The sequence below is a fragment of the Micromonospora sp. CA-263727 genome, from assembly GCF_050942455.1.
Taxonomy (GTDB): domain Bacteria; phylum Actinomycetota; class Actinomycetes; order Mycobacteriales; family Micromonosporaceae; genus Micromonospora.
Map to the genome: position 1 here is coordinate 1,889,766 of NZ_CP192031.1, position 56,780 is coordinate 1,946,545.

Here is a 56,780-nt window from a genome sequence, read left to right on the forward strand (position 1 = left end):
CCCGCAGGTGCACCGGCGGCGCACCATGACCCGGCGCACGCTGGTCGTCCTGGACGAGATCCACCACGCCGGCGACTCCCGTACCTGGGGCGACGGGGTGAAGGCGGCCTTCGAGCCCGCGGTACGCCGGCTGATGCTGACCGGCACCCCGTTCCGCTCCGACGACAACCCCATCCCGTTCGTCAGCTACGAACGGGGCGGGGACGGCCTGCTGCGCTCCCGGGCCGACTCGGCGTACGGGTACGCCGACGCGCTGCGCGACGGTGTGGTGCGGCCGGTGCTCTTCCTGGCGTACTCGGGGGAGACGCGGTGGCGCACCAACGCCGGGGAGGAGCTGGCGGCCCGGCTGGGTGAGCCGATGACGCAGGATCTCGTCGCCCAGGCCTGGCGTACCGCCCTGGACCCGGCCGGCGACTGGATGCCGCAGGTGTTGCGGGCCGCCGACGCCCGGCTGACCGTGCTGCGGGAGGCGGGCATGCCCGACGCGGGGGGCCTGGTCATCGCCACCGACCAGCAGACGGCCCGCTCGTACGCCAAGCTCATCGAGCAGGTGACCGGGGAGAAGGCCGCCGTGGTGCTCTCCGACGACGTGGGCGCGTCGGCCCGGATCGCGACGTTCGCGGCGTCCGAGCAACGATGGCTGGTCGCGGTGCGGATGGTGTCCGAGGGTGTCGACATCCCCCGGCTGGCCGTCGGCGTCTACGCGACCAGCGCCAGCACGCCGCTGTACTTCGCGCAGGCGATCGGCCGGTTCGTCCGGGCCCGCCGGCCGGGGGAGACCGCGTCGGTCTTCCTGCCCAGCGTGCCGCATCTGCTCGGGCTGGCCAGCGAGATGGAGACCGAGCGGGACCACGTGCTCGGCAAGCCGAAGGACCGGGAGGGCTTCGACGACGACCTGTTGGAGCGCGCCCAACGCGACGACCAGGCCAGCGGCGAGTTGGAGAAGCGCTTCGCCGCGCTCTCCGCCACCGCCGAGCTGGACCAGGTGATCTTCGACGGCGCCTCCTTCGGTACGGCGGCCCAGGCTGGCACGCCCGAGGAGGAGGAGTACCTCGGCCTGCCCGGGCTGCTCACCTCCGAGCAGGTGGCGGCGTTGCTGTCGAAGCGGCAGGCCGAGCAGTTGGCCGCGCGGCGACGCCGAGCCGGCGAGCGGTCGGACGAGGCGGCGGCCCCGGCCGCCGCACCGGCCCCGATGAGCGCCGCCCAGCGTCGGGTGGCCCTGCGTCGCCAACTGAACGCCCTGGTGGCCGCTCAGCATCACCGCACCGGCCAACCCCACGGCAAGATCCACGCCGAGCTGCGCCGCCTCTGCGGCGGCCCCCCCAGCGCCCAGGCCACCATCGAACAGCTGGAAGAACGCATAGCCACCGTCCAGACCCTCTGACAGCTCACCCCCACCGGTGGGGGTGAAAAGGCGGCCGGAGACATCTCACGATGTCTCCGGCCAGCTATGTCGGGTTGTGGATCTCAGTTCGCCATCAGGTCGGCACCGCGCCAGCTGAACTCGGGGTCCGTCGCGTATCGCACGGTGATCTTCACGAGATCCTCGGCGTACTTGTTGGCGTGGTGCCCACAGAACACCAGCTCACTGCCACCCGAGAGGGTGATCCGGAGCTTGCCGGCGGCATTGCAGCGGTCGCACCGTTCATCGGCGGCCGGGGGGCTCACCGTCTCGGGCGGCGGCGTGAGGGTCGGGGTCATCGCCTTCCTCCTCTGGTCGTCACCGATGAACACTCTCTTCGGTCTTGGTCACCTATCGTGCAACACCCTTGTCGGGCCTCGCCTTCCCTGTGTGCCCGCGGGGGACCGAGGTCACACATGGCACGGACAGTGTGCCGTGCACCCAGGGTGCCACGTCAACGATCACATTCGTGCAACCACCTGATCACCATCCGGCGTTGCACGCCAGGTGGTCAAAACGACACGATCGGTTGACGGAAGCTGATCAGTCGAGATAATCGCGGAGCACCTGGGAACGCGACGGATGCCGCAGCTTGGACATCGTCTTGGACTCGATCTGCCGGATGCGCTCACGGGTCACGCCGTAGACCTGACCGATCTCGTCCAGGGTGCGCGGCTGGCCGTCGGTCAGGCCGAACCGCAGGCGTACCACGCCCGCCTCACGCTCGGAGAGCGTCTGGAGCACCTGCTGGAGCTGATCCTGGAGCAGCGAGAAGGAGACCGCGTCGACCGCGACCACGGCCTCCGAGTCCTCGATGAAGTCGCCGAGTTGGCTGTCACCCTCGTCACCGATGGTCTGGTCGAGCGAGATGGGCTCCCGGGCGTACTGCTGGATCTCCAGCACCTTCTCCGGTGTGATGTCCATCTCCTTGGCCAGCTCTTCCGGGGTGGGCTCGCGGCCCAGGTCCTGGAGCAGCTCGCGCTGTATCCGGCCCAGCTTGTTGATCACCTCGACCATGTGGACGGGGATGCGGATGGTGCGGGCTTGGTCGGCCATGGCGCGGGTGATGGCTTGGCGGATCCACCAGGTGGCGTAGGTGGAGAATTTGTAGCCCTTGGTGTAGTCGAATTTTTCGACGGCGCGGATGAGGCCGAGGTTGCCTTCCTGGATGAGGTCGAGGAAGGCCATGCCGCGGCCGGTGTACCGCTTGGCGAGCGAGACGACCAGCCGGAGGTTGGCCTCCAGCAGGTGGTTCTTGGCGCGCTCACCGTCCCGGGAGATCCAGAGCAGGTCGCGCTGCATGTCGCGGACGAGCTTCTCCTCGCCCTCGTCGGCCGCGCGCAGCCGCTCGGCGGCGTAGAGCCCGGCCTCGATCCGCTTGGCGAGCTCCACCTCCTGCTCGGCGTTGAGCAGCGGCACCTTGCCGATCTGCTTGAGGTAGGCGCGAACCGAGTCCGCCGAGGCGGTCAGCTCGGCGTCCCGGCGGGCCTGCTTGAGCGCCTCGGACTCCTCGTCGTCCCACTCGAAGTCGTTGTCGGTGGCGGAGTTCGCCGCGTCGGTCGCGGCGGCCCGGGCCAGCTCGACCGGCTCCTCGACCACCACGTCCTCGATCTCGGCGGCGAGTTCCTCGGGATCGACCTCGCCCTCCGCGGCCTCGCCGTTGGCGGCCTTGGCGGGCTTGCCCGCGCTGGTCGCGGCGGCCACCGTCGCCTTGGTGGCCCGGGTGGACTTCTTGGCCGGCGCGGCAGCCTTGGCGGCCACCTCGGCGGTGGTGCCGGCGGCCTTGCGCGAGGTCGCCTTCCGCGGCGCCGGCGCCGGCGCCTCGTCGGCCGCGGGCGCCTGCTTCGGGGCGGGCGCCGCCGCCTTCTTGGTGGTCTTGGCGGTGGTGGCTCGGGACGCCGGGGTCGCGGAGCGGGCGGCGGCGACCCGGCGGCGGGTGCTGGCCGAGCCGTCGACCACCACGGTCACCCCGGCCTCGGAGAGCGCCCGCAGGATCTTCTTGGCCTGGGCCGGAGTCACCTCGGCGGACTCGACGGTGCGCGCGAGCTGGGCCGACGTCAGCTGGCCGCCGGCGCTCTGCGCGTGGGCGATCAGGGTGTCGGTGAGCGAGCGAACGTCGGCGCCGGTCTGGCGGGGTTCTGTCACGAATGACCTTCCGGAGGCGAAGAGCGAGCACGGCCGGATCGTCCGGCACAGCGTGGGGCACCATGCCGGGCGATGTGGTTGAGGGACCCCCGTGTCCCGGGCCGGCCGGTCGTCGGGCGGTCCGTGGCGCGTGGGCAGGGGTGAATTGTAACGCCGTCGGCGGCGATCATCCTGCGCCGCACGGCTGACCGGCGATCAGGACCGCCGATTCGGTGCGCTTGTGGACTTTGTAAGGATGATACCCGCGCGGGACCGCGAAACCCGCCCGTGCGGGAAGGGGACGGACGATGGACTCGGCGCCGGCACCGCGGGAACTGCTGGAAATCGCGATCGACGTGGCGCGGGACGCGGCCGCCACCGCGTACCGGATGCGGGCCGAGGGAGTCTCGGTGGCCGCGACCAAGAGCACGGTGACCGACGTGGTGACCGCGGCGGACCGGGCGGTCGAGCGCCAGATCACCGACGCGCTGCGCCGGCTGCGGCCGGCCGACGCCGTGCTCGGCGAGGAGTACGGCGCGGCGGAACTCGGCACGGAAGCCCCGGCGCGGGTGCGCTGGATCGTCGACCCGATCGACGGCACGGTGAACTACCTGTACGGGCTGCCGCATTGTGGCGTGTCGATCGCCGCGGAGGTGGACGGCGAGGTGGTGGCGGGTGTGGTCCGCAACATCCAGACCGGCGAGGAGTGGACCGCGAGCGTCGGCGAGGGCGCCTGGCGCGACGGGCGGCGGCTGCGCTGCTCGACCGAGACGGACCTCGGCCAGGCGCTGGTGGTCACCGGATTCGGCTACGACCCGGCCCGCCGCGCGCACCAGGCCCGGGTGGTGGCCGAGTTGATCACACAGGTACGGGACATCCGCCGGCTCGGTGCGGCCGCCATCGACCTCTGCCTGGTCGCCGAGGGGCGGGCCGACGCCTACTACGAGAAGGGGCTGGCGGCCTGGGACCAGGCCGCCGGTGCGCTGGTGGCCACCGAGGCCGGCCTGCTGATCGGCGGGCTCGAAGGGCTGACGCCCGGACCGGACATGGTCATCGCCGCGCCGCCGGCGCTCTTCGGACCCCTGCACGACCGTCTGGCCGCGCTGGACGCCTCCGGCGGCCCCTGAGCCGGCCGGGTGATCGCGGCTCCGGCCGGTCGTCGGCCCAGATCGACCCGTCCGGTCAACTCGGCAACCGGCCGGACGGGCGATCCGATCGAGGTCGGCCAGCCGGTCCCGCCCGGTGGCCGGCAGTTTCTCAGTCGTCGGCCGCGATCGGGCAGGAACCCGGCGGGGCGACCGGCGCACCGAGGTCACCGAGGGACTGGTTGACCTCGGTGGTGGTGGCCAACTGCTGGAAGCTGTTGCCGAGCGTCACCTTGACGACGTCGGTGGTGATCTTCGGGTCGTACTCGTGGTCGGCGGCGTTCAGGAAGTACGCCCGCAGCAGGTGCGCCGCGCCCACGCCCTTCGGGCCGTAGCGCAGCACCGCCACGTCGTCGATCTGCTTCTTCGCGGTGCTTTCCTTCTCCACCTGGAAGTTGCGGTTGCGGAAGTCGTCGCCGACGCTGGCCGCCAACCCGGGGCGGTCGGTGCCGTTGAGCACCTCGATCTTGACTTCCTTGGCTTCGCGCAGGGTGACGTCGGCGCGCGGCCAGTCATCGGGGCAACCCTCGCCCGGACCGGCGTTACTCTGGGTGTCCCGCACCATGGCGACGATCACGAAGACCAGGGCGACCACGGCCAGCATGCCAACGACAACGAGTGCTCGCACTCGCGCAAAGCTCATCTGGGCGCTCCCGGGCAGTGGTGGGTGGCGGCGGCCGCCGACGGCCGGGCCGTCCCGCCGGCCGTCGGGTACGCCGCTGAGGTTAACGGTTGTCCGACCGTCGCGTGGAAACAGTCCGACATGCCGGCGCGGCATCCGAGAACCGGGTAGTACTACCCCTATCTTCGTGTCGCCTGAGTCACATTGGGAACAACTTCCCGTGCAGGGGCGTACATCTCAGCCACGAGGGCGGTATACATGCCTCGCCCAAAGGGGGGGTAGGGTTCCGCGCTCGCCGGGAGAGTTTCCTCCGGCGGTCTGGCCCGAGCGGTCGGGTCAGGTGGCCGACACTAGCGGTGGCCGGCCAGCGGAACCGAAACAGCGTCGTCCGGCGTTACAACCGGAAGCGACAACATCGAAATGGGAGAGTGAAACCGATGGCCACCGACTACGACGCCCCGCGCCGCGACGAGGTCGACCTCGGCGAGGACAGCCTGGAAGAGCTCAAGGCCCGGCGTGTCGACTCGCAGTCGGGCGCCGTGGACGTCGACGAGGCAGAAGTGGCTGAGAGCTTCGAGCTGCCCGGCGCCGACCTGGCCGACGAGGAGCTCACGGTCAAGGTGCTGCCGATGCAGCAGGACGAGTTCCGCTGCGCCCGCTGCTTCCTGGTGCACCATCGCAGCCAGTTGGCGGTCGAGCGGAACGGCGAGCTGATCTGCCGCGAGTGCGTCTGAACGACGAGAGGACGACGCGACCACAGCGGCGGCTCCCCAGCGGGGCCGCCGCTGTCCGGCTCGGCGAGCGCCGCGCGCGGCGACCTGGTTGACTCGTGAGGCATGGCGGCCGCGCCGGCGGCCGTCGAGCCGGAAGGTCAGGTCATGAGTGAGCGGCAGCGAGCGAATCATCGGTGCGGTGCGCTGGTGCCTCGTGACGGCACGGAGCGAAGCGGAGTGCCGGCATGAGCGAGCCAGGTGAGCGTGCGGACGAGCTGGACGCGACGATCGTGGCGCTGACCGCCGACGACATCGAGCCGGCGAAACGGCGTCAGCTGCTCGGTCGGCTGGTCGCCCAGGCCCGGGCCCGGGGGATCGGCGACCTGTTCAAACCGAGGGCGGCGCTGCGCTGGATGGTCGACACGGTCGCCGAGATCGCGCCCCACGTGCCGGTCCGTGACCTGGCCACGCTGCGCCGGCACTTTCCCGGCCTGGACGGCGAGGAGTTGGCCGACCGGCTGGTGCGCAACGCCTCGCGGGCGACCGCGGGAATCGGCGCGGCCGGGGGCGGCGCCTCCGCGGTGCAGTGGACGGTCGCGCCGAGCCTGCTCTCCGCGCCCGTCCTGCTCGCCGCCGAGACGGTCTCCGTGGTGGCGATCGAGCTGAAGCTGACCGGTGAACTGCACGAGGTGTACGGCGTACCGCTGCCGGCCGGCGGCACCCAGCGGACGGTGGCCTTGGTGCATGCCTGGGCCAACCAGCGCGGGATCAACCCGATGATGCCCGGCGTGGGGGTCGGCGCTGTGCTCGGCACGGCCGCCCGCCACGAGCTGCGGGACACCCTGCTCCGGCGCTTCGGCCGTAACCTGACCACGCTGGGGCCGTTCCTCACCGGCGCCGCGGTGGCGAGCTACCTGAACCGGCGGGCCACCCGCACGTTGGCCGACCAGCTCCGCACCGACCTGTGCCGGCAGCGGCGCGGCCTGCCCGGTGCCCCGCCGGCCCGGCCCGGCCCGTTCCCCGCGCTGCCCGGTGACCCACCGGCCCGGCCCGTCCCGCCACCCGCGCTGCCCGGCCCGCCGCCCGGCGCGTCCTGACGATCCCGGTCCGGGCGTGCCGGATCAGCGGGCCGCGTCGCGGGCGTCGAGAATGGCCTCGGCCAGCTTGACCGGGCGCCGGGAGCTGACCACCCAGAACGGGGTGGGGTCGGCCGGGTCGTCGAGGACGACCTGGACCGCGCCGGAGATCCACGGGCGCTGGACGACGAACGCCAGCGGATCGGCGCCGACGCCGAGCACCTCACGTCGCCCGTCGGCATCCAGCGGGATGACGTCGGCGACGAACCGCACCGGCAGCCGGGCGTCGTCCACCCGCAGCTCGCCACCGGTCACCGCGACCCGGATCCGGCTCAGCCAGGCCATCGAGGCGACCGCGGCCGGCAGTAGCACCGCGAACGGCAGCCAGGCCCGTACGCCGACCCCGCCCATCCACACCTCGACGGCGAGCAGGGCGGCGGCGGCCAGTCCCGCCGGCCACAGCCACCAGGGCAGCCGGAGCCGTTCGGCGTACGCCGGGGTCGCCGTGGTGGACGAGGGTGCCGGTGACTGGCTCACTCGTAGCAGGGTACGGCGCGGGGCCGCCCGGGTACCGGGCAGGATGGCAGGGTCACCCCAGCGGAACGGACGAAAGAGGGAAACCGTGACCGACCTGGTGCCCGTGCCGGTCCGGCAGCTCGACCCCGAGCTGCCGCTGCCGGCGTACGCCCATCCCGGTGACGCCGGTGCCGACCTGATGGCGGCCACCGACGTCGAGTTGCCGCCCGGCGGTCGGGCGCTGGTGCCGACCGGCGTGGCGATCGCGTTGCCCGAGGGGTACGTGGGTCTGGTCCACCCCCGATCGGGGCTCGCGGCCAGACTCGGCGTGACGGTGCTCAACGCGCCCGGTACGGTCGACGCCGGCTACCGGGGTGAGATCCTGGTCAACCTGATCAACCATGATCGAACCGCGCCGGTGAAGATCTCTCGGGGCGACCGGATCGCGCAACTCGTCGTGCAGCGGGTGGAACGAGCGGCCTTCCAGCCGGTGGCCGAGCTGCCGGCCTCCGGACGCGGGACCGGTGGGCACGGCTCCACCGGCGGGCACGCCGGGCTGGTACCGCCGCCGGCGACGGACGGCGCGGACGGAAGAGGTGGCACGGTGAGTGTGAACAGCGGAGGGTGGACCCAGTGATCTTCTCCCGAAAGCGGGCCGCGGGTCGGCACGCCCGTGACGAGCGGGCCGCCGACGTGCCCGAGGGCGCCGAGACGCCCCCGGCGGAGCCGGCGCGCGGGCCGTACGACGTCACCGAGGCGCCGGACGGGGTGCAGCGGCTCGACCTGGGCAGCCTACAGATCCCGGCGGTGCCCGACGTCGAGGTGCGGGTGCAGGCCGACCAGCAGGGTGTGATCCAGCAGGTCGTGCTGGTGCACGGGCAGAGCGCCCTGCAACTCGGCGTCTTCGCCGCCCCGCGCTCCGAGGGCATCTGGGACGAGGTGCGCGAGGAGATCCGCCAGTCGCTGTTCAAGGATGGCGCCGCCGCGCAGGAGGTGGCCGGCGAGTACGGCGCCGAGCTGCACGCCCGGGTGCGTACCGACGATGGCCTGACCGACCTGCGGTTCGTCGGTGTCGACGGGCCGCGGTGGATGGTCCGCGCGGTGTACCAGGGCGAGGCGGCCACCAACCCGGCCGCCGCCGGCCCGCTGGCCCAGTGCCTGGACGGGCTGGTCGTCGACCGGGGCGGGGAGGCCAAGCCGGTGCGTGAGCCCTTGCCGCTGCGCCTGCCCCGCGAGGCGGGGGAGGCCGGCCAGGTCGAGGCCGCGCCGACGCCCGGTGCCCGCTGAGCAACCCTCGCCGCAGCTCCGGAACGGCCCCGATCGGCGTACGCTGGCGGGCGCCGTTCCGGCGTTGCCGGAGCGGCTTCGGGTGCTGGTCCCAGCCGGTCGGTGTGGAGAGGGTGACGCGGAGGTCATGACGGCCGACGAGAGCCGGGGTTCGCTGCGGCGGATGCTGCACCGGCTCACCGCGAGCGAGGCCGAGATCGAGGCGCAGCAGCTGCAACAGGAGAGCGCCCGGTGCGGTGCGGTGCCGGTGCTGGAGTGCGCCCGGGGGCAGGTGGCCTCGGTCAGCGGGCGGCTGCGTACCGTCGTCTACACGCCGCGGACCAACCTCCCGGCCCTGGAGGCGGAGCTCTACGACGGCAGCGATGTCGTGACGCTGGTCTGGCTCGGGCGTCGGCACATCACCGGCATCGAGCCGGGGCGGCACCTGAGCGCCAGGGGGCGGGTCGCGGTCCGGGACGACCGCAAGGTGATCTACAACCCGTACTACGAGCTGGAGCCGTCGAAGTGAGCCTGCGGAGGCGGCGGATGACAGACTGTCGGGAAACCCGCGCGGGTTCCCGACAGTCGCTGAGAGGCGGGCGATGACCACAGGACAGCACCCGGCAACCCAGCCGGAGACCGGGCCGGAGGAGGAGCCGCTGCCCAGCCTCGCCGAGCAGATGGCCGACCAGCTCGGCGGCTGGCGGGGGCTGGTCGAGTCCAGCATCCCGGTGGTGGTCTTCGTGGTCGCCAACATCCTCGGCGAGTTGCGTCCCGCGGTGATCGCGTCGGTGGCCGTGGCGCTGCTCATCGGTGGGCTGCGGCTGGCCCAGCGCCGGCCGGTGCGGCACGCGGTCAACGGGCTCTTCGGCATCGCCATCGGCGCCGCCATCGCCTGGCGCACCGGCGCCGCCCGCGACTTCTACCTCCCCGGGATCCTCTACGGCATCGGCTACGGGCTGGCGCTGCTGGTCTCGGCGATGATCCGGCAGCCGCTGGTCGGCTGGATCTGGTCGGTGCTGGCGGCGAAGGGCAGCTCGGAGTGGCGGGACGACCCGAAGTTGGTGCGTACCTTCACCCGGTTGACCGTGCTGTGGGGAGTGGTCTGGCTGGCCAAGGTCGGCGCGCAGGGAGCGATCTACCTGGCGGCCCGGCGCTTCGACCAGCTCGGCAACGCGGCCGCCGCCGCCGACATGGAGACCGCGCTCGGTGTCGCCCGGCTGGCGCTGGGCTATCCGCCGTACGTGGTGCTGCTGCTGATCACGGTCTGGACGGTACGCCGGGTCACCCGGCAACCGGAGCCGCTGCCCGGCAGCTGAGGCTCACCGCGCCTCGCGGTTGCGCTCGACGCTGGCCGGGCCGAGCACCACCTCCCGTACGGCGTCCTCCACCTCGACCGTGCAGACGAAGATCAGCTCGTCGCCGGCCTCGATCGGGTCGTCCCGGCTGGGCACCAGCACCCGCTTGCCACGCAGGATCGCCACCAGCGCGGCGTCCCGGGGCAGCGGCACCGCGTGCAGCGGCTGCCCGACGTACGGCGCGGTCGGCGGCAACGTGATCTCGACCAGGTTGGCCTCGCCCTGCCGGAAGGTCATCAGGCGGACCAGGTCGCCGACCGTGACGGCCTCCTCGACCAGCGCGGCCATCACCCGTGGCGTGCTGACCGCCACGTCCACGCCCCACAGCTCGGTGAAGAGCCACTCGTTCTCGGCCCGGTTGATCCGGGCGACCACCCGGGGCACCGCGAACTCGGTCTTGGCCAGCAGCGAGACCACGAGGTTGACCTTGTCGTCGCCGGTGGCCGCGACCACCACGTCGCAGCCGGCGAGGTCGGCCTCCTCCAGGCTGGTCAGCTCGCACGCGTCGGCCAGCAACCATTCCGCCTCCGGTACCCGCTCGGGCCGTAGCTTCCGCGGCTGCCGTTCGATCAGCAACACCTGGTGGCCGTTCTCGATCAGCTCCTGGGCGATCGAGCGGCCCACGTTGCCCGCGCCGGCGATGGCGACCCGCATGATCACTGCCCTCCGTCCGGCGCCGCCGCCAGCCCGGTGACCGTGGCCACCATGTCGTCGGTGACCAGCATGAAAACCTGGTCGCCCTCCTGTACCACGCTGGAGGCGGTGGTCAGCGTGCCGATCCCGAAGCGGATCAGGTACGCCACCCGGGCCCCGGTCCCCTCCTCCAGGGCCTGCACCGGGCGGCCGATCCAGTCCCTGTGCACCGGCACCTCGATGATCGAGACGGTGCTCGTCTGGTCGCGGAAGATCTCCACGTTGCCTTCCGGCAGCAGGTGCCGCAGCATCCGGTCGGCGGTCCATCGGACGGTGGCCACGGTGGGGATGCCCAGCCGCTCGAAGACCTGCGCCCGGCGCTGGTCGTAGATGCGGGCCGCCACCCGGGGCACGCCGAACGTCTCGCGGGCCAGCCGGGCCGAGATGATGTTGGAGTTGTCGCCGCTGGAGACGGCGGCGAAGGCGTCCGCCCGCTCGATGCCGGCCTGGCGGAGCACGTCGCCGTCGAAACCGGCCCCGGTGACCATGACGCCGGTGAAATCGGGCCCCAGCCGGCGGAAGGCGTCCGCGTCGTGGTCGATGACCGCCACCGAGTGCCCTCGGGACTCCAGGCTGTGGGCCAGCGTCGAGCCGACCCGGCCGCATCCCATGATCACGACATGCACGCTGCCTCCCACGGTGCGTACCGCTGCGCATCGTCGCCTGCGAGCCTGCCACGCCGCGGCTCCGAGCGCGGACCGACGCTACTCCGGCGGCCCGGCCGGCCATGCACCGACCCGCGGCCGGCCACCCCCGGCGCGGTCGCTGGCGGTGGTCGTACGCTGTGCGGTTGTGGCCCGATCCACCTCCCTGCTGAAGCGGCTGCTGGTCGGTCGACCGTTCCGGTCCGACCGCCTCAAGCACACCCTCCTGCCGAAGCGCATCGCCCTGCCCGTCTTCGCGTCCGACGCGCTGTCCAGCGTGGCGTACGCGCCGGACGAGATCCTGTTGATGCTCTCCATCGCGGGCGCCTCGGCCTTCGTCTTCTCGCCGTGGGTCGCCCTCGCCGTCGTCGTGGTGATGTTGACGGTGGTGGCCAGCTACCGGCAGAACGTGCACGCCTACCCCTCCGGCGGCGGCGACTACGAGGTGGCCACGGTCAACCTCGGTCCCCGCTTCGGTGTCGGGGTGGCCAGCGCGCTGCTGGTCGACTACGTGCTGACGGTCGCGGTGTCGGTCTCCTCCGGGGTGGCGAACCTCGGCTCGGTGATCCCGTTCGTGGCGGAACACAAGGTGCTCGTCGCGGTCAGCGCCGTGATCCTGCTGACCGCGGTCAACCTGCGTGGCCTCAGGGATTCGGGTACGGCGTTCGCCATCCCCACCTACGGCTTCATGATCGTCATCATCGGCATGATCCTCACCGGGTTGGTCCGGATCGTCGTGCTCGGCGAGGACCTGCGCGCGCCCAGCGCCGACCTGGTCATCGCCGCGGAGTGGCACGACACCACCGGCTGGGCGATGGCGTTCCTGCTGCTGCGCAGCTTCTCCTCCGGCTGCGCCGCGCTGACCGGGGTGGAGGCGATCTCCAACGGGGTGCCGGCGTTCAAGGCGCCCAAGAGCCGCAACGCCGCCACCACCCTGCTGCTGCTCGGCCTGGTCGCGGTGACCATGCTGGTCGGCATCGTCTGGCTGGCCCGGCTCACCGGGTTGCAGTTCGTCGAGGACCCGCGCCAGCAGATCGTCGCCGGCCCGGCGGGGTACGTGCAGAAGACGGTCACCGCCCAGCTCGGCGAGACGATCTTCGGCTCCGGCTCGGTGCTGCTGTACGTGGTCGTCGGGGTGACCGCCATGATCCTCTTCGTGGCCGCCAATACGGCGTTCACCGGCTTCCCGGTCCTCGGCTCGATCCTCGCCCAGGACCGCCACCTGCCCCGGCAACTGCACACCCGCGGCGACCGGCTCGCCTTCTCCAACGGCATCCTCTTCCTGGCCGTCTTCGCGATCGTGCTGATCGCCGGCTTCCAGGCCGAGGTGACCAAGCTCATCCAGCTCTACATCGTGGGTGTCTTCGTCTCGTTCACGTTCTCCCAGGCCGGCATGATCCGGCACTGGAACCGGCACCTGCGTACCGAGCGGGATCCCCGGATCCGCCGCCGGATGATCCGCTCCCGGGCCATCAACGCCTTCGGCATGGCGATGACCGGGGCGGTGCTGCTCATCGTGCTGGTCACCAAGTTCCTGCTCGGTGCCTGGATCGCCATCGTCGCGATGGGCGTGATCTACCTGCTGATGCTGGCCATCCGCCGGCACTACGACCGGGTCGCCGTCGAGCTGACCCCGGACGACGGCCGGCCGGTGCTGCCCGCCCGCAACCACGCGATCGTGCTGGTCAGCAAGCTGCACCAGCCGACCCTGCGGGCGGTGGCGTACGCGCGGGCCACCCGGCCGGACACGCTCACCGCGGTGACCGTCAACGTGGACGACGACGACACCCGGCGACTACAGGCCGACTGGGAGCGGCGGGACGTGCCGATCCCGCTGACCGTGATCGACTCGCCGTACCGGGAGATCACCCGCCCGATCCTGAACTATGTGGCCGGCGTCCGCCGGGATTCGCCGCGCGACGTGGTCACCGTCTTCATCCCGGAGTACGTCGTCGGACGCTGGTGGGAGAACCTGTTGCACAACCAGAGCGCGCTGCGGCTGAAGGGCCGGCTGCTCTTCGAGCCCGGGGTGATGGTGACCAGCGTGCCGTGGCAGCTCGCCTCGACCGCCGGAAAGGATCTCGACCGGATGGACGCCACGCTGGGCCGGGGGCCGGTCCGGGGGCCCCGGGTCGCGCCGCGCAGCACCCTGCCACCGAGCGCTCCTCCGGCGGGCGCTCCGCCGGTGGGCGCTCCGCCGGGGGTCCGCACCCCGCCCGGAGAGGGCCGGCCGCCGCGGGGTGAGGCGCGGTGAGCGGGTTGGAGGAGGCCGAACGGGTCGAGCTGACCGTGGCCGCGGTGGCCCCCGGCGGGCACTGCGTGGCCCGGGTGGACGGCCAGGTGGTCTTCGTCCGGCACGCCCTGCCCGGCGAGCGGGTGGTGGCCGAGGTGACCGAGGTGCACCGGGGCTTCGTCCGGGCCGACGCGGTGACCGTGCTGGAGGCCGCCCCGGACCGGGTCACCCCGCCCTGCCGGCACGCCCGGCCGGGTCGCTGCGGCGGCTGCGATCTGCAACACGTCGCCCCGGCGGCCCAGCTGCGCTGGAAGGCATCGGTCGTCCGGGAGCAGCTTACCCGGCTCGGCGGCCTCGACGAGGCCGCGTGCGACGCGCTGGACGTCCGAATCGAGGCGCTGCCGGGCGGCCCGCTGGGCTGGCGCTCCCGGGTCCGCTACGCGGTGGACGCCGCCGGCCGGGCCGGGCTGCTCAAACACCGCTCGCACGAGGTGGTGCCGGTGGAGCGCTGCCTGATCGCCCACCCGGCCATCCAGGAGCTGCCGGTGCTCACCCCGACCGGGGCCCACTGGCCGGAGGCCGACGCGGTGGAGACCGTCGCCTCGACCGGTGGGGACGTCGCGGTGACCGCACTCGCGGCCGGGCGTACCCGGATGGTGAGCGGTCCGGACCGCATCCGGGAGCGGGCCGCGGGCCGGGAGTGGTCGCTGCCCGCCTCGTCGTTCTGGCAGGTTCACCCCGCCGCGGCGGACACCCTGGTCGACGCGGTGCTGGAGCTGACCGGGCCGCGGCCGGGGGAGACGGCCTGGGATCTCTACGGCGGGGCCGGGCTGTTCGCCGCCGCGCTGGCGCAACGGGTGGGCGAGGCCGGGCGGGTGACCCTGGTCGAGGCGGCCGGTGACGGCGTCACGGCGGCCCGGGAGAACCTGCGCGACCTGCCCCGGGTGGAGGTGGTGGCGGCCCGGGTGGAGACCGCGCTGGCCCGCCGCCGGATCACCGGCCCGGTCGACGTGGTGGTGCTCGACCCGCCCCGGTCCGGGGCCGGTGCCCGGGTGGTCCGCGACGTGGTCGCCGCCGGGCCCCGTGCCGTGGCCTACGTGGCCTGCGACCCGGCCGCCTTCGCCCGGGACCTGCGGGTCTTCACCGGCCTCGGCTGGCGGCTGGCCGCGCTGCGCGGGTACGACCTCTTCCCGATGACCCGACACGTGGAGCTGGTCGGGCTGCTGCTGCCCGGCTGAGTGCTGCTGGCTTGGGTGTTAAGAAGGGGCCCCGCCTCTACCGCAGGCGTTAACAAGGGGCCCTTCCTTACACCGATAGACTTTGCGGTTATGAGTGGTGAAGAGGGCACGGCCGAGTGCGGGCGGGTGCTGGCTACGGTGCACGGTCCCCGGGACGTCAAGCGGATGTCGGCGAGCGAGCTGGACATCCTCGCCGCCGAGATTCGCGACTTCCTGATCGCGAAGGTGTCGCGTACCGGTGGGCACATCGGCCCGAATCTGGGCGTGGTGGAGCTCACGCTCGCGCTGCACCGGGTCTTCGACTCCCCGCGTGACCGGCTGCTCTTCGACACCGGCCACCAGGCGTACGTTCACAAGATCGTCACCGGCCGGCAGGACGGTTTCGACCAGCTCCGCCAGCGCGGTGGCCTCTCCGGCTACCCCAGCCAGGCCGAGAGCGAACACGACATCATCGAGAACTCGCACGCCTCCACCGCCCTGTCGTACGCCGACGGGCTGGCCAAGGCGTACGCGCTGCGGGGCGAGTCGCGCAGCGTGGTGGCCGTGGTCGGTGACGGGGCGCTGACCGGCGGCATGTGCTGGGAGGCGCTGAACAACATCGCCGCCGCCGGCAACCCGCTGGTCATCGTGGTCAACGACAACGGCCGGTCCTACGCGCCGACCATCGGCGGCCTCGCCGACCACCTCTCCACCCTGCGGCTGAACCCGGGGTACGAGAAGGTCCTCGACGCGGTCAAGGACGCCCTCGGCTCGACGCCGCTGGTCGGCAAGCCGATGTACGAGGTGCTGCACGCGGTCAAGAAGGGCATCAAGGACGCGGTCGCGCCGCAGGCGATGTTCGAGGACCTCGGCATCAAGTACGTCGGCCCGGTCGACGGGCACGATGTCGCCGCCGTCGAGGTGGCGCTGCGGGCGGCGAAGAACTTCGGCGGCCCGGTGATCGTGCACGCGGTCACCCGCAAGGGCTACGGCTACCGCCCCGCCGAGGAGGACGAGGCGGACTGCTTCCACGGCCCCGGCGCCTTCGACATCACCACCGGCAAGGCCACCGCCGCACCCGTGGTGAAGTGGACCCACGTCTTCGCCGACGAGCTGGTCGCGATCGCCGACGAGCGGCCCGACGTGGTCGGCATCACCGCCGCCATGGCCGAGCCGACCGGCATCGCGAAGCTGGCCCGCAAGTACCCCGAGCGCGTCTACGACGTGGGCATCGCCGAGCAGCACGCGGCCACCTCGGCGGCCGGCCTGGCGCTCGGCGGGCTGCACCCGGTGGTGGCGGTCTACGCGACCTTCCTCAACCGGGCCTTCGACCAGGTCCTGCTCGACGTGGCGATGCACAAGCTGCCGGTCACGTTCGTGCTGGACCGGGCCGGCATCACCGGCCCGGACGGGCCGAGCCACTACGGCATCTGGGACATGTCGGTCTTCGGCGTGGTGCCCGGCCTGCGGATCGCCGCGCCCCGCGACGCCGCCACCCTCCGGGAGGAGCTGCGCGAGGCGGTTGCCGTGGACGACGGCCCCACGGTCGTGCGCTTCCCGACCGGTGCGGTCGCCGCCGACCTGCCCGCGGTGCGCCGGGTCGGCACCGTCGACGTGCTGGCCGAGTCGGCGCGTACCGACGTGCTGCTGGTCGCGGTCGGCTCCTTCGGTCAGCTCGGCATGGAGGTCGCCGCCCGGGTCGCCGAGCAGGGCTACGGGGTAACCGTGGTCGACCCGCGCTGGGTCCGCCCGGTCCCGGCCGAGCTGGTCGAGTTGGCCGCCGGGCACCGCCTCGTGGTCACCGTCGAGGACGGCGTCCGGGTCGGCGGGGTCGGCGACGCCCTCGCCCAGGCCCTGCGCGACGCCGACGTGCAGGTGCCGCTACGCGACCTCGGCGTACCGGCCGGCTGGCACCCGCACGGCTCCCGCACCCAGATCCTCGCCGACCTCGGCCTGACCGCCCAGGACGTGGCCCGCGACGTCACCGGCTGGATCTCCCGCCTCGACCCCACCCCGGTCGACCCCACCCCGGTCGACCCCACCCCGGTCGACCCCACCCCCCTCACCACCTCCAACTGACCCCACCCCACCCCACCCGTGCCCTGACCGCACCCGAGCCCCATCCGTCCCGCGCGATCATGGAGTTGTGGTGGGCGTTCTGTCCCGATAGGCCCGTTATGTGGACCACCACAACTCCATGATCGGCCGGGGCGGGTGGGGCGGGGGCGGGGCGGGTGGGGGAGCGCGGGGGTGTTAGCGGCGGGGAGAGCCGGCGGAGCGGTAGTGGGTTTTTTCGTCGGCGGCGAGGCTGAAGGTCTCGTTGCGGTCGGGCAGGGGGGCCACCACCAGGCCGGGGCGGTCCACCAGGCGGGTGGTGTTCGGTGGCACCGACAGCGAGGTGTCCTTGGTGGAGCGCCAGCTCAGCACGACCAGCGGCTGCCCCGGCACCGGCAGCTCGTAGACCTGCAACGGGTTGGTCCGGTCGGCGGGGGAGAACACCACCGGGCCGCCGCCGGCGGGCCGGTAGACGACCGCGCTCATCGAGCCGTCGGCGGTCTCCCAGGTGAGCTGGTCCAGTTCGGACGGCTTGCCGCCGCCGAGGGCCACCTCGCCGAGGGTACGCACGGCCAGTTTCGCCTTCGGCCAGGACGCCGGCACCGACTGCGGGGCGTCCCGGTCGCCGATGCGCCGGGCCACGCTCCCGAACGGCGCCTCCTCGCCGGCCAGCAGGCAGGTGTCGAGGCCCGCCAGGGCCCGCTTGCCCGAGCCGCTCTCGTCGCGGACCAGCGGGTAGCGGGGATTCGCGGTGCCGATGCCGAGGTCGAGCAGCCGGTCGGCGGAGCGGCCCCGGGGCAGCGATTCGGTGGACCGCAGGGTGGCCGTCACCGTCACCGCCGCGCACCTCGGCACGTCGACCGGGGCGGTCAGACCGTCGGTGCTCGACAGGGTGCGGCCGTTCGGGCCGAGCAGCCGCCGGACCCGTTCGGAGATCAGATAGCGCCGCTTGTCGGCGGTCTGCACCGGGAGCACGTCGGAGTAGACCAGATAGCCGGGATCGGTGTACTCGGTGGCGTGGCTGACCACGTACCGGTCGCCGTCGCCGGTGAGCTGGAGCAGCCAGGAGGCGGCCTGACCGGGCACCGACGCGGCGACCAGGGCCAGCGGCGACCCGCCGACCTCGCCGGCGAAGAGGATCCCGGACGAGGGCAGGTGCACCCGGTCGTCGGCCGGCGACCGCCAGTCGCGTACCGCCTCGGTGACGGCGGCCGTCGTCGCCGCGTCCTCGACCAGCGAGCCGCGTGGCGGCCACACGGTCAGCGAGCCGTCCATGCTGTCGTAGCCGACCCGCAGGTCCCGTGGCTGGCGCTCGGCGACCGGCCCGCAGGCGGTGACGGCGACCAACAGGGCAGACAGGCCGGTGGCCGTCAAGCCGCGCCAGCGGACTGGAGCCACCTGTTACGCCCCCGATCGCATCGGTCGTCGTGTCGGTTGGCAATAGTACGAGATGTCCCGCCAATGCCTCGCGCCGCCTCACGCTGCGTCGCAGCGGACGTACACCGACCACAAGGGACGCCGCGTCGACTTTGGGGCTATTTCCCCACTCGGGTAGACTCCGCCGACTGTGACGCCTGCTGAGACCCGCGCCGCATCGCTGCCGGAATCCGACGTCGCCACGGGTTCGCCGCCCGAACCCGTCACCCTGGGTGAGAATACGCGGCGCTCCGCCGTGGCCAGCGACGCGGTCCCACCCGCCCCTGCCCCGCCCACCCCTGCCCTGCCCGCCGCCCCGGTCCCGGATGCCGGCGGCGTGGCCCCGGCGGTGGGAACCAACCGGGCCGGCACGCCGGCGTCCACGGTCCCGGCGGAGCCCGTGACCGACCTGCCCAGCACGCCCGCGGTAGACCGCCCGGCCGCGGCCCCGACGGTGGACGCTGGCCCGGCCGCCGCCCCGGCGGTGGACGCCGGTGTGGCCGGCGGGGAGCAGAGCACCGCGGGCAGCGTCCCTTCGCGACGGCGTTCGTTCCGGTGGAGCCGCCGCCGGCAGGACCTCGCGGTCTTCGGCGGGTTCCTGCTGGTCGCGGTCTGGGTGACCAGCCAGATCTGGGTGGATCCGGCCGGTCGGGTGGCCTCGCTCTACAGCAGCGACCCGGCTCAGGTGCAGTTCTTCCTCGCCCACTCGGTACGGGTGGTGCTGCACGGCGAGTTCCCGTTCTTCACCGAGCAGTTCAACTACCCGGACGGGGTCAACCTGATGGCCAACACGGCCATCCTCGCGCTGGGCATCCCGATGGTGCCGGTGACCCTGCTGTTCGGACCCGCGGTCACCTTCGTGCTGCTGGTGACGCTCGCCCTCGCCGGCACCGCCACGGCGTGGTACCACGTGCTGTCCCGGCACGTGGTGAGCAACCCGCTGGCCGCCGTGGTGGGCGGCTGGTTCTGTGGCTTCTCGCCGGCGATGCTGTCGCACGCGAGCTGGCACCCGAACATCATCAGCCAGTTCCTACTGCCGTTCATCGTCTGGCGGGTGATGGTCATCACCCGGTCCACCCGGCCGTACCGGGACGGCGCGCTGCTGGCCCTGCTGGTCACCGCCCAGGCGTTCATCAACGAGGAGATCCTGCTCTTCACCGCGATGGGCTGCGGGATCTTCCTGATCGCGGTGGTCGCCCAGCGTCCCGCGCTCTGGTCGACGGCCTGGCGACCGCTGGCCAAGGCGCTGGCCACCTGCACGGTGATCGCCGGCTCGCTGCTGGCGTACCCGCTGTACATCCAGTTCGCCGGGCCGATGGCGTACCACGGGCTCAGCGATGCCGTCCGCGACTACGGCAACGACGTCGCCGCGTACTTCGCCCCGGGCTCGCCGACCATCGGCGGCAACCAGCGGGCGAACGTCAACCTCGCCCCGAACTACTCGGAGGAGAACGCCTTCTTCGGCTGGAGCCTGGCGCTGATCGCTGTCGGGATCGTGCTCTGGCTCCGACGAGAGGTGCTGATCCGGGCCCTGGCCGCGACCGCCGCCTTCTACACCGTGCTCTCCCTCGGCGAGCGGATCACCTGGTGGGACCGGGAGCTGATCGTCGGGCCGTGGGAGTGGCTGGTCCGGTTGCCGCTGCTCGACGCGGTGGTGCCGACCCGGTTCGGCATGATCACCAGCGTGGTGGTGGCGATCCTGCTGGCCCTGGCCATCGAGCGGAGCCGCACGCTGCCGCTGGACCGGCGGACCCTGCGTACGCTGACCGCCGGTGGCCTGGTCCTCGCGTTGCTACCGATCACGCCGATGCCGTTGCCGATGACCACCCGGCCGCCGGTGCCGGAGTTCATCACCTCCGACCGCTGGCGGGCCTACGTCGATCCGGACAAGACGCTCGTGCCGATCCCGGTGCCGAGCATGGGCAACACCCACGGCATGCGCTGGGCCGCCGCCACCAACCTCGACTTCAAGATGCCCGGCGGCTACTTCCTCGCCCCGCGCAACGGCAACACCGGCGACCCGGGCCGCTTCGGCGGCCGGCCGAGCGGCATCGGGCGGCTGCTGGAGGAGGTCGCGACGACCGGCCGGACGCCGGAACTGGACGATCGCCAGCGGCGTCGCTCCCTGGACGAGCTGCGGCACTGGCGGGCGGCCGTCCTCGTGCTGCCGGTCAGCCAGCCGCACTCCGAGCCGCTGCGGCAGACCGTCGAGCAGCTGGTCGGTCCGGCCCGCCTCGAACTGGACGTCTGGGTGTGGGACGTGCGAGCGCTGACCGACCGCACATCCTGATGTCGGCCGGCACGGCGGCGACCCGTGGCGCGGGGGACGGATCGGTGCTGGCCGACGAGGAGGTTGCCGGGGCGGAGCGGCCGGTCGAGCCCGCCGTCCGCGGCCGGCTGCCGGCCCGTACCGCTGACCTGGCGGTGCTGGCCGGATACCTCGCGCTGGCGCTCTGGCTGACCAGCCGGCAGTGGGGTCGCCCGGACCGGCTGTTCCACCAGGCCGGCGACCAGATCCTCTTCGAATGGATGCTGGCCCGGGCGGCGCGGGCCGTGGTCGGGCTGGAGAATCCGCTGTGGAGCGACGCGCTGAACGCTCCCGCCGGGGTCAACCTGATGGCCAACACGTCGGTGCTCGGGCTGGGTGTCCCGCTGACCCCGGTGACGCTGCTGTTCGGCTCGCAGGTGGCCTTCGGGGTGGCGGTGGTGGGCTGTCTCGCCGGCACCGCCGCCGCCTGGTACGTGCTGCTGCGCCGCCGCCTGGTCGCCCCCCGGGTGGCCGCCGCGACTGGCGGGCTGATCTGCGGCTTCGCCCCCGGCATGGTCGCCCAGGCCGGGGCGCACCTGCACATGGCCGCCCAGTTCCTGGTGCCGCTGATCCTGGCGCTGGTGTTCCGGCCGGACCCGGGCGGCCGGGTGTGGCGGCACGGCGTCCTGCTCGGTCTGGTCGTGACGTACCAGGTCTTCCTCGGCGAGGAGGTGCTGCTCTTCGTGGCGCTGGCCGCCGGCGTCTTCGCCCTCGGGTACGCGCTGGCCGACCGCGCGGCAGCCCGCCGGCTCGCCCCGTCGACGGCCGGCCGGGTCGCGGTCGGCGCGGCGGTGGCGGGGGTGCTGTCGGCGTACCCGCTGTGGTTCCAGTTCTTCGGTCCGGGGCACTACCGGGGGATGCCGTTCCACGCGTACGGCTATCAGCTGGACGCGGCGTCGTTCACCGCCTCGGCCCGGCAGACCCTGTTCGGCGAGAACCATCTGCCGGGCCAGCTGGCCCCCAACCCGACCGAGGAGAACTCCTTCTTCGGGTCGGGGCTGCTGGTGCTGGCCGTGATCGTCACGATCTGGCTGTGGCGCCGGCCGCTGGTCCGGGCACTCGCCGCCGGCGGGCTGCTGTTCGCCCTGCTCTCCCTCGGTGCCCGGGTACGCCTCGACGGCGTCTTCGTCGACCTGCCGGGACCGTACCGGCTGATCGCCGGGCTGCCGTTGCTCGACCACGTGGTGCCGGCCCGGTTCGCGCTGGTGTGCGTACCCGTGCTGGGGATCCTGGTGGCGCTCGCGCTCGACCGGATCGCCCAGCTGGACCGGAGTCGGCGCGACGCTGGCCCCGGCCGACGGGCCGGCGGCGCGTCGCCGGCAGCCGGGAGATCGTCCCCGGCGGAGGTCCGGCCGGCGGGCGTCACCGCGCAGCGGACCGGGCCGGTGCGGCTGCTCCAGGCCGGCGCGCTGGCCGCCGCCTTGCTGCCGCTGGCCCCGACCCCGATCCGCACCGTGCCGGTCTGGCCGGTACCGGCGTTCGTCGCCGACGGGACCTGGCGGGCGTACGTGCCGGCGGGCCGGACGCTGGTGCCGGTGCCGCCGGTGACCAACGCGGGCCGCAGCCCGGCGATGCTCTGGTCGGCCCGGACCGGGCTGGCCTTCACCGCGCCCGGCGGCTTCTTCATCGGCCCCCGCGCGCCGGACGACCCGGCGGCCCGCTGGGGTGCCCCCGACCGGCCCACCTCGGTGCTGCTGCGCCGGGTGGCCAACAGCGGCGAGGTGCCCCCGATCACCGACGCGGACCGCCGCCAGGCGGTGGCGGACCTGCGGCACTGGCGGGCGGCCGTGGTGGTCCAGGGTGGACTGCACCAAGGGGATCCGGTGCGGCGTACGGTCGAGGCGCTGCTCGGCCCGGCCCGGGAGATCGACGGCGCGCTGGTCTGGGACGTACGCCCGCTGGTCGGCTGAGCCCGCCACCTCGTCATCACCGCCACCCGCCACCCGCCGCGTTGCCGTGTGCTGCGCCGGGGGCGTGTTAAGAGGGGGCCCCTCCTCTACCGGAGGCGTTAATAGGGGGCCCTTCCTTACACCCGGTCGCGGACGTTCCAGAGCCAGACGTCGTCCACCTGCTCGGCGGGGCCCAGTAGGGCGGTCAGCAGGTCGCGCAGCACCGCCTCGCGGGGATGGGCGCCGAGCACCACCACCGACGCCCGCCAGAAGCGCAGGTCCTCCACCGCCTGGCGGCGGTTCTCGTCGGTCAGCTCGGGCAGCTCACCGGCGTCCATGGTGCGGTAGATGAGGGTGCTGGTGGGTCGGTTCGGCGCGCCGAAGACCCCCTCGCCGTCGAGGTTCGGGCCGATGAAGTAGCCCGCCGGGATCGGGAACTCGTGCTGGGTCAGCGCGCTCCAGCGCAGGGTGGAGAGCCCGTGCACGTTGCTGGGGATGGGCACCGGCACCAGCGTGCGGCCCGCCGGCACGTACGGCCGCCAGGCGCCGGAGGTGATGAAGGTCGGTGGCGGGTCGACCGGCTCGGCCGGCAGTGGGCGGGGGAGCAGCGGCAGCACGGCGAGCGTGATCGCCGCGTACCCGATCGCCTGCTGCCAGCGGGGACGCGGCCGGGTGCTGGGCGTCGTCGCCCCCGGCACGCGCGGCGCCGGCACCGGCGGGCGGCCGTTGCCGGCCACCGCGTCCCAGGCCAGCGCGAGCAGCACGCCGAGCGCGGCGGTGGTCACCAGGGTCAGCCGGGTCGGCATCATCATCTCGACCAGTGGCAGATCCGCCGGGATGTACGACCACGGGCCGGGGATGCCGGTCAGCTCGCCGTTGAACCGGATCTCCGGGCCGAGTGAGGCGACCGAGAAGAGCACCACCAGCACAGCGAGGAGCCGGGCGACCAGTGAGCGCCGCGCCAGCAGCACCAGGGCCACCGCCGCCAGCAGCACCAGCGGCCAGCCGAACCAGGTGTTCTGCTCGGTCCGCCCGATGGTCGCCTCCACCGCCTCGTCACCGGCGAGCGTGTCGCGGGCGAAGGTGACGAAGGCGACCACGTCCTCGCCCCAACTGTGGAACACCCCGCCCTGCAACCCCCGGTAGGACTGCGGGCCGTTGAACTGGAACCAGATCGGGTAGGCGGTGAGCAGCAGGGCCAGCCCGCCGCCGGTGCCCAGCCCGGCGGCGAACGCGCCGGCCCGGGCCCGCGCGGCGCGCGGTCGCATCAGCGCGTACGCGATCACGATGACCAGGCAGGCCAACGCCGTGAGCAGCAGCATCTCCTCGTTGATGAAGATCTGGTACGCCACCAGCAGGCCCAGCACCAGGCCGTTGCGCCGCCACCGGCCGGGCTCGGTCAGCCGGAACACCCGCACCACGATCAGCGGGAGCAGGAAATTGGAGACGAAGTTGGGCTGGCCGTTGGCGTGGTGCACGATGCCGGGGGCGAAGCCGAGGAACCCACCGCCGACGAAGGCTGCGGCACGGGAGCGCACCAGGTGCCGCGACAGCATCCAGTACGAGGTGCCGGCGGTCGCCGCCAGCGCGCCGCCCAGGTAGAGCGCGTACACCACCTGGGGGCCGAGCAGCATGGTGAGCGGGGCCAGCGGCAGGGTCACCCCGAGCAGCGAGGTGTTGGCCATCATGTTCACCCCGTCCGGGGCGTTCTGCTGCGTGCTGAACAGCGGGTTGTCCAGGTGCCGCAGCGAGTGCGCACCGTGCGAGAAGAGCCACTCGAACCAACTGTGGTCGGTGGGCAGGTGCGACGAGACGCGGTTGTTGACGTCCGCCCAGTAGTTGAGGCATACGACGACGCCGAGCAGCACGTAGGCTCCGATGGCCAGCACGTCGGCGCGCGCCGGGCCGCGTCGACGTGGTCGTGTCGGCGATTCCGCCTCGACGGTCGCGGAGACGGGATTCAGCGAGGGATCTACCACCGGCACGGCCACGGGGGGCCATCGTACAGGCGCGCGGCGGGGCACCCGACGGCCGTGCGCGACCCACGGTGGCTCATGTGGACGGGGCCGTGTGCCGGGCCGGCCCCGGCGGCCGGGCCCGGACACCGGTGCCGCAGCACGTAGGCTCCGATGGCCAGCACGTCGGCGCGTGCCGGGTGCGCGGCGGGGAGGACGACCGTGACGGTGATCGACCTCGGTGAGTTGACCGAGCCGACCGATCGGGAGCCGCCGCGTCGGCGCGGCCCGAGCGTCAGCCGCCGGCTGCGGGCCGGGCTGGTGGCGCTGGGCGCGCTGCTGGCCCTGGCCGGTGCCGCGCCACCGGCCGCTCGGGTGCATGCGACGCTGCCCGGCACCCTGGCCGCCGAGCTGATCCTGGCGCAGGACCAGATCTTCACGGTCGTCCCCGCGCCGGGAGTGACCGACGGCACCCAGGAACTGGTCGCCTACCCCCGGCCGGCGCAACGCGCCACCGTGACGCCGCAGCGGCTCGCACCCCTGTGGCGGGTGCCGTTGTCGCCGGGGCAGCGGATCTTCCGGGCGGAGTCCGTCGACGACCACGGGGTGCTGCTCTCCCGGGCCCAGGGCCGGGTGGTCGGGCCGACCAACACCACCGAGACCGTGCTGCTGGATGTCCGCACCGGGCAGCGGCGCTGGAGCGCGCCCGGGATCGCGACGCGCGACGCGTCGCAGCGCGTGCTGCTCCGGACGTTCTCCCTGGAGGAGCCGGCCACCCTGGCGGCGGTCGAGTTGGCCACCGGCCGCGAACTGTGGTCGACGTCGGTGCCGGCGGTCTGGATGGAGTACCACGAGCGCGACGGCGTGATCGACGCCATCGTGGTCTCCACGACCGCGGGCGACATCGAGGTGCTGGACCCGGCGACCGGGGCGCTTCGACACCGCCTTCCCGCCCCCGACGACCTGGCCGGATATCAGAACGGATCGGTGGTCGGCGACCTGCTGCTGGTGATCCGCAACTCGAAAACCATCACCGCGTACGACCTGGACGGGCTGGTCCAACGCTGGCAGACGACGCTGTCCCTGGCCGACTACGTCACCGGGTGCGGCGACCTGCTCTGCGCCCGGATCGGTGGCGGCGGCGTGCACCTGCTCGACCCGGCGACCGGGATCGTCCAGTGGGTCAGCAGCGAGGAGCTCCACATCGTGCTGGCCGCGAACGGGCGGGTCCTGGCGATCTCCGGCACGGGCGTCGGCCTGGACGTGGTCACCGTCGAGGCGGCGACGGGCAGCGAACTGGCCGACTTCGGCAGTTGGGGCCTGGTCGACAGCTACGACTACCTGGCCCGACTGCTCGGCGTCCGCGTGGTACCCGACGTGGGCCTGGTGCTGGCCCGACTCGATCCGACCGAAGCGCAGCCGCGCCGCATCGACGTGCTGCCCGGCGCCGTCGACGGCTGCCAGCAACGGCACGGCCTGATCGCCTGCCGGCGCGGCGACGACACCTTCGGGGTGTGGCAGCTGCGCGACTGATCCGGCCGATCGCGGATCGACGCCCTGGTTCGGCTGCGCCGGGCGGTCCGGTCGAGCGGAGAACGGCGACCCGGCCGGCGCGGTGGGGCGGCTTGGCCACTGACACTAGGTTGGCGGGTGGCCACGGGGTTGGCGGGTGGCCGCGGGGGTTGGCGGGTGGCTGGGGCGAGGAGGAGCTGGACATGCGGGTGCTGGTGGTCGAGGACGAGCGGAACCTCGCCGACGCGATCGCGCGGGGCCTGCGTAGACGAGGGATGGCGGTGGACGTCGCCTACGACGGCGACCACGGCCACGAGATGGCCTTCGTCACCCGGTACGACGTGGTGGTGCTCGACCGCGACCTGCCGGGGATGCACGGCGACCAGATCTGCGCCGAGCTGGCCGCGTCGGGCACGCTGACCCGGGTGCTGATGCTGACCGCCAGCGGCACGGTCGCCGACCGGGTCGAGGGGTTGCAGCTCGGCGCGGACGACTACCTCCCCAAGCCGTTCGCCTTCGACGAACTGGTCGCGCGGGTGCAGGCGCTGGGCCGGCGGGCCACCCCGGCGGCCCCGCCGGTGCTGGAGCTGGCCGACCTGATGGTCGATCCGGCGCGCCGCACGGTCACCCGCGGCGGCGCGTCGGTGGAGCTGACCAACAAGGAGTTCGGCGTGCTCTGCGAGCTGCTCAAGGCGCGCGGCGCGGTGGTGTCCAGCGAGGAGCTGCTGGAGCGGGTCTGGGACGCCAACACCGACCCGTTCACCACCATCGTCCGGGTCACCGTGATGACACTGCGGAAGAAGCTGGGCGACCCGCCGCTGATCGAGACCGTGGTGGGTGCCGGCTACCGGACGGTGCCGGCGTGACGGGCGGGCTGCGCGGCCGACTCACCCTGCGCCTGCGCCCCACCCTGCGCCTGCGGCTGACCCTGCTCAACGGCGTCCTGCTGCTCGGCGCGGGCGCGATCCTGGTGCTGCTGGCCTGGCTGCTGGTCCGTGACGCGCTGCGGCCCACCGACGAGCTGCTGCCCGGCACGACGGTGCTGCTGGCCGACGGCCGCTCGCTGGACGCCGGCGCCTGGCAACGACAGCTGGTCGCCTCGGCCTCCGGCGAGCTGCTGGCCAAGGGGCTCGCCGCGTTGCTGGCGATCGGGACGGTCGGCGTGGTCGGCGCGTACGCGGTCGCCGGGCGGGCGTTGCGCCCGTTGCACCAGGTCACCGCGACCGCGCGCCGGCTCGGTGAGACCACGCTGGACCAGCGGATCTGCTACTCCGGGGCGGACGACGAGGTGGCCGAGCTGGCCGACACGTTCGACGCGATGCTGGACCGGATCGCCGACGCCTTCGAGGCGCAGAAACGGTTCGTCGCCAACGCCTCGCACGAGCTGCGTACGCCGCTGGCGGTGATGCGTACCGAGATCGACGTGACGCTCAGCGACGACGAGGCGGACGCGGCCGAGTACCGCCGGATGGCCACCGTGGTGCGTGACGCCTCCGAGCGGGCCAACAGCCTGGTCGACGCGCTGCTGGTGCTGGCCCGCAGCGAGGCGCAGACGGGTCGCCGGCTCGGCCGGCGCACCGAGTGTGACCTCGCCGCCGGCACCGTCAACGCGCTCTCCGCGGTACGCCGGGAGGTGGAGCGGATCAAGCTGAACGTGCAGACCTCACTGGAACCGGCGCCGGTCGTCGGCGATCCCGGTCTGCTGGACCGGCTGGCCGGCAACCTGATCGAGAACGCAGTCCGCTACAACCATCTGCACGGCCGGCTCTGGGTGCGGACCGGCTCGGATGGGCAGCGCTCCTGGCTGGTGGTGGGCAACACCGGCTTCGAGGTGGACCCGGCCGACGTGCCGGGGCTGTTCGAGCCGTTCCGACGGGGTGGCCGGGAACGCACCGGGGCGCGCGGGTCCGGCCTGGGCCTCTCCATCGTCCGGGCGGTCTGCGACGCGCACGGCGGCACGGTGGCCGCCGTCGCGCAGCCCGGTGGCGGGCTGGAGGTGACGGTCAACCTGCCGGCGGCGGACGCCGCACCACCATCCGACCTCGCCCGTTGAGGCCGCCACCGCCGCACCCGGGGCCGATCCGTTGAGCGCCGGCCGAAACGACGTCGCGGTGGTCACCCCGTCCGGGTGACCACCGCGACGTGGCCGTGCCGGGTCGGCTCAGCCGGCCAGGCTGGCCGCCCCTCGGGGCAGGAACCGCTGGCCGGTGACCCGCTCGCTGGTGCCGGTCCGGTCCAGGTACGGCGTGACGCCGCCCAGGTGGAACGGCCAGCCGGCGCCGAGGATCATGCACAGGTCGATGTCCTGCGCCTCGGCCACGACGCCCTCGTCGAGCATCAGCCGGATCTCCCGGGCCAGGGCCTCCAGCGCGTTGGCGCGTACCTGCTCCTCGGTCAGCGGCTGGTCGCCGACGACCAGCAGCTTCGCCACCTCGGTGTTGATCTCGTCGTCCACCACGATCGGCTGCCCGGAGTCGGCGATCCGCTTGAGGTTCTCGCTGACGCCGAACCGGTCCGGGAAGGCGGCGTGCAGGGTGCCGCCGACGTGGTACGCCACGGCCGGGCCGACCAGTTGGAGCAGCGCGAGCGGGCGCATCGGCAGGCCCAGCGGGTCCAGCGCCCGGTTCGCGACCTCCAGCGGGGTGCCGGCGTCGACGGCCGCGAAGACCGTGCCGAGAAACTGGGTGAGCAGCCGGTTGACCACGAACGCCGGGGCGTCCTTCACCAGGACCGACGACTTCTTGAGCTGCTTGCTGACGGCGAAGGCGGTGGCCAGGGTGGCGTCGTCGGTCCGCTCGCCGCGGACGATCTCCAGCAGCGGCAGCACCGCGACCGGGTTGAAGAAGTGGAAGCCGACCACCCGCTCCGGGTGCTCCAGCTCCGCCGCCATCGCCGTGATCGACAGCGACGAGGTGTTGGTGGCGAGCACGGTCTCCGGCTTGACCATCTTCTCCAGCTCGGCCCAGACCTGCTTCTTGACGTTCAGGTCCTCGAAGACCGCCTCGATGACGAAATCGGCATCCGCGAAGACGGACTTGTCGACCGAGCCGCTGACCAGGCCGTACAGCTTGGCGGCCGTGCCCTTGTCCATCCGGCCCTTGCTGACGGCCTTCTCGATCTGGGTGTGCACGTAGCCGACGCCCTTGTCCACCCGGGCCTGGTCCAGGTCGGTCAGCACCACCGGCACCTGGAGGCGGCGGGCGAAGAGCAGCGCCAGCTGGCTGGCCATCAGGCCGGCGCCGACGATGCCCACCTTGGTCACTGGCCGGGCCAGCTCCTTGTCCGGCGCGCCGGCCGGCCGCTTGGCCCGCCGCTGCACCAGGTCGAAGGCGTAGAGGCCGCTGCGCAGTTCCTCGGAGAAGACCAGGTCGGCCAGGGCCTCGTCCTCCGCGGCGGTGCCGGCCGCGAAGTCGGCGTCCTTCGCCGTCTCCAGCAGATCCAGCGCCCGGTACGCCGCCGGCACCGCGCCGTGCAGCCGCTGGTCCAGGGTCTGCCGGGCGAAGTAGAGCACGCCCGCCCACATGTCCTTGTCGACCTCGGGCCGGGTCACGGTGACCTCGCCGCGCACCACCCCGGCGGCCCACTCCAGGGACCGCTCCAGGAAGTCGGCGGGCTCCAGCAGCACGTCGGCGATGCCCAGCTCGGCGGCCTGCTTCGGCTTGAGCATCTTGTTCTGCATGAGCGGGTTCTGGATGATCACCTGGGTGGCCGCCGGGATGCCGATCAGGTTGGGCAGCAGCTGGGTGCCGCCCCAGCCCGGGACCAGGCCGAGGGAGACCTCGGGCAGCGCCAGGGCCGCCGCGCCGCCCGAGAGGGTCCGGTAGTGGCAGTGCAGGGCCAGCTCCAGGCCGCCGCCCATGGCCGCGCCGTTGACGAAGGCGAAGGTGGGGATCCGGCTGTCCCTGAGTCGGGCGAAGACCCGGTGCCCGAGCCGGCCGATCTCCAGCGCCTGCGCCCGGTCGGCCAGCAGCGGCAGGCCGGTGATGTCCGCGCCGACACAGAAGATGTACGGCTTGCCGGTGACCGCGATGAACGCCGGCTCGGCCGCCAGGGCGGCGCTGATCGCCTCGTCCAGGCTGGCCAGGCCGGCCGGGCCGAAGGTGTTGGGCTTGGTGTGGTCGAAGCCGTTGTCGAGGGTGATCAGGGCGGCCGGGCGGTCCAGCCCCGGCACGTCCACCTGACGCAGCAGCGCCCTGGTGACCGTCTCGTTCGGTGCCGCGAGCGCGCTCACTTGTCTCCACCCTCCCGCTGAGCCGGCTGGCTGGACTCCGTCCAGTGTGGGTTCTCCCAGATGACCGTGCCGCCCATGCCGATGCCGATGCACATGGCGGTGAGGCCGTAGCGGACCTCGGGGCGCTCGGCGAACTGCCGGGCGAGCTGGGTCATCAGCCGTACGCCCGAGGAGGCGAGCGGGTGGCCGATGGCGATCGCGCCACCCCACTGGTTGACCCGCGGGTCGTCGTCGGCGATGCCGAAGTGGTCGAGGAAGGCGAGCACCTGCACGGCGAACGCCTCGTTCAGCTCGAACAGGCCGATGTCCTCGATGCTCAGGCCGGCGATGCGCAGCGCCTTCTCGGTGGACGGGATCGGGCCGACGCCCATCACCTCCGGCTCGACGCCGACGAAGCCGTACGACACCAGCCGCATCGCCACCGGCAGGCCCAGCTCGCGGGCGGTGGCTTCGTCGGCCAGGAGGCTGGCGGTGGCGCCGTCGTTGAGACCGGCCGCGTTGCCCGCGGTGACCTTGCCGTGCGGACGGAACGGGGTCTTGAGGGTGGCGAGCTTCTCCATCGAGGTGTCCCGGGGGGCCTCGTCCACGGTAGCCAGGCCCCACCCGGTCTCCGGGTCGCGGATCGCGACCGGCACCAGGTCGTCCTGGAGCTTGCCGTTGGCGTACGCCTTGGCGGTCTTCTGCTGGGAAGCGAGGGCGAAGGCGTCGGCGCGCTGCTTGGTGATGTGCGGGACCCGGTCGTGCAGGTTCTCCGCGGTGGCGCCCATGACCAGCGCGGACGGGTCGACCAGCTTTTCCGCGACGATGCGTGGGTTGGGGTCGACGCCCTCGCCCATCGGGTGGCGGCCCATGTGCTCGACGCCGCCGGCGATCGCCACGTCGTACGCGCCCACGGCGATGGCGCTGGCGACGGTGGTCACGGCGGTCATCGCCCCGGCGCACATCCGGTCGATGGCGAAACCGGGCACGGTCTTGGGCAGGCCGGCCAGCAGGGCGGCGGTGCGGCCGATGGTCAGGCCCTGGTCACCGATCTGGGTGGTGGCGGCGATGGCGACCTCCTCGACCCGCTCCGGCGGCAGCTGCGGGTTGCGGCGCAGCAGCTCGCGGATGCATCGGATCACCAGGTCGTCGGCGCGGGTGTTGGCGTACATGCCACCCGCCTTGCCGAATGGGGTACGGACGCCGTCAACGAAGACGACATCCCGAACTTCACGGGGCACGAGGAGCCTCCTAGCCAGCGCTGGCATTTCCCCGAATGCTACCCGTCAGTAACAACCTTCGCCGCCCCACCCCCACTGTGGCCACCCCCACACCACCCAGCCCACCGCCTCGATCAAAGTTGGGTCTGGGGTGGGGCGGGAAGGAGGGCGGTGGGGAGGTGGGGGAGGAGGAGGGCGATCTGCCATTCGCGGGCGTTGAGGGCGCGGAGGGCCTCGGTGACGGTGGGTTCGGTGATCTCCTCGGGGGGCTGCCAGGCGACGCGGCGGATGGTGTCGGGGGAGATGAGATTCTCCGGGGGCAGCCGGTGTTCGCCGGCCACCCGCAACACCACCTCGCGGGAGCGGGCCAGGCGGGCCGCGGCGGCCGGGTCGCGTTCGGCCCAGCGGTGCGGCGGGGGCGGGCCCTCCACCGTCGGCGTCACCGGCAGCGCATCGTCCGGCAGATGCCGGGCGTCCTCCAGCGCCGCCAGCCAGGTGCGGGCCAGCCGGCGCACCGACCGGCCACCGAAGCCGGGCAGGGTGAGCAGGCTCTTCTCGTCCCTCGGGTCCAACTCGGCCGCGGCGACGATGGCCGAGTCGGGCAGCACCCGGCCCGGCGCCGCATCCCGGCGGGCGGCGATCTGGTCGCGGGCGTACCACAGCGACCGGACCCGGGCCTGGGCCCGCGCGCCACGGATCCGGTGGATGCCGGAGGTACGTCGCCACGGCTCGGCCCGCACCCGGGGCGGCCGGGCGCCGGTACGCACCAGCGCGGCGAACTCCTCCGCCGCCCACTCGGACTTGCCCTGCCGGGTCAGCTCCGCGTCGAGCGCGTCGCGCAGATCGGTCAGCAGCTCCACGTCCAGCGCGGCGTAGGTCAGCCAGGACTCGGGCAGCGGCCGGCTGGACCAGTCCGCCGCGGAATGGTGCTTCTCCAGGCTGAAGCCGAGCAACTGCTCGGTGAGCGCGGCCAGGCCCACCCGCTCGAACCCGGCCAGCCGGGCGGCCAGCTCGGTGTCGAAGAGCCGGCGCGGGTGCAGCCCCAGCTCGGCGAGGCAGGGCAGATCCTGGCTCGCCGCGTGCAGCACCCACTCCGCCTCGGCGATCGCGGCGTCGAGGGCGGTCAGGTCGGGTAGCGGCAGCGGGTCGATCAGCGCGGTTCCGGCGCCGCCGCGGCGCAGCTGCACGAGGTACGCCCGCTGGCTGTAGCGGTAGCCGGAGGCGCGCTCGGCGTCCAGCGCCACCGGCCCGGTGCCGGCCGCGAAACGGGCCACCACCTCGGCGAGCTGCTCCGGTACGGCTACCGGCTCGGGCGTGCCCTCACGGGGTGCGGTCAGCGGTACGGACTCGCCGCCAGTGGGTTCCTCGGTCCCCGCGTACGACGGCTCCGGCCGCGCCGACGGCGGGTGCTGCGTGTCGTTTCCCGAACGGCTTGCGGCGGCCCGACGGCGCAGGGGTGGTTCGTCGGTCACCTGACAACCCTAGTGCGCGAGCGGATCGTGCGGCGCGCACCCGCCCCGCCGCGTGTCGGCCCGCCCCGCGAGCGCCGGCAACCACCAGACACCCGATCCCGCACACCCGATCCTGCCCGATCGCCCCGGTCGGGCAGGTCAGGAAGCCGGTGATCAAGAAAGCTGGCGGTCAGGGAGCCGGCGGTCCGGCGGTTAGGAGAAGGCCGGTGGTCAAAGCCTGTGGTCAGGAAGCCGGCGGTAGGAGAAGGCCGGTGGTCAAAGGCCGGCGATCGAGAAAGCCTGGCGGCCAATTAGGCCAGGCGGTCGAGAACCAACGCGGCCCGGACCGTCTCACCCCCGCGGGCCACCCTCCTGCCGGCCGGCGACGGGGACGGCGTGTCGACCCGCCAGCTGCGCGGAGCGCTTCCGACGGCCGCTCAGCCGGTGGTGGCCGGGCGGCGTTCGGGTAGGGCGGTGACGCCGGGCGGGGGCAGGCCGGCGGTGGAGGCGAGCAGGGCGCACCAGGCGTACAGGTGCGGGGTGAAGTCCAGGCCGGTCGGGGTCCACGAGGCGCGGATCTCGATGTCGCCCGCCGCGGGCGGGCCGGCCAGCTCCCCGAACCGGGTCGATGTCGTCTGGGTGATCGTCCCGCCGATGGCCCGGTGCCCCGCCTCCTGGGTGTCGAGGGCATCGGTGAGCCAGGTCCAGCCCACCCCGGGCAGCAGCGGGTCGGCGGCCAGGTCGGCCTCCAGTTCGGCGGTGACGTAGGTGACCAGTCGCAGGGTGCCCTGCCACGCCTCGTGGCCGGCCGGGTCGTGCAGCAGGATCAGCCGCCCGGTGGCCACCTCGTCGCCGTCGCGCAGCACGGTCGCGGAGAGCGCGAAGGAGTACGGCGCCAGCCGCTGCGGCGCGCCCACCTCCTCCAGGACGATCTCCGGCCGGGGCGTCGCGGACCGGAGCCCGGCGACCGCGCGGGCGAAGGTGTCCGGAAGCGCGATCGGGGGGGCCATGCCGGCAGCCTAATTCGCCGCTCGGCTCTGCGCCGGGACGGCGCGCCGACGATCGACACGCTGATGATCGCCGGCCCGATGCCGCCGACGCACCCCCGTTCGACGCCCGCCGGGTGTTACCCGCGCTCGCCGCAGGCCGGGTGTTACCCGCGCTCGGCGCAGGCCGAGTGTTAATAGGGGACCCCTGCTCTACCGCAGGCGTTAATAAGGGGCCCTTCCTTTCAGGTCAGGGGGCGCGTGGCACGATGGCCGCGATGACCACGGACACCACGGGCACCGGCACCCGAGACGACGCAGCCGGCTCCGGCGGGCCCGCCGACTCGCCCTTCGTGCGGGCGTGTCGACGCCGGCCCGTCCCGCACACCCCGGTCTGGTTCATGCGGCAGGCCGGCCGGTCGCTGCCGGAGTATCGGGAGATCCGGGCCGGCGTGGCGATGCTGGAGTCCTGTCGGCGACCCGAGCTGGTCACCGAGATCACCCTCCAGCCGGTGCGCCGGCACAACGTCGACGCGGCGATCCTGTTCAGCGACATCGTGGTGCCGGTCGCCGCGGCCGGGGTCGACCTGGACATCGTGCCCGGCACCGGGCCGGTGGTGGCCGAGCCGGTTCGTACCGCCGCCGACGTCGAGCGGATCCGTCCGATCGGCCGCGACGACGTCCCGTACGTGGACGAGGCGGTCCGGCTGCTGGTCAAGGAGCTGGGTGACACCCCGCTGATCGGCTTCGCGGGCGCCCCCTTCACGCTGGCCAGCTACCTGGTGGAGGGGGGGCCGTCGCGGACCCACGCGAAGACCAAGGCGCTCATGTACGGCCAGCCCGAACTCTGGCACGCCCTCGCCGGCCGGCTGGCCGAGGTGACCCTGGCGTTCCTGCGGGTGCAGATCGAGGCCGGGGTCTCCGCGGTGCAACTCTTCGACTCCTGGGCCGGTGCGCTCTCCGAGGCCGACTACCGCCGCTTCGTGCTGCCCCACTCGACGGCCGTGCTCGCCGGGCTGGCCGACGCCGGCTGCTCCGGGTCGCGGCGCGGCGACAGACCGGCCTTCACCCGGTCCGGAGCGCCGTCCAGCGGCGCGGAGGCCGAACTGTGGCCGCCAGCCGAGCCGGAGCGGTCGCCCGGCGTGCCCCGGATCCACTTCGGGGTGGGCACCGCCGAACTGCTCGGCGCGATGGGAGAGGCCGGGGCCGACGTGGTCGGCGTCGACTGGCGTACCCCGCTGGACGTGGCGACCCGCCGGATCGGGCCGGACCGGGCCGTGCAGGGCAACCTCGACCCGTGCCTGCTCTTCGCGCCCTGGCCGGTGCTGGAGGCCGAGGTGCGCCGGATCCTCGACCAGGGCCGGGCCGCGCCGGGGCACGTCTTCAACCTCGGCCACGGCGTGCTGCCGGAGACCGACCCGGAGGTGCTGACCCGGGTGGTCGCGCTGGTACACGAACTCTCCGGCCGGGGCTGACCGCCATGGCGGCGCGGTGGCGGGTGGCGGTGGTCGGCGGCGGCATCGCCGGCCTGGCCGCCGCGCTCCGGTTGCGCGACCGTGCCCCGGAAGGCACCGAGATCACCGTGTACGAGCAGTCCGCCGCGCTCGGCGGCAAGCTGCGCACCGGTGAGCTGGCCGGCGGGCCGGTGGAGTTCGGCGCGGAGTCGTTCCTGATGCGGGACCCGGCCGGCAGGGAGTCCGCCGCCGTGGCCCTGGCCCGCCGGCTCGGACTGGCCGGGCGGATCGTGCACCCCACCGTCGGGCAGGCCGCGCTCGCCGTCGACGGCGGGCTGCGCCCGATCCCGGGCGGCACGCTGGTGGGCGTACCCGGGGATCTGGAGAAGGTGGCGGCGGTGGCCCGGCCGACGCCCGAGGGCGACCGCGACGGTGGCCGGCCGCTGCTCGGCCCCGACGAGGATGTCTCGGTCGGCGCGCTGGTCCGCGCCCGGTTCGGCGACGAGGTGGTGGACCGGCTGGTCGAGCCGATGCTCGGCGGGGTGTACGCCGGCCGCGCCGACGACCTCTCGCTGGCCACCACCATGCCGGCGCTGGCCCGGGCCGCCCGGGTGGAGCACACCCTGCTCGGCGCGGTCCGCGCGGCACAGGCCGCCGCCCCGCGGGCCCCCGGCGCGCCGGTCTTCGGCACCCTCGACGGCGGGTTGGGCACCCTGGTCGAGGCGGCCGTGACGGCGAGCGGCGCGGCGATCCGCCGGCAGGCGGCGGTACGCGAACTCACCCCGACCGGCGGCGGCTGGCGGCTCACCGTCGGCCCGACCCGCGACCCGGAGCACGTCGACGTCGACGCGGTGGTGCTGGCCGTGCCGGCCCGCCCGGCGGCCCGGCTGCTCGCCGAGATCGTCCCGCAGGCGTCGAAGGAGATCGGCGGGCTGGACTACGCCAGCGTCGCGCTGGTCACCCTGGCGCTGCCCGAGCCGGCGCTGCCGCAGCTCTCCGGCTTCCTGGTGCCCGGCGCCGAGGGGCTGTTGATCAAGGCTTCCACCTTCTTCACCACCAAGTGGGGGCACCTGCGCCGGCCGGACGGGCTGGCCCTGGTGCGCGCCTCGGTCGGCCGGTACGGCGAGGAGAGCCAGCTTCAGCGCCCCGACGAGGATCTGGCGGCCACCGTGCACCGGGAGCTGTCCGCGGTGCTCGACGTGCCGCTGCCCGCCCCGGTCGACGGGCACGTGCAGCGGTGGGGCGGCGCGCTGCCGCAGTACACCCCGGGCCACCTCGACCGGGTGGCCGCCGCGCGGACGGTACTGCGGGCGGCGCATCCGACGCTGGCCCTGGCCGGCGCCGGCTATGACGGGGTCGGCATCCCGGTCTGCGTCCGCTCCGGCGAGACGGCGGCCGAGGAGATCATCACAGCACTGGGAGGATCGGGGAGATGACCGAGGAGCAGAGCAACGCGGCCCGGCTGCGGGAGCTCAACGCCACCATCCGCTACACCATGTGGTCGGTGTTCCGGGCCAGCGCGCCACTGCCGTCGCTGCGCGACAACGTCACCGGCGAGGTCGAGTCGCTGATCGAGGAGCTGGCCGGCAAGGACGTCGTGGTGCGCGGCACGTACGACGTGGCCGGCCTGCGCGCCGACGCGGACCTGATGATCTGGTGGCACTCCTCGTCCAGCGACGACCTTCAGGACGCGTACCTGCGGTTCCGCCGGACCACGCTGGGGCGGGCGATGACGCCGGTCTGGTCGCAGATGGCGCTGCACCGGCCGGCCGAGTTCAACAAGAGCCACATCCCGGCGTTCCTGGCCGGCGAGGAGGCCCGCGCCTACCTCTGCGTCTACCCCTTCGTCCGCTCGTACGACTGGTACCTGCTGCCCGACGCCGAGCGGCGCGAACTGCTCGCCGAGCACGGCAAGATGGCCCGGGGCTACGCCGACGTGCGCGCCAACACGGTCGCCTCGTTCGCGCTCGGCGACTACGAGTGGATGCTCGCCTTCGAGGCCGACGAGCTGCACCGGATCGTCGACCTGATGCGCGACCTGCGCGGCTCGCGGGCCCGGCTGCACGTGCGCGAGGAGGTCCCCTTCTACACCGGCCGCCGCCGCCCCATCGCCGACATCATCACCACCCTCGCCTGAAAGGAGGGGCCCCCTATTAACGCCTGGCGTAGTACAGGGGCCCCCTATTAACGCCGTGCGGTGGAGCTGCACGTGCGGGGTGTGCGTGCGGTGGGGTGCGTGCGGTGGGGTGCGCGGGCGGTGGGGTGTGCGGGCGGTGGGGTGACGGGGTGGGCGGGGCGCGGTGGTTGAGCCGGTCGGGGCCGTGCCCGAGGGAGATGGGCGCGGCCCCGACCGGGGATCAGGTGGTTGCCGTACAGGTCAGCGTCGGCGTGTTGTTCGTGCCGCTGCTCGATGCCAGGAACCCGAATGTGGTGCTGGCTCCGGCGCCGAGAGCGCCGTTGTAACTGACGTTGGTCGCGGTCACCGTCGAGCCGCTGGACGTGACGGTGGCGTTCCAGGCCTGGCTGACCTGTTGGCCGTTGGCGTACGTCCAGGTCACCCGCCAGCCCCGGATGGCCGCGCTGCCCGCGGTCACCTGCACCTCACCCTGGAAGCCACCGGACCAGGTCGAGGTCACCCGGTAGGTCGCCGCGCAGGCGCCCGCGGGCGGGTTGGTGGTCGGCGGCGGCGTGCTCGGCGGGGGCGTGGTGGGCGGCGGAGTGGTGGGTGGCGGGGTGGTCGGCGGGGGCGTGGTCGGCGGCGGGGTGGTCGGCGGCGGCGTGGACCCGCCGCCGAACTGCACATCGCTACAGATGTAGTACGACTGGTCCATGTGGCTGGCCTGCCAGATGGTGTAGACGATGTGCCGGCCGGTACGCCCCGGAGCGTTCGCCGGGATCTCGATGGAGACCCCGCCGCTCTCCCGCTGCCACTGCGACGCCGGGGTGTTGCCGATCTGGCCGACCAGTTCGAGATTGGACCAGCCCAGCGGCTGGTTGAGCGCGTCGAAGCCCTGCCGGGTCACGTAGACCCGGATGTAGTCGGCGCCGTGACTGGCCTGGTCGAAGAACTTGACCCGGAAGCTGTTGGAGACGGTGGTGGTGCGCCAGGCGCCGACCGCGTCCATGGCGTTGTAGCGTCCGCCCTCGGCGCGACCACCCGAGCAGAGCTGGCCGTTCGGGATGGCGCCCTGGTGGTTGCCGGCCACGCCCTCGCGGTACAGGCCGTTCCAGTTCCACATGGCGTTCGGGTTGGCCTGCCAGGCCTGCCAACACATCGGGTCCTCGGTGGCCATCCGCGGGTTCTGGAAGTCACTGCCCCACCGCTCCCAGCAACCGTAGTTGCGGGACGCGGGATTGATCACGGACCCGTGCGCGGAGGCCGGGTTGGCCAGTGTGGTGCTGAGCAGCAAGGTGGCGGTGGCCGCGACGGCCAGCAGCCACAGTGCGCGTGATGATCTGAGTAGCTTGGACATGGAGCCCCCAGGGGGAGTCGTCGGATCGCGACATCGCCCGGACGCCCGGGAGTTGCCTCTCCCGCGCCGGTCCACGTGGCCCCGTTGTGCTGGCTCTGGCCGGAAGAATGGCACAAACCATCGCCGCTGGTCAATGAGGCAACCGTTTTCCTGGACCCCGGCCCGGCACCGTTCGGGGCCCGGCGCCGTTGCGGGTCAGCGGTCGCGCCGCATCGGGGTGTGTGGGATGCCGTCCTCGACGTACTCGGGGCCACTGACCGTGAAGCCGTGCCGGGCGTAGAAGTCGACCAGGTGCGACTGGGCCTCCAGCACGCTCGGTCGGTCGCCGATCTCGGCCAGCGCCGCGGCCATCAACCGCCCGGCGTGCCCGCCGCCGCGGGCCGCCGGCGCGACCAGCACCCGGCCGATCCTGGCCACTGCGCCGGGGTCGGCCAGGATCCGCAGGTACGCCACGGGCGCGCCGTCGAGCGTCAGCCAGACGTGCCGGGTGCCGGGCTCGATGTCCCGTCCGTCGAGTTCCGGGTACGCGCACTCCTGCTCGACCACGAAGACGTCGACGCGCAGCCGTACCAGGTCGTGGAAGGTGCGGGCGTCCAGGTCGGCGAAGCCGGCGACCCGTAGTTCAGTGCTCGGCATCCCGCCAGGTTAGGGCCTATCCGAGCTGTTGCCCGTCGCGGGTGGCGCCTGCGTGCTCCCGCCCGTGCGGGTGGGCACCCGCGTGCTGCCGGCGGTGACCGGTGGGTGCCCGCGTGCTGCCGGTCCTGCGTGGGTGGGCGCTCGCGTGCTGCCGGCGGTGACGGGCGGGGGTGTGGATCAGGCGGGACGGGCGCCGACGGTGTCGCGGATCTCGGCGCCCTGTTCGGCCTCCTCGGCCCGCGCGCAGTGCCCACAGCAGAAGAAGCGGCCGGAGACCTCCACCCCGTGCCCAATGATCTTGACCTGGCAGTGCTCGCAGATCGGCGCCAGCTTGTGCGCGGCGCACTCGAAGCAGTCGAAGGTGTGCACGTCACCGCTGACCGTACGCACCTCGAACGCCAGCCAGTAGTCGTTGCCGCAGACCTCGCACGTTGCCACGACGTATCCCTCCGGGAGTCGATGTTTCACCCAGCGTGCGGCATATCAAGGGCAAGTAAGGGCAAAAGCGTGCAGATCGCTCGGAGGTGGCGGCGCGTCGGCCATCGGCGTGGCTCGCCGGGTTTGTCGGGGCGGCCGTCTTTTATTGACGGTGGTCTTTACTGTTAACAAGGTTTAAATTATGTTGGTGGCACCTCACCAGGCAACACGCCCGCGAAGGAGCTGCCACCATGCGCCGAAGAATCACCCTTCCGCTCGTCGCGACGGGCGCCATGCTCTCCACCCTCGCCGTCGCCACCCCGGCCCAGGCCCACGGCTACATCTCGTCACCGCCGAGCCGCCAGGCGCTCTGCGCCCAGAAGCGGGTCCCCGACTGTGGGCAGATCCAGTGGGAGCCGCAGAGCGTCGAAGGCCCCAAGGGGCTGCGCAACTGCCACGCCAACATCGCGCACTTCGCCGTCCTCAACGACGACAACCGGGGCTGGCCCGCCACCTCGGTCGGCACCACCGTGACGTTCACCTGGGTCAACACGGCCATGCACGCCACCCGCGACTGGGAGTACTACATCGGCAACAGCCGGGTCGCGGTGTTTGACGGCGGCGGGCGTCAGCCCGGCGCGACCGTGTCGCACACCGTGAACCTCTCCGGCTACTCCGGCCGGCAGAAGCTGCTCGCGATCTGGAACATCTCCGACACCGCCAACGCCTTCTACTCCTGCGTGGACCTCCAGATCGGTGGCGGCGGCGGCAACCCGACGCCGAGCCCGACCACGCCGCCGGCGCCGTCGCCCACCCCGACGGCCGGTCCGACCACCAACCCGCCGGCCGGCGGCACCTGGGCCGCCGGTCGCGCGGACGCCGTCGGTGACCAGGTCACCTATGGCGGGCGCACGTACCGCTGCCGGCAGGCGCACACGGCCATCGCGGGGTGGGAGCCGCCGAACGTACCGGCGCTGTGGAGTCTGGTCTGACCAGCGGGAGGTGCGGTCGGGCCCGGCCCGCGCCGCACCTCCCGGCGCTGGCCCTGCTCGCCGTGTTGCTCGCCGCCGGCTGCGGCGGGGCACCGGCATCGACCGCCGGTGACACCCCGGCGCCACCCGCCGCCGGTACGCCGGCAACCGGGATCTCGGGTACGCCGGGCACCGCCGAGATGACCGGCATCGACCTGCTCTTCCTCTCGATGATGGCCGGGCACACCGAGCAGACGTTGGAGATCGTCCGGCTGGTCCGGGACCGGCTGGCCGACACCGAGCTGCGGACCCTGGTCGCCGCGATCGAGGTGACCGAGGCCGACGAGTTGGAGACCGCGCGTACCTGGTTGGCGCGGGCCGGGCGCAGCGCGCGGGCCGACGACCACGCCGGGCACGGCACCGGCCCGGAGCAGTTGGCGCGGCTGCGTGACGCCCCGGCCGCCGACCTCGACGCGGTGCTGATCGAGGTGCTCAGCGCCCACCAGCAGGCCGCCGCCGACCTGGCCCGGGCGCACCTGGCGGCCGGCACCGACGAGCGGGTACGCGACCTCGCCCGGCGGGTCGAGCAGTCGCGTACCGCACAGGTGCAGCTGATGGCGAGCCGTCCCGCCGCCCGGAGCTGACCGCAACCGCCGCCGGCCCCGGCGGCGGGGCGGCCGGCGTTCAGGCGTCGCTGGGGTCCAGGCGGATGGAGAGGGAGTTCACGCAGTGCCGGGTGTCCTTCGGGGTGAAGCCCTCACCGTGGAAGACGTGCCCGAGGTGGCTGTCGCAGCGGGCGCAGCGGATCTCGGTACGCCGCATGCCGAAGCTGTTGTCCTCGATCTCCCTGATCGCGCCCGGGATGGCATCGTCGAAGCTCGGCCAGCCGCAGTGCGAGTCGAACTTGGTGTCGCTGGGGTACAGCTGCGCACCGCAGGCCCGGCAGCGGTACACGCCGGGCGTCTTGGTGTCGACGTACTCGCCGGTCCAGGCCGGCTCGGTGCCGTGCTCGCGCAGCACCCGGAACTCGTCGGGACTGAGCCGGACCCGCCACTCGTCCTCGGTGCGGGGCAGTTCGCTGTCGGGAAGACTCACCCACCAACGGTACGTCGAAGGTCAGGCCCATCGCATATGGTCGCGCAATGGGTGGCACAAAGCCCGCGGCCAAGGAGATCGAGGTGGCCGGGCACACCGTACGGCTGTCGAGCCCCGATCGGGTGATCTTCCCGGAGCGCGGCTTCACCAAGGCCGACGTCTTCCACTACTACCTGGGCGTCGGCGACGGCATCATGCGTGCGCTGGGCGGGCGGCCGACCACCCTGCAACGCTTCCCCGACGGCGTCGAGGGGGAGATGTTCTTCCAGAAGCGGGTGCCGGCCCGGGGCGTGCCGCCCTGGGTGCGTACCGCGGAGATCAGCTTTCCCAGCGGGCGTAAGGCCGCGGAGCTCTGCCCGGCGGACCTGGCCCACGTGGCCTGGGCGGCGCAGATGGGCACCGTCGTGTTTCATCCCTGGCCGGTACGCGCCGCCGACGTCGACCGCCCCGACGAGCTGCGGGTCGACCTGGATCCGCAGCCCGGCACCGACTTCGCCCACGCGGCGACCGCCGCCGGTGAGCTGCGCGCGATTCTCGACGAGCTGGGGGTGGCCGGCTGGCCGAAGACCTCCGGCGGCCGGGGCGTGCACGTCTACCTGCGCATCCAGCCGCGCTGGACGTTCGTCGAGGTGCGCCGGGCCACCATCGCGCTGGCCCGGGAGCTGGGCCGTCGCCGCCCCGACCTGGTCACCACCGCCTGGTGGAAGGAGGAGCGCGGCGAGCGGGTCTTCGTCGACTTCAACCAGATGGCCCGGGACCGCACCATCGCGTGCGCGTACTCGCTGCGGGCCAACGCGCGGGCGACCGTCTCCACCCCGGTCGGCTGGGACGAGCTGCCCGACGTCGACCCGGACGACTTCGACCTGCGTACCGTGCCGCAGCGGCTGGCCGAGCGGGGCGACCCGCACGCCGGCATCGACGACGCCGGGTGGGACATCACCCCGCTGCTGGAGTGGGCCGAGCGGGACGCCGTCGCCGGTGAGGGCGACCTGCCCTACCCGCCGGACCACCCCAAGATGCCCGGCGAACCCAAGCGGGTCCAGCCCTCCAAGGACCGCGACCGCCCCGATCGTCCTTCCCGTGCCGGCGGCGACGGGGTCAGAGGCTGAGCTTCATGCCCTCGTGGCTGGCGACGAAGCCCAGGCCAAGGTAGAAACGGTGGGCGTCGTGCCGGCTCTTGTCGGTGGTGAGCTGCACCAGGCCGCAGCCACGCTGGCGCGCCTGGTCGATCGCCCAGGCCATCATCTGCCGGCCCAGTCCCCGGCCTCGCTGGTCCGAGCGGATCCGTACCGACTCGACCAGCTGCCGTTCGGCGCCGTGCCGCCCGAGCCCGGGGATGTAGGTGAGCTGCATGCAGCCGAGCACCTCGCCCCCGGCCTCGGCGACCACGAGCCGGTTGCGCGGGTCGGCGGTGATGGCCGCGAACGCCCGCTCGTACGTGGCGTCGACCTCACCGACGTCCCGGGTACGCCCCAGCATGTCGTCGGCGAGCAGGTCGAGCACGGCCGGCAGGTCGGCCCGGACCGCCTCGCGGAAGATCGCATCGCTCATCCCGCGAGAGTCGCACAGCGGCGCGAACCGATGCGCGGGAGAGCCAGCCCCGCCACTACCAGCGCGGCGGGCAACTTCGGGGAAGTTGCTGCCCCGGTTCGGGTTGAGGCAGCAACTTCCCCGAAGTTGTCGCGGGTTCCGGAGGCGTGTCGGGGTGGGGACGGCGAAGGCCGACCCCGTTCGGGGTCGGCCTTCGTGGATCTCGGGTTGTCAGCTGGTGGCGGTGTAGCCGCGGGTGGCGATCCAGTTGGCGAGGTTGTCCACGCTCATGCGGTAGCTGGCCTGGTCGGGGTTGGCGGAGTCGGCGATGGTCACCGTCTTCCCGCCGTCGCGGTAGCCGACGACGCTGATGTAGTGGCCGCCCTCGAAGGAGTGGGTGGTGCCGTCGGTGTCAGTGGTGGTGCCGGCGATGTTGGCGACCACGGCGCGACCGTCGTCGACGGTGCGGACGATGTCCTCGCGCAGCTTGTCGACCTGCTTGGCGTCAGCCTTGGCTGCCGTGATCTCGACGGACCTGTAGACGTCCTTACCGGTTTCCTTGTTCAGGACGGGGGTGATGTCGTTGATGGAGTTGGTGCCGGCTTCGGTGGTGCCCATTTCCTTGGCCATGGTGTCGACGTTGATGTCCTTGCCTTGGACGGAGAGGGCGTTGCGGGTGGCGGCGGGGCCGCAGTAGTAGTAGTTCGGCTGGGCTTCGTAGCGGACGTTCAGCTCGCGTTCGCTGTTGTTCTTGCGGTCGGCCTGCACGGAGGCGGTGGCGGCTTGGGTGCCGGGGGTGGCCTGGGCGGCGATGGCGGGGCCGGCGATGCCGGCGGTGGTGGCGGCAGCGGCGATGGTGAGGGCGGTCTTACGCAGGATGGTGGTAGCCATGATGAGTTCACGCCTTCCGTTCGGGGGTGTGCGCGGCCCGCGCCGCGGACGGGGGATGCGGCGGGACCGTGCGGAGGGGGAAAGTCGTTCCGGTTCGTCGGCGATCCGTTGGGGGACCTGCTCGTGACGTCCGGACCGGGTGTAACGCCGGGGGGTGGGGGTTCATTCCGGCCACCCGGGGTGCGACGCCCGTGGTGCAGAGCAGCGTGGCGCTGGGAGGGGCATCGCGATGCGCCGCCGAGAGGGCGTCGCGGTTACGCCATGTTCAACGACCCGGGGCCGGCCATCATTCCGCGTTCGGGTGGCCGCGAATACCGGACACCGGCCCCAAACCGGGCATTACGTGAACACACCCGGTCGTCATGAGCATCGCTGAAGCTCAGCCTCACCGGTCTTGCGCACAACCGGGCATACGCCGCGACAGGGCATCCGGACCGGTGTCGCGGTGAACCCGGTGGCGATGGTGTCGGAACCCGATGAAGGCCCCTCTAGCGTGCCGGGCAGCGTTTGCCCTCGGCCGGGACGGTCAGGTCGATCAGGTACGCGTCGACCGCGTCGGTGACGCAGGTGGTCTGCGGGTAGGCGGTGTGCCCCTCGCCCTCCCAGGTCAGCACCCTGCCGACACCGAGCATCTCGGCCAGCGCCGGGGTCTGCTCGTACGGGGTGGCCGGGTCACCGGTGGTGCCGACGACCAGGATCGGCGGGGCGCCGTCGGCGCGGCCGGTGGGGTAGGGGTCGCTGCCGCCCGGCCACTCGGTGCAGGAGACCAGTCCGGCCGCCAGCGCCGGACCGAACAACGGGTACTGCTGACGCCACTGTGACTGCAACTGGCGGATCCGGTCCAGGCTGGGCCGTTCCTCCTCGTCCGCGCAGTTGATCGCCATGTTGGCGTCGAAGAGGTTGGAGTAGTGGCCGTTGTCGTCGCGGTCGGTGTACGCGTCGGCCAGCCGGAACACGTCGTCGGGGTTGCCCGTCTCCAGCCGGTCGATGGCCCGGGCGAGTTCCTGCCAGCCGGATTCGGTGTAGAGCGAGGAGATGACCGCGTAGAAGACCCAGCCGGCGGTGGCCTCCCGACCGTCGGCCGCGCGGACCGGGGAGACCCGGGCCTTGTCGACGGCGGAGGTCACCGCCGCCCGGGCGTCCGGCGCGAGCGGGCAGCGGGCCGCGTTCGCCGTGCACCACCGGTTGAAGTTGTCGAAGGCCCGCTCGAAGCCCTTGGCCTGGCTCTCCGAGCCCTCGATCAGACCCTGGCGGGGGTCGACCGCACCGTCGAGCACCAGCGCCCGGACCCGCTGCGGGAACAGTTGGGCGTAGGTGGCGCCGAGCAGGGTGCCGTAGGAGTAGCCGAGGTAGGTCAACTTGTCGTCGCCGACCGCGGCGCGGATCGCGTCCATGTCCCGGGCGGCCTGCTCGGTGGAGTAGAGCGGCAGCTGGTCGCCGTACCTGTCGCCGCAGCCCGTGCCGATCCGCTTGTTGAGCGCGACGAAGTCGTCGAACGACTCCTGGCTGCGCGGGTCGGGGTCGTAGCCGAAGGCGGCGTCGAGGTCGGCGTCGGGAATGCACTCCACCGGGCTGGACCGGGCCACCCCGCGCGGGTCGAAACCGACGATGTCGAAGCGTTCCAGGATGCTGTCGGGCAGGCCGCCGAACTGCTCGCCGAAGGAGAGGTAGATGGCGGTGTCGACCCCTGACCCGCCGGGTCCGCCCGGGTTGAGCAGCAGGGAGCCGATCCGGTCGTGCTGCTTGGTGGAGCGGGCCCGGATCAGGGCGATCTCGAAGGTCTCACCGGCGCCGGGGCCGGTGGTGGCGCCGCTGCCGCCGGCCCAGTCGCGCGGGACCTTGATGCGGGTGCACTCGTACCGGATGTCGGGGGCGCCCCGCCCGACCACCTCGCGGGGCGTCTCGGGGCAGGGCTGCCAGGTCGGTGTCGTCCCCAGCGCCGCGGCCTCGCCCTCGGTGTCGGCACGCGGCGCGAAGGCCGGCAGCGTGCAACCGGCGGTGACCACCGCGGCGGCGGTCAGGGCGGCCAGGGTGAGCCGGAAGCGGCGGATCCGGTCGGGAGTACGGGTCACGAGCGAGCCCTCCGTGATCGGGTCGACGGCCAGGCTACGCGGAGTCGGGCGTGGACCCGACCGGCACCGCTGGGTCGCCCCGCAGGACCTGGTCCACGTCGAACCGGATCGGCCGGTCCAGCTGATCGTATCGGCACGAGCGCGGGTCGCGGTCGGGACGCCAGCGGACGAACCGCGCGGTGTGCCGGAACCGGTCGCCCTCCATCGCGTCGTACGCCACCTCGACGACCAACTCCGGGCGCAGCGGCTCCCACTCCAGGTTCTTGGCGCCCGTCCACCGGCTGACCCCGCCGGGGATGCGCTGGCCCCGCTCGTGGTCGCCGTGCACCCACGGATGCCCGGCCCCGACCTCGCGGTAGGGGGCCAGCTCCGCCAGCAGCTCGGCACGGCGGGCCATGGTGAACGAGGCGCTCACCCCGATGTGGTGCAGCACCCCGGCGTCGTCGTAGAGCCCGAGCAGCAGCGAGCCGACCACGGGGCCGGACTTGTGCCAGCGGAACCCGGCCACCACCGTGTCGGCGGTGCGGGCGTGCTTGACCTTGAACATCAGCCGCTTGCCCGGCTCGTACGGCAGGTCGGCGGGCTTGGCGATGAGCCCGTCCAGCCCGGCGCCCTCGAAGACGTCGAACCAGCGGCGCGCGGTCTCGGCCTCGGTGGTGACCTGGGTGACGTGCACCGGGGGCTGGACCGCGGTGAGGGCCTGCTCCAGCCGGGCGCGGCGGGTCGGGTAGGGCGCGTCGAGCAGGCTCTCGTCGTCGAGGGCGAGCAGGTCGAAGGCGACGAAGTCGGCCGGGGTGGTCTCGGCGAGCAGTCTCACCCGCGACGCCGCCGGGTGGATGCGCTGGGCCAGCAGCTCGAAGTCGAGCCGGGGCGCGCCGTCCGGCCCGTCCCGGCGGATCACGATCAGCTCGCCGTCCACCGCGCAGCGCGGCGGCAACTGCTGGCGAGCCTGCGCCACCACCTCGGGGAAGTAGCGGGTCATCAGCTTGCCGCCTCGGCTGGCCAGCTCCACCTCGTCACCGTCGCGGAAGACGATGCAGCGGAAGCCGTCCCACTTGGGTTCGTAGGTCATCCCCGGGCCGGTGGGGATCGACGCGACGCTGCGGGCCAGCATCGGCTCCACCGGCGGGTTGATCGGCAGGTCCACGGCGACCAGTCAACCAGACGGCACCGACACCGGTGCGGCAGATCACTGCCGGCCGGCGGGTGGCGTCCCGGTTGCCCGTGCTGTTTCAGAACCGGGCGAAGGAGCGGACGGGGGCGCGGGGGCCGTAGCGCGGCGCCTGGACGCCGGCCGCCTCCAGCAGCCGGCAGACCCGGCCCCGGTGGCCTCGGAACGGCTCCAGCAGCGCCAACATCCGGGCGTCGTCGCCGCGCGGCTCGCCGGCCAGGGCCCAGGCGACCGTGTTCGGCACGTGGTAGTCGCCGACGCTGACCGCGTCCGGGTCCCCGTACGCGATCCGGACCACCTCGGCGGCGGTCCACGGCCCCACGCCGGGTATGGCGCGCAGTACCCGGGTGGCCTCGGCGGAGCCGGCGCAGCGCGCCAGCCGGCCGGCGCTCGCGGCGGCCCGGCGGAGCGTCTCGGCCCGGCGCTGCTCCACGCCGAACGGGTGGAAGACCCAGTACGGGGCGGCGGCCACCTGCGCCGGCTCGGGCGGCAGCAGCAGCCGCACCGGTCCGGGTGCCGGCTCGGCGAAATGGCGGACGGTGGCCGCGTACGCCCGGTAGGCCTCCTTGCCGGTGACCTTCTGCTCCAGGACGGCCCGGAGCACCCGGGGGAAGACCAGCCCGGTGGCCGGCATCCGCAGCCCGGCGTGCTCTGCCGCGAGCCGGGCCACCACCGGGTGGCCGGCGGCGAGGTCGGCGAACCCGGTCAGGTCGTCGCGGAGCCCGGCGATCGCGTCGGCGCGTTCGACCACCCAGCCGGCCCCCGGGCCGTACCCCTCGGCGAGCAGGTCACCGGCGACCGGCCGCAGGGCGAGGGTGGCCGGTCCGGCGGGGGTGCGGGCCGCCCACCAGAAGACGTCGCCGGTGATCCGCGCGCAGGGGTCGTACGGGCTGAAGGTCAGCGGGCGAACCGAGGCGGCGAGCCGGTAGCCGGACGGCGGTCGCAGCGCCCGACTCGCGGTGGGCTCGGTCCCGGTCACCGGCCCACTCTGCCACCCCGGCCGACCATCCGGGGCAGCGCACTCCCGCCCGCGCCGCCGGAGAGCCCGCCGGCACGACGATGGCCGGTCGCGGCCCGCACGGGCGGCGACCGGCCATCGGTCGGCTGGATCAGTAGTCGTAGTCCGAGTCGGAGCTGTCCGACTTGGTCTTCGACGGCGGGGCGACCGCCTTCGGCGTGCCCTTGGGCAGGCACTCCAGGTTCTTGCTGCCGTCCGGGTTGACCACGAACCAGGTGCCGCCGACGCCCTGGCCCTTCCACTGGCCGGCCTTCTTGTCACCGATGTAGGTGTAGAGCGGCCAGCCGTCGAGGGTGATCTGGCGGGTGCCGTCCTGGCGGGTGATGGTGCCCACGGCGTCGTCGGAGACGCCGGTCAGCTGCGGGTTGCCGTCGGTCAGCGCCGGCGGCCACACCTCGGCGCACTGGTCCACGCAGTTCGACGACGGCGGGTCGTTGGTGTCGCGGTCGAAGCGGTACAGGAGGAAGCCGTCCTGGTTGACGACGGCGCTGCCCATCCGGGGGAACTTCTTGCCGGTGAGACTCTCGGTCAGCTCGACACCGTCGGGCAGGGGAGCGTCGCTCTCGGCCTCCGCGCCCGGCGAGGCCGACGCGCCCGGCTCCGCGCTGGCCTCGGGATCGGCGGTCACGGTGGGCTCGGCCGCGGCGACGGCGACCGGCTCGGCCCCGCCGGCGTTCGATCCGTCGTAGCCTGCCGGAGCGCAGGCCGTCAGTGCGACCATGGCGCTCGCGACCACGACGGTCCGCTTCATCTTTGCCACGTGCCCTCCTCATGCTTGTCTGTCCCCCGGAAGTACGGAGTGGGCGCTGTCAAGGTTGAACCTGAAACGGTGGCTAAGCTCACAAGAAATCGTTGAACCGAACCTCGCGCCGCTGCGTGAGAGTGCGTATCCGCTGACCAGCGCCACGAAGGCCCGCCTCCGACGGAGGCGGGCCTTCGTTCGTGTCGGTACGGGTCAGGGCGCGGGCACCGTCAGCAGCAGACGGGGGGAACCCTTGCCGCTGACCTCCTGCACCTCAAGGTGCTTGATGTCGTCCAAGGTGGCCGACGTGGTCGCGGAGAGAGCTGCCCGCAGCGGGTTGCTGTTGGTGCCGTACCCGCTCGGCGGCACCGTCCAGGTCGAGACGACCTCGGTACTGGCGTCCTTGCGGACCACGACCAGGCGGCAGGTGCGCGGACCCGGCAGCCGGCCGAGGGTGAAGTCGACCTTGGTGCCGAAGTCCTTCGAGATCAACCAGAACGTCGACTCCACCCCGGTGCTGGGATCGGTGACGTTGACCTGTTCGCCCTCCTGCGCGTTGCCGCCGGCTCCCGGATCGCCCGGGTTGCCGGAGCTGCCGCCCGGTGGGTCGAACGGAACGGTGGTCGGCCCGGCGACCGGCGGCGCGGCGCCGTCGTCGGTCAGGTTGCTGAACACGACCCCGGTCAGCCCGCCGAAGACCACCACGGCCGCGGCGGTCGCCAGGATCTGCCGGAACCGCGCCTTGCGGCGGTGCGAACGCAGCGCCACGAGCGTCCGGTCCAGCAGGACCGGATTCGAGTGGGTCTGCTCCATCGCGGTGATCGACTCTTCGTCGATGTCGGAGAGGAGCCCGACCACCGGCACCATCGACTCCAGCTCGGCGGCGCACGCCCAGCAGGTGGCGAGGTGTTCCTCGAACCGCTCCATGTCCTGTTCGTCCAGCACGCCGAGCGCGTACGCGGCGACGTCCATGTGGTCTACCCGGCTCATTCCGTCACCCCCCTTTCCTGCAGAGCTGTGCGCAGCGCGCGCAGCGCGTAGTAGACCCGCGACTTCGCGGTGCCCAGTGGTAGGCCGAGTTCCTCGGCCGCCTCCGGCACCGTGCGGCCCCGGAAGTACGTCGCCACCAGGATCTCCCGGTGCGACTGGCTCAACGTGCGCAGCGCGTCCGCGACCGTCATCGAGCGGAGCACCCGGTCGGTGCTGTCCGACTCGGCGAACGCGGTCAGGTCCCGGTCGTACGTCTCGGCCGGGCGGGCCTGTTCGCTGCGGTGCTCGTCGATGGCGATCCGGCGGGCCACCGTGACCAGCCAGGGCCGTAGCGACCCCTGCCCCTGCGTGCCCAGCCGGTGGGCGTTGCGCCAGGCGCGCAGCAGCGTCTCCTGGACGATGTCCTCGGCTCGTTGCCGGTCGCCACCGGTCAGCCGCATCACGAACATCAGCAGCGGGCCGGCATGCTCGGCGTAGAGCGTGCGGATCAGCTGGTCCGAGTGGGCGGCCTCGGTGGCCGAGGCCTGGTGGCGGCCAGGGGCGGGTCGTGGCGTCACCGGGCTATTCTGGCGAGACGTCGCGCGGGAGTCGACCCCACGGTCGGACGTGGTCGGCCGCGACTGGGACCGGGCGGACATCCAGTCCACCCGCACCCGGTCGCCCTGCCAACCGACCGCCAGTGCGTGCATGCAGACCTCCGGGTGTCCATGGACAGAAGCCGTCCCCCCACGGGCATGGCTGCCGAGTGGTACGCATGGCGGCACCGAACGGATCAACGTCCCACGGAAAAAATTCCCGGCGGTGGCGGAGTGGAGTCGGTTGCGTCACCGTCCTGCACGACCGTGGCGCCGGTGGCGAAGCGGTCGAGGTCCGCGCCGGCGAGCACCCGACCCGGGAACCAGTCGCCGGCGGCCCGCCGGGTCAGCGTCGCCACCGGTGGCTCCTGGCGGCCGGCGACCAGCACCAGGTTGCCGTAGCGCCGCCCGCGCAGCACCGGGGCATCGGCGACCAGGCAGGCCCGGGGCAGCACCGACCGTACGGTGGCGACCTGGCCGCGGGCGTAGCGCAGCGGCGGCCCGTCGGCGAGGTTGGCCAGGTACCAGCCGGCGGGTGTGAGCACCCGGGCCGCCTCGGCGGCGTACTGCACCGAGGTCAGCCGGGCCGGCGTCCGGGCACCGGCGAAGACGTCGGCGACGATCACGTCGTAGCTGGCGTCCCGGCTGGCGGCCAGCACCTCCCGCGCGTCGCCGACCCGTACCTTCAGCCGCGGGTCGGTTCGCCACGGCAGCTTCCGCCGGACCAGCTCGACCAGGGCGCCGTCGACCTCGACGACCCGCTGGGTCGAGCCCGGCCGGGTGGCGGCGACGTACCGGGGCAGCGTCAGCGCGCCACCGCCCAGGTGCAGCATCCGCAGCGGAGCACCGGCGGGCGCGACCAGGTCGATCGCCGCGGCGAGCCGCCGGACGTACTCGAACTCCAGGTGGGTCGGGTCGGCCAGGTCGACGTGTGACTGTGGCGCGCCGTCCAGCACCAGCGTCCAGGCGCCGGACCGGTCCGGGTCGGGCAGCAGCTCGGCCTGCCCGGTGTCGACCCGCTCGGTGATCCGCTCGGCGTCGCGCCGCCGACCCATCAGCGGCCGGTCCGGGCGGCGGCGGTCAGCGCGCGGTGCAGCAGCCGGGCGTCGCCCAGCCGGGAGCGCAGCAGGCGCTCCAGCCCGGCGATCGGGACCAGGTTCTGCGGGGCCCGGGGGTCCTTGTACGGGGTGGAGGCGAACCGGGGCAGGGTGACCAGCGACAGGTCGGCCAGCTGGATCGCCTCCTCGGCGGCCAGCTCCGCCGAGCACTCCACCCGGACGATCCCGGCCCACGGCGCGCCGGAGGCCACCGGCAGCCGCAGATACCACGACCAGCCGTCCCAGGCGGTGCCGAGGCGGAACACCGGCGAGCGGTGGCCCGACGGCAGGCCGGTGACCACCGCGCTGAGCCGGGCGTCGAGGTACTGCCGGTGCTGGCTCTTGATGTAACCGAGGGTGCGCGGCAACTGCCGCCGGTTGCGCAGCTGCCCGTCCACCACCAGCAGGTCGCCGTCGGTACGGGCGGTGGCCGAGACCTCCACCTCCAGGGCGGTCAGCGGCCCCTGCACCGCGGCCGGCAGCTTGGCCAGCTCGCCGGTGCCGCCGACCCGGTGCACCGGGTACCGGATGTTGCCGGCCAGCACGTCGGTCGCCGACGGGCTGGCGGTGAAGAGCCCCCGGCCCACCTTGGTGCCGGCCAGGTGCGCCGCGCCGCGCTCCAGGTTGCAGCGGACCACCCCGGCGGCGTACGAGGCGGCCAGGCCGGGGAAGGAGTTGCCGTCCTCCTCGGCCGTCCAGACCCCGGCGTCGATCCGGCGTACCCCGTCGACCAGGAGCACCACGTCGGGTGGGCGGAGGCCGCCACGGGGGCCGATCGCCCGCCAGTCCAGCGTGGGCAGCTCGTGGTCGGTCTCGACCCGGGCGTTGCTCTGCGCGGAGGGGCCTTCCGGCGACGCCTCGAACGACGCCCCGTAGGCCGGATCCCAGGCGTCCACGAAGAACCGGCTCACCGGGCCGGCCCCCCGGCCACGAACGCGGGGCCCATGCTCACCGGCCGGTCCGTTCGATGCGGGCCGAGCGGGCGTCCTTGCGTACCTCGAAGCGGACCGGGATGCGCTCGGCCAGCGTCGGCACGTGGGTGACCACGCCCACCATCCGGTCACCCCGGGCGGCCAGATTTTCCAGGGTGGCGGCAACCGTGTCCAGAGTGGCCGCGTCGAGGGTGCCGAAGCCCTCGTCCAGCACGATCGACTCCAGGCTGGCCGCGGTGGTGGACATCCCGGCCAGCTGCTCGGAGAGCGCCAGCGCCAGGGCCAGCGACGCCTGGAACGTCTCGCCGCCGGAGAGCGTGCGCACCCCCCGGCGCAGACCGGCGTCGTGGTGGTCGACGACGAAGAACTCGCCCTTGTCGTGGACCAGGTCGTACTGGCCGCCGGAGAGCTCCCGCAGGATCCCCGACGCGCCGTCGACCAGCAGGTCCAGCGCCTCGGCCAGCAACCAGCGCTCGAAGTTGTTGGCCCGCAGGTGGCCGGCGAGCGCCCGCGCCACCTGGGCCCGACGCTCGTGCCCGGCCCGCTGCGCGCGCAGCTCCCCGGCCTGCTCGCGGCGCTCCGTCAACCGGCGCAGGTCGGCCTCGGCCCGTTCCACGGCGACCGTGGCGGCGCGCACCGGGTCGTCGGCGGCCGGCAGCCCGGCGTCGACGAAGATGGCGGTGATCCGGGCCGCCGCCGCGCTGGCCGCCGCCTCGGCCTCGGCGACCGCCGCCGCCAACCCGGCCCGCTCCGACCGGCGGCGCTCCGCCTCGGCCCCGGCCCAGCCGGCCAGCGCGGCCCACGCGGCGGCCACGTCGTCCCGGTCGGCCGAGGGCGGGCCGAACCGGGCCAACCCGTCCCGGGTGTCGTCGAAGCGTCGCCACGCCCCCGCAGCCGCTCCTCGGCCGCGTCCACCGCGCCCCGGGCCCGCCGGGCGGCGTCCCGGCCGGCGCGGACCGCCGTGGCGGCCTCGTCCAGCGCCCGCCGCAACCGCCCGTGCTCGGCCAGCCTCTCCCGCAGCGCCTCGGCGGTGGCCGCCCCGGCGAGCCGCTCGTCCAGCTCCGCCAACCGGCTCCGCAGCCCGTCCTGCTCGGCGCGGGCGCGCAGCAGCACCCGGTCCCGCTCGCGGGCCGCCGTGTCGCGCTCGGCCAGCACCCGCTTGGCCGCCTCGCTGGCCGTCCGGGCCGCCTTGCCGGCCGCCACCGCGCGGGCCACCGCCGAACCGGCCGGGATCGCCGGCACCCGGGCGATCGGCTGCGCGCAGACCGGGCAGGAGTCCCCGTCGGCCAGGTGCGCCCGCAGCGCCGCCGCCTGGTCGGCGGCCTTCGCCTCCTCGTGGGCTCCGAACGCCGCCGCCAGCTCCTCCTCGGCCCGCTCCGCTGCCGCCCGCGCCTCGCTCAGCGCCCGCACCGCCGCGTCGTGCGCGGCGCTCGCGGCCTGCACCGCGGCGTGCGCGCCCGCCGCCTGGCCGGCCAACTGCTCCCGATCGGCGTACGCCCGCAGCAGCAGCCGCAACGCGCTCTCGTCACCGGCGGCGGTCAGCTCACCGCGCAGCTTCTCCTCACGCTCCTCGGCCAGCGACACCGCGCTCGCCGCCGCGTCGGACTCGGCCCGCGCGGCGGCCACCGACCGGGCCACCTCGGCCACTCCGTCCGGTGCCCGGACCTCGGCCAGCACGGTCAACTCGGCGTCCAGCGCGGCCAGCGCCCTGTCCGCCTCCCGCGCCGTGCCCCGCGCCGCGTCCAGCTCCGGTACGGCGGCGATCACCGTCTCGGCCAGCCCGGTCATCCGGTCGAGGTGGCCGGTGACCTGCTCCAGCGTGGCGTCGTCGACGTCGGCCAGCCCGGCCAGCAGTTGGTCGACCGCCTCCAGCTTCGCCTCGGCCTGCCCGGCCCGGGTGGTGGCCCGCTGCTGCACCTGCTCGTAGACGCCGAGGCCGAGCAGGTTGACCAGGATCTGCTGCCGGGTGGCGGGCCGGGCGTGCAGGAAGTCGGCGAACTGCCCCTGCGGCAGCACCACGCAGCTGGTGAACTGCTCGTACGGCAGGCCGACCGCCTCCTGCACCGCGGCGTCCATCTCGGCCGGGGTGCCGGCCACCACCTCGCCCAGATCCTCCGGGCTCAGCCCGGTGTCCAGCTTGGTCACGTCGAAACCGTCGGGCATCAGCTGCAACCCGGCGTTCGCGGTCTTCGCGTTGCCCCGGCTGTCCCGGCGCACCACCCGGGTGGCCACGTAGCGGGCACCGCCGGACTCGAAGACCAGCCGGACCCGCGCCTCGGTGGCGGACGGCGCCAGGGCGTTGCCCAGCCCGCGCGCCCCACCCCAGCGGGGCACCGTGCCGTAGAGGGCGAAGCAGATCGCGTCGAGCACCGTCGACTTGCCGGAACCGGTCGGCCCGACCAGAGCGAAGAAGTCGGCGTCGGTGAAGTCGACAGTGGTCTCGTCGCGGAAGACGGTGAAGCCGGCCATGTCCAGCCGCATCGGCCGCATCAGTGATCCACCTCCTCGATCAGCTCGTCGAAGAGTTCCCGGACGCCGTCGTCGGCGTGGCCCCGGCTGTCCAGGTAGTCGGCGAAGAGCTGCCGGGGCGAACGGCCAGAGCGCTGGGCGACCCGGGCGCCGCTGCCCGGCGCGGCCATCAGCTCCGGGTCGATACGGATCTCCAGCGCGCGGGGGAGCAGCTCCTGCACCTCCTCACGCAGGCCGGCCCGGGGGTGCTCGCGCACGTAGACCCGCAGCCAGCCCTCCGGCGGGGTGATCTCGGCGAGCTGGGCCAGCGTGCCGCGCACCGTGCGCAGCGAGGTGGCCGCGGTGACCGGCACCTCCCGGACCTGGGCCGCCCTGGTCGCGGTGACCTCGACCAGGGTCACCGACGGGACGTTCTCCTGCTCGCCGAAGTCCACCGCCAACGGGGCGCCGCTGTAGCGGATCGGGCAGGGCCCCTGCACCCGCTGGGCGCGGTGCAGGTGACCCAGCGCGACGTAGTGCGCGGTGCCGGGGAAGACGGTGGCCGGCACCGCGTAACCCAGCACGGTGTGCGCGTCCCGCTCGCCGCCGCCGGAGGCCGCCCCGACCACGGTCAGGTGGGCGGTGACCAGGTGCACCCGGTCGGGCTCGTCGAACCCGTCGGTGAGCCGGGCCAGGATGCGGCCCAGGTGGTCGGCGTAGGTCTGGGTGGTCTCGGCGGCGGTCAGCTCGTACATCTCGACCGCGCGGATCGCGTACCGCTGGGACAGGAAGGGCAGCGCGGCCAGCCGCCAGCGCTCCCCGCCGGCGGTGCTGCCGTCGATGACGTGCTCGGCCGGATCCTCGCGTACGCCGCCGCGCAGGGTGATGCCGGCGGCCTCGGCCCACGGCCGCAGCGCGTCCAGCGCCGGGCCGTTGTCGTGGTTGCCGCCGATGGCCACCACGTCCGCGCCGGTGCGGCGCAGCGCGGTGAGCGCCCGGGTGACCAGGCGGGTCGCCTCCGCGGTCGGCGCGGCGGTGTCGTAGAGGTCACCCGCGATGACGACCAGGTCGGGCTGCTCCTGCCGGGCGATGTCGATGACGCCGGCCAGCACCTGCTTGTGCTCCTCGGCCCGGGACTGCCCCTTGAGGACCTTGCCCACGTGCCAGTCCGAGGTGTGCAGGATCTTCATGGCACAACCCCCTGCCTAGAACGGGATGTCGTCGTCGGCGCCGCCGCCGGAGCCCACCACCGCGAAC

Annotated in this window: 50 protein-coding genes and 1 pseudogene (2 of these 51 cut by a window edge); 22 read left to right on the forward strand and 29 right to left on the reverse strand. The window is 73.3% G+C overall.

The window, feature by feature from the left end; all coding sequences use genetic code 11:
* Window positions 1–1,384 carry the 3' portion of a DEAD/DEAH box helicase gene (locus ACQPYA_RS08645; protein ID WP_433532101.1) on the forward strand. The gene continues 344 nt to the left of window position 1, outside the view, so 1,384 of the gene's 1,728 nt are visible here — the last part of the coding sequence; the start codon falls outside the window, past its left edge; it ends in the stop codon at window positions 1,382–1,384.
* A gap of 83 nt (window positions 1,385–1,467) precedes the next feature.
* Here ACQPYA_RS08645 and ACQPYA_RS08650 read toward each other — a convergent pair whose 3' ends face one another.
* Both ACQPYA_RS08650 and ACQPYA_RS08655 read right to left on the reverse strand, forming a co-directional pair.
* Window positions 1,468–1,701, reverse strand: a complete 234-nt coding sequence (locus ACQPYA_RS08650; protein WP_278175105.1) for a DUF7455 domain-containing protein — start codon at window positions 1,699–1,701, stop codon at window positions 1,468–1,470.
* A gap of 244 nt (window positions 1,702–1,945) precedes the next feature.
* A complete protein-coding gene (locus tag ACQPYA_RS08655) occupies window positions 1,946–3,547 on the reverse strand; it encodes an RNA polymerase sigma factor (RefSeq protein ID WP_433532102.1) in 1,602 nt (533 codons plus the stop codon).
* Between the two features lie 287 nt (window positions 3,548–3,834).
* Here ACQPYA_RS08655 and ACQPYA_RS08660 point away from each other — a divergent pair, with 287 nt between their 5' ends.
* Entirely contained in the window at window positions 3,835–4,653 is an 819-nt protein-coding gene (locus tag ACQPYA_RS08660) for an inositol monophosphatase family protein (RefSeq protein ID WP_433532103.1), read from the forward strand.
* A gap of 130 nt (window positions 4,654–4,783) precedes the next feature.
* Here the strand turns inward: ACQPYA_RS08660 and ACQPYA_RS08665 are convergent, their stop codons facing one another.
* Complete coding sequence (locus ACQPYA_RS08665; protein ID WP_433533432.1) at window positions 4,784–5,299, reverse strand: LytR C-terminal domain-containing protein; 516 nt, start codon at window positions 5,297–5,299, stop codon at window positions 4,784–4,786.
* Between the two features lie 431 nt (window positions 5,300–5,730).
* Here ACQPYA_RS08665 and ACQPYA_RS08670 point away from each other — a divergent pair, with 431 nt between their 5' ends.
* The gene (locus tag ACQPYA_RS08670; protein WP_007075406.1) at window positions 5,731–6,027 is read left to right on the forward strand and encodes a DUF4193 domain-containing protein; all 297 of its coding nucleotides are present in this window, start codon (window positions 5,731–5,733) and stop codon (window positions 6,025–6,027) included.
* Window positions 6,028–6,251: 224 nt separating this feature from the next.
* Window positions 6,252–7,103: a hypothetical protein gene (locus ACQPYA_RS08675; RefSeq protein WP_433532104.1), complete on the forward strand. Its 852-nt coding sequence runs from the start codon at window positions 6,252–6,254 to the stop codon at window positions 7,101–7,103.
* A 24-nt stretch (window positions 7,104–7,127) separates the two neighbouring features.
* Here the strand turns inward: ACQPYA_RS08675 and ACQPYA_RS08680 are convergent, their stop codons facing one another.
* Window positions 7,128–7,628, reverse strand: coding sequence for a DUF3093 domain-containing protein (locus tag ACQPYA_RS08680; protein WP_433533433.1), 501 nt, complete (start codon window positions 7,626–7,628; stop codon window positions 7,128–7,130).
* 76 nt (window positions 7,629–7,704) lie between these two features.
* Here ACQPYA_RS08680 and dut point away from each other — a divergent pair, with 76 nt between their 5' ends.
* The 4 genes from dut (at window position 7,705) to ACQPYA_RS08700 (ending at window position 10,183) form a co-directional block, all read left to right on the forward strand.
* Window positions 7,705–8,235, forward strand: coding sequence for a dUTP diphosphatase (gene dut, locus ACQPYA_RS08685; RefSeq protein WP_433532105.1), 531 nt, complete (start codon window positions 7,705–7,707; stop codon window positions 8,233–8,235).
* Window positions 8,232–8,885 carry a DUF3710 domain-containing protein gene (locus tag ACQPYA_RS08690; RefSeq protein WP_433532106.1) on the forward strand — a complete coding sequence of 218 codons (654 nt, stop codon included), beginning with the start codon at window positions 8,232–8,234 and terminating at the stop codon, window positions 8,883–8,885. The genes dut and ACQPYA_RS08690 overlap by 4 nt, the downstream gene beginning before the upstream one ends.
* Window positions 8,886–9,012: 127 nt before the next feature.
* Window positions 9,013–9,393 (forward strand): OB-fold nucleic acid binding domain-containing protein, encoded by a 381-nt coding sequence (locus tag ACQPYA_RS08695; protein WP_433532107.1) that lies wholly within the window; start codon window positions 9,013–9,015, stop codon window positions 9,391–9,393.
* A gap of 73 nt (window positions 9,394–9,466) precedes the next feature.
* Window positions 9,467–10,183, forward strand: a complete 717-nt coding sequence (locus ACQPYA_RS08700; protein ID WP_433532108.1) for a DUF3159 domain-containing protein — start codon at window positions 9,467–9,469, stop codon at window positions 10,181–10,183.
* Window positions 10,184–10,186: 3 nt separating this feature from the next.
* On the opposite strand, the gene ACQPYA_RS08705 is transcribed toward ACQPYA_RS08700, so the two are convergent.
* Both ACQPYA_RS08705 and ACQPYA_RS08710 read right to left on the reverse strand, forming a co-directional pair.
* Window positions 10,187–10,876 (reverse strand): potassium channel family protein, encoded by a 690-nt coding sequence (locus ACQPYA_RS08705; protein WP_433532109.1) that lies wholly within the window; start codon window positions 10,874–10,876, stop codon window positions 10,187–10,189.
* Between the two features lie 2 nt (window positions 10,877–10,878).
* Complete coding sequence (locus tag ACQPYA_RS08710) at window positions 10,879–11,541, reverse strand: potassium channel family protein (RefSeq protein WP_433532110.1); 663 nt, start codon at window positions 11,539–11,541, stop codon at window positions 10,879–10,881.
* A gap of 166 nt (window positions 11,542–11,707) precedes the next feature.
* On the opposite strand from ACQPYA_RS08710, the gene ACQPYA_RS08715 reads away from it, so the two are divergent.
* The 3 genes from ACQPYA_RS08715 to dxs all read left to right on the forward strand — a co-directional run bounded on the left by ACQPYA_RS08715 (window position 11,708) and on the right by dxs (window position 17,088).
* Window positions 11,708–13,813, forward strand: coding sequence for an APC family permease (locus ACQPYA_RS08715; protein ID WP_433532111.1), 2,106 nt, complete (start codon window positions 11,708–11,710; stop codon window positions 13,811–13,813).
* A complete protein-coding gene (locus ACQPYA_RS08720; protein ID WP_433532112.1) occupies window positions 13,810–15,030 on the forward strand; it encodes a class I SAM-dependent RNA methyltransferase in 1,221 nt (406 codons plus the stop codon). The genes ACQPYA_RS08715 and ACQPYA_RS08720 overlap by 4 nt, the downstream gene beginning before the upstream one ends.
* Before the next feature lie 90 nt (window positions 15,031–15,120).
* Window positions 15,121–17,088, forward strand: a complete 1,968-nt coding sequence (gene dxs, locus ACQPYA_RS08725) for a 1-deoxy-D-xylulose-5-phosphate synthase (protein ID WP_433532113.1) — start codon at window positions 15,121–15,123, stop codon at window positions 17,086–17,088.
* Window positions 17,089–17,262: 174 nt separating this feature from the next.
* Here the strand turns inward: dxs and ACQPYA_RS08730 are convergent, their stop codons facing one another.
* Entirely contained in the window at window positions 17,263–18,462 is a 1,200-nt protein-coding gene (locus ACQPYA_RS08730) for a hypothetical protein (protein WP_433532114.1), read from the reverse strand.
* A gap of 514 nt (window positions 18,463–18,976) precedes the next feature.
* On the opposite strand from ACQPYA_RS08730, the gene ACQPYA_RS08735 reads away from it, so the two are divergent.
* Complete coding sequence (locus tag ACQPYA_RS08735) at window positions 18,977–20,770, forward strand: hypothetical protein (protein WP_433533434.1); 1,794 nt, start codon at window positions 18,977–18,979, stop codon at window positions 20,768–20,770.
* Window positions 20,770–22,698 (forward strand): hypothetical protein, encoded by a 1,929-nt coding sequence (locus ACQPYA_RS08740; protein WP_433532115.1) that lies wholly within the window; start codon window positions 20,770–20,772, stop codon window positions 22,696–22,698. Before ACQPYA_RS08735 ends, ACQPYA_RS08740 begins: the two co-directional genes overlap by 1 nt.
* 116 nt (window positions 22,699–22,814) lie before the next feature.
* Here ACQPYA_RS08740 and ACQPYA_RS08745 read toward each other — a convergent pair whose 3' ends face one another.
* A complete protein-coding gene (locus tag ACQPYA_RS08745) occupies window positions 22,815–24,668 on the reverse strand; it encodes a hypothetical protein (protein ID WP_433532116.1) in 1,854 nt (617 codons plus the stop codon).
* A gap of 186 nt (window positions 24,669–24,854) precedes the next feature.
* Between ACQPYA_RS08745 and ACQPYA_RS08750 the strand changes: the two genes are divergently transcribed.
* The 3 genes from ACQPYA_RS08750 to ACQPYA_RS08760 all read left to right on the forward strand — a co-directional run bounded on the left by ACQPYA_RS08750 (window position 24,855) and on the right by ACQPYA_RS08760 (window position 28,197).
* Window positions 24,855–26,165: a PQQ-binding-like beta-propeller repeat protein gene (locus tag ACQPYA_RS08750; protein ID WP_433532117.1), complete on the forward strand. Its 1,311-nt coding sequence runs from the start codon at window positions 24,855–24,857 to the stop codon at window positions 26,163–26,165.
* Window positions 26,166–26,347: 182 nt separating this feature from the next.
* Window positions 26,348–27,010, forward strand: coding sequence for a response regulator transcription factor (locus ACQPYA_RS08755; protein WP_433532118.1), 663 nt, complete (start codon window positions 26,348–26,350; stop codon window positions 27,008–27,010).
* Window positions 27,007–28,197, forward strand: a complete 1,191-nt coding sequence (locus ACQPYA_RS08760; RefSeq protein ID WP_433532119.1) for a sensor histidine kinase — start codon at window positions 27,007–27,009, stop codon at window positions 28,195–28,197. Before ACQPYA_RS08755 ends, ACQPYA_RS08760 begins: the two co-directional genes overlap by 4 nt.
* A 108-nt stretch (window positions 28,198–28,305) precedes the next feature.
* Here the strand turns inward: ACQPYA_RS08760 and ACQPYA_RS08765 are convergent, their stop codons facing one another.
* The 4 genes from ACQPYA_RS08765 to ACQPYA_RS08780 form a co-directional block, all read right to left on the reverse strand.
* Window positions 28,306–30,375 carry a 3-hydroxyacyl-CoA dehydrogenase NAD-binding domain-containing protein gene (locus ACQPYA_RS08765; RefSeq protein ID WP_433532120.1) on the reverse strand — a complete coding sequence of 690 codons (2,070 nt, stop codon included), beginning with the start codon at window positions 30,373–30,375 and terminating at the stop codon, window positions 28,306–28,308.
* The gene (locus tag ACQPYA_RS08770) at window positions 30,372–31,595 is read right to left on the reverse strand and encodes a thiolase family protein (RefSeq protein WP_433532121.1); all 1,224 of its coding nucleotides are present in this window, start codon (window positions 31,593–31,595) and stop codon (window positions 30,372–30,374) included. The genes ACQPYA_RS08765 and ACQPYA_RS08770 overlap by 4 nt, the downstream gene beginning before the upstream one ends.
* A gap of 113 nt (window positions 31,596–31,708) precedes the next feature.
* Window positions 31,709–33,046, reverse strand: coding sequence for a ribonuclease D (locus ACQPYA_RS08775; RefSeq protein WP_433532122.1), 1,338 nt, complete (start codon window positions 33,044–33,046; stop codon window positions 31,709–31,711).
* 416 nt (window positions 33,047–33,462) lie between these two features.
* Window positions 33,463–34,035 carry a DUF3000 domain-containing protein gene (locus tag ACQPYA_RS08780; protein WP_433532123.1) on the reverse strand — a complete coding sequence of 191 codons (573 nt, stop codon included), beginning with the start codon at window positions 34,033–34,035 and terminating at the stop codon, window positions 33,463–33,465.
* A gap of 377 nt (window positions 34,036–34,412) precedes the next feature.
* Here ACQPYA_RS08780 and ACQPYA_RS08785 point away from each other — a divergent pair, with 377 nt between their 5' ends.
* The 3 genes from ACQPYA_RS08785 to hemQ are packed head-to-tail and all read left to right on the forward strand — an operon-like array spanning window position 34,413 to window position 37,602.
* Window positions 34,413–35,486 carry a uroporphyrinogen decarboxylase gene (locus ACQPYA_RS08785; RefSeq protein ID WP_433533435.1) on the forward strand — a complete coding sequence of 358 codons (1,074 nt, stop codon included), beginning with the start codon at window positions 34,413–34,415 and terminating at the stop codon, window positions 35,484–35,486.
* Between the two features lie 5 nt (window positions 35,487–35,491).
* Complete coding sequence (hemG, locus tag ACQPYA_RS08790) at window positions 35,492–36,901, forward strand: protoporphyrinogen oxidase (protein ID WP_433532124.1); 1,410 nt, start codon at window positions 35,492–35,494, stop codon at window positions 36,899–36,901.
* Window positions 36,898–37,602 (forward strand): hydrogen peroxide-dependent heme synthase, encoded by a 705-nt coding sequence (gene hemQ / locus ACQPYA_RS08795; protein WP_433532125.1) that lies wholly within the window; start codon window positions 36,898–36,900, stop codon window positions 37,600–37,602. The genes hemG and hemQ overlap by 4 nt, the downstream gene beginning before the upstream one ends.
* A 220-nt stretch (window positions 37,603–37,822) precedes the next feature.
* Here the strand turns inward: hemQ and ACQPYA_RS08800 are convergent, their stop codons facing one another.
* The 3 genes from ACQPYA_RS08800 to ACQPYA_RS08810 all read right to left on the reverse strand — a co-directional run bounded on the left by ACQPYA_RS08800 (window position 37,823) and on the right by ACQPYA_RS08810 (window position 40,012).
* Window positions 37,823–38,938 carry a lytic polysaccharide monooxygenase auxiliary activity family 9 protein gene (locus ACQPYA_RS08800; protein ID WP_433532126.1) on the reverse strand — a complete coding sequence of 372 codons (1,116 nt, stop codon included), beginning with the start codon at window positions 38,936–38,938 and terminating at the stop codon, window positions 37,823–37,825.
* 195 nt (window positions 38,939–39,133) lie between these two features.
* The gene (locus ACQPYA_RS08805; RefSeq protein WP_433532127.1) at window positions 39,134–39,574 is read right to left on the reverse strand and encodes a GNAT family N-acetyltransferase; all 441 of its coding nucleotides are present in this window, start codon (window positions 39,572–39,574) and stop codon (window positions 39,134–39,136) included.
* A 177-nt stretch (window positions 39,575–39,751) separates the two neighbouring features.
* Window positions 39,752–40,012, reverse strand: a complete 261-nt coding sequence (locus ACQPYA_RS08810; protein ID WP_433532128.1) for a Prokaryotic metallothionein — start codon at window positions 40,010–40,012, stop codon at window positions 39,752–39,754.
* A gap of 230 nt (window positions 40,013–40,242) precedes the next feature.
* Between ACQPYA_RS08810 and ACQPYA_RS08815 the strand changes: the two genes are divergently transcribed.
* Window positions 40,243–40,983: a lytic polysaccharide monooxygenase gene (locus tag ACQPYA_RS08815; RefSeq protein ID WP_433532129.1), complete on the forward strand. Its 741-nt coding sequence runs from the start codon at window positions 40,243–40,245 to the stop codon at window positions 40,981–40,983.
* Window positions 40,968–41,606 carry a DUF305 domain-containing protein gene (locus ACQPYA_RS08820; RefSeq protein WP_433532130.1) on the forward strand — a complete coding sequence of 213 codons (639 nt, stop codon included), beginning with the start codon at window positions 40,968–40,970 and terminating at the stop codon, window positions 41,604–41,606. The genes ACQPYA_RS08815 and ACQPYA_RS08820 overlap by 16 nt, the downstream gene beginning before the upstream one ends.
* Before the next feature lie 40 nt (window positions 41,607–41,646).
* On the opposite strand, the gene msrB is transcribed toward ACQPYA_RS08820, so the two are convergent.
* Window positions 41,647–42,057, reverse strand: a complete 411-nt coding sequence (msrB, locus tag ACQPYA_RS08825) for a peptide-methionine (R)-S-oxide reductase MsrB (RefSeq protein WP_433532131.1) — start codon at window positions 42,055–42,057, stop codon at window positions 41,647–41,649.
* Window positions 42,058–42,104: 47 nt separating this feature from the next.
* On the opposite strand from msrB, the gene ligD reads away from it, so the two are divergent.
* Entirely contained in the window at window positions 42,105–43,166 is a 1,062-nt protein-coding gene (ligD, locus tag ACQPYA_RS08830; protein WP_433532132.1) for a non-homologous end-joining DNA ligase, read from the forward strand.
* Here ligD and ACQPYA_RS08835 read toward each other — a convergent pair.
* From ACQPYA_RS08835 to ACQPYA_RS08895, 13 genes and pseudogenes are all read right to left on the reverse strand, one after another.
* Window positions 43,156–43,608, reverse strand: a complete 453-nt coding sequence (locus ACQPYA_RS08835) for an N-acetyltransferase family protein (RefSeq protein WP_433532133.1) — start codon at window positions 43,606–43,608, stop codon at window positions 43,156–43,158. The genes ligD and ACQPYA_RS08835 overlap by 11 nt on opposite strands.
* Window positions 43,609–43,818: 210 nt before the next feature.
* Window positions 43,819–44,478 carry a C39 family peptidase gene (locus ACQPYA_RS08840; RefSeq protein ID WP_433532134.1) on the reverse strand — a complete coding sequence of 220 codons (660 nt, stop codon included), beginning with the start codon at window positions 44,476–44,478 and terminating at the stop codon, window positions 43,819–43,821.
* Window positions 44,479–44,966: 488 nt separating this feature from the next.
* On the reverse strand, window positions 44,967–46,529 hold the full coding sequence (locus ACQPYA_RS08845) for an alpha/beta hydrolase (RefSeq protein ID WP_433533436.1): 1,563 nt from the start codon (window positions 46,527–46,529) through the stop codon (window positions 44,967–44,969).
* A gap of 55 nt (window positions 46,530–46,584) precedes the next feature.
* Complete coding sequence (locus ACQPYA_RS08850; protein ID WP_433532135.1) at window positions 46,585–47,697, reverse strand: ATP-dependent DNA ligase; 1,113 nt, start codon at window positions 47,695–47,697, stop codon at window positions 46,585–46,587.
* Between the two features lie 85 nt (window positions 47,698–47,782).
* Entirely contained in the window at window positions 47,783–48,700 is a 918-nt protein-coding gene (locus ACQPYA_RS08855) for a DNA-3-methyladenine glycosylase family protein (RefSeq protein ID WP_433532136.1), read from the reverse strand.
* 130 nt (window positions 48,701–48,830) lie between these two features.
* The gene (locus tag ACQPYA_RS08860) at window positions 48,831–49,499 is read right to left on the reverse strand and encodes a COG4315 family predicted lipoprotein (RefSeq protein ID WP_433532137.1); all 669 of its coding nucleotides are present in this window, start codon (window positions 49,497–49,499) and stop codon (window positions 48,831–48,833) included.
* 195 nt (window positions 49,500–49,694) lie between these two features.
* Window positions 49,695–50,471: a zf-HC2 domain-containing protein gene (locus ACQPYA_RS08865; RefSeq protein ID WP_433532138.1), complete on the reverse strand. Its 777-nt coding sequence runs from the start codon at window positions 50,469–50,471 to the stop codon at window positions 49,695–49,697.
* Window positions 50,468–51,160, reverse strand: coding sequence for a sigma-70 family RNA polymerase sigma factor (locus ACQPYA_RS08870; RefSeq protein ID WP_433532139.1), 693 nt, complete (start codon window positions 51,158–51,160; stop codon window positions 50,468–50,470). Before ACQPYA_RS08870 ends, ACQPYA_RS08865 begins: the two co-directional genes overlap by 4 nt.
* Before the next feature lie 83 nt (window positions 51,161–51,243).
* Entirely contained in the window at window positions 51,244–52,101 is an 858-nt protein-coding gene (locus ACQPYA_RS08875; protein WP_433532140.1) for a spermidine synthase, read from the reverse strand.
* A complete protein-coding gene (locus tag ACQPYA_RS08880) occupies window positions 52,101–53,054 on the reverse strand; it encodes a hypothetical protein (protein ID WP_433532141.1) in 954 nt (317 codons plus the stop codon). Before ACQPYA_RS08880 ends, ACQPYA_RS08875 begins: the two co-directional genes overlap by 1 nt.
* A 37-nt stretch (window positions 53,055–53,091) precedes the next feature.
* Window positions 53,092–55,565, reverse strand: a pseudogene (locus ACQPYA_RS08885) (AAA family ATPase).
* Window positions 55,565–56,713 carry an exonuclease SbcCD subunit D gene (locus tag ACQPYA_RS08890; protein WP_433532142.1) on the reverse strand — a complete coding sequence of 383 codons (1,149 nt, stop codon included), beginning with the start codon at window positions 56,711–56,713 and terminating at the stop codon, window positions 55,565–55,567. The pseudogene ACQPYA_RS08885 and the gene ACQPYA_RS08890 overlap by 1 nt, the downstream one beginning before the upstream one ends.
* Before the next feature lie 15 nt (window positions 56,714–56,728).
* Window positions 56,729–56,780, reverse strand: the 3' end of a protein-coding gene (locus tag ACQPYA_RS08895; protein WP_433532143.1) for an ATP-binding protein. 1,721 nt of this gene lie beyond the right edge of the window; the window shows 52 of its 1,773 coding nt (coding positions 1,722–1,773); its start codon lies off the right edge, out of view — the gene reads right to left on this strand; its stop codon occupies window positions 56,729–56,731.

Excerpts from the sequence above, each read along its gene's own strand:
- ACQPYA_RS08660 (WP_433532103.1), top strand. The coding sequence starts at position 3,835 with ATGGACTCGGCGCCGGCACCGCGGGAACTGCTGGAAATCGCGATCGAC.
- ACQPYA_RS08700 (WP_433532108.1), top strand. The coding sequence starts at position 9,467 with ATGACCACAGGACAGCACCCGGCAACCCAGCCGGAGACCGGGCCGGAG.
- ACQPYA_RS08890 (WP_433532142.1), bottom strand. The coding sequence starts at position 56,713 with ATGAAGATCCTGCACACCTCGGACTGGCACGTGGGCAAGGTCCTCAAG.
- ACQPYA_RS08875 (WP_433532140.1), bottom strand. The coding sequence starts at position 52,101 with ATGGGTCGGCGGCGCGACGCCGAGCGGATCACCGAGCGGGTCGACACC.
- ACQPYA_RS08785 (WP_433533435.1), top strand. The coding sequence starts at position 34,413 with ATGCGGCAGGCCGGCCGGTCGCTGCCGGAGTATCGGGAGATCCGGGCC.
- ACQPYA_RS08780 (WP_433532123.1), bottom strand. The coding sequence starts at position 34,035 with ATGGCCCCCCCGATCGCGCTTCCGGACACCTTCGCCCGCGCGGTCGCC.
- ACQPYA_RS08695 (WP_433532107.1), top strand. The coding sequence starts at position 9,013 with ATGACGGCCGACGAGAGCCGGGGTTCGCTGCGGCGGATGCTGCACCGG.
- ACQPYA_RS08740 (WP_433532115.1), top strand. The coding sequence starts at position 20,770 with ATGTCGGCCGGCACGGCGGCGACCCGTGGCGCGGGGGACGGATCGGTG.
- dxs (WP_433532113.1), top strand. The coding sequence starts at position 15,121 with ATGAGTGGTGAAGAGGGCACGGCCGAGTGCGGGCGGGTGCTGGCTACG.
- ACQPYA_RS08800 (WP_433532126.1), bottom strand. The coding sequence starts at position 38,938 with ATGTCCAAGCTACTCAGATCATCACGCGCACTGTGGCTGCTGGCCGTC.
- ACQPYA_RS08840 (WP_433532134.1), bottom strand. The coding sequence starts at position 44,478 with ATGGCTACCACCATCCTGCGTAAGACCGCCCTCACCATCGCCGCTGCC.
- hemG (WP_433532124.1), top strand. The coding sequence starts at position 35,492 with ATGGCGGCGCGGTGGCGGGTGGCGGTGGTCGGCGGCGGCATCGCCGGC.
- ACQPYA_RS08675 (WP_433532104.1), top strand. The coding sequence starts at position 6,252 with ATGAGCGAGCCAGGTGAGCGTGCGGACGAGCTGGACGCGACGATCGTG.
- ACQPYA_RS08755 (WP_433532118.1), top strand. The coding sequence starts at position 26,348 with ATGCGGGTGCTGGTGGTCGAGGACGAGCGGAACCTCGCCGACGCGATC.
- ACQPYA_RS08705 (WP_433532109.1), bottom strand. The coding sequence starts at position 10,876 with ATGCGGGTCGCCATCGCCGGCGCGGGCAACGTGGGCCGCTCGATCGCC.
- ACQPYA_RS08865 (WP_433532138.1), bottom strand. The coding sequence starts at position 50,471 with ATGAGCCGGGTAGACCACATGGACGTCGCCGCGTACGCGCTCGGCGTG.
- ACQPYA_RS08815 (WP_433532129.1), top strand. The coding sequence starts at position 40,243 with ATGCGCCGAAGAATCACCCTTCCGCTCGTCGCGACGGGCGCCATGCTC.
- ACQPYA_RS08870 (WP_433532139.1), bottom strand. The coding sequence starts at position 51,160 with ATGCACGCACTGGCGGTCGGTTGGCAGGGCGACCGGGTGCGGGTGGAC.
- ACQPYA_RS08670 (WP_007075406.1), top strand. The coding sequence starts at position 5,731 with ATGGCCACCGACTACGACGCCCCGCGCCGCGACGAGGTCGACCTCGGC.
- hemQ (WP_433532125.1), top strand. The coding sequence starts at position 36,898 with ATGACCGAGGAGCAGAGCAACGCGGCCCGGCTGCGGGAGCTCAACGCC.
- ACQPYA_RS08650 (WP_278175105.1), bottom strand. The coding sequence starts at position 1,701 with ATGACCCCGACCCTCACGCCGCCGCCCGAGACGGTGAGCCCCCCGGCC.
- ACQPYA_RS08835 (WP_433532133.1), bottom strand. The coding sequence starts at position 43,608 with ATGAGCGATGCGATCTTCCGCGAGGCGGTCCGGGCCGACCTGCCGGCC.
- ACQPYA_RS08805 (WP_433532127.1), bottom strand. The coding sequence starts at position 39,574 with ATGCCGAGCACTGAACTACGGGTCGCCGGCTTCGCCGACCTGGACGCC.
- ligD (WP_433532132.1), top strand. The coding sequence starts at position 42,105 with ATGGGTGGCACAAAGCCCGCGGCCAAGGAGATCGAGGTGGCCGGGCAC.